Raw genomic sequence first — 57,671 nt, forward strand, 5'->3', positions numbered from 1 at the left:
TTTGACCTCCAGTATTTTGAAAAAGGTGGTAATCAGACGGGTGTCATAGGTCTGCGAAAACTGCTGATTTTGTGCAGGCAGTTCATTCAGCACGAGATTAGTAGAAAAAGCATTCCATTGTCCGCCCACTTCGAATTTCAGCTTATTGAGCGACTTATCCAGCCTCAGATCTCCATTCAATGTCTCATTGACTGGAGCTACATTGAGCACCGAAAACAAGCGATTAATCCCCGAAAAATCAGTGGTGGTAACCAGTTCATCCCGCTTTCTTTGGTAATTCAGATTGCCAAAAAGGGTCAGTCCTGAAAACATGTCAAAATGGTTATAACTCAATGCGTGGGTTGAAAACAGTCCATTATCCAACACCCGATTGCCCTGGAAAATCGCATTATAATCCTGCAAAACCAAGCCTTGCGCGAGTTTCTGAACGTCCATAAAGTTCGCTTCCGTCTGGAAACGGTAAGTAAGGGATCGGTTGGACTTGATAGACCATTTGGCATACATACCCGGCAATGCCAGCACCTTATCATAGGAAAGACTTGAATTGATCTGCTCATCGCTCCAGGTAAAGCGGTGCAAATTCACATTGGGACTCAAAATCCATTTTTTCCACTTGGTCTTCCAGGTCATTCCCAAAAACAAGTCCTGAAATCCGAAACGATTGTCATTATCAAAGTCCTCAAAAGACTCTTCGGCGTCCTCTTGACTCAAGTCACCCCAGAGGCTTTGACTCAAATGCTGATAGCCTAGTGACCAATTCAAATGGTTGGTAGGGTTGAGGATATGGTAGTAATTGACTACTCCTTCCCAAGTTTGGGTCAAAATCTCCTGAGCCTGTAAAAACCGAAAACTCTCCGCATCTGAAATCGGGTACAAACCCAAAAGAGGTTTGAGATTGGTTGTCAAGTCATACAGCGGATCCGAAAATTTCCTTTCCCAATTGGCTTCTATCGAATACACCCGCTTTTCACTGGGTGCATGGTACCATTCTGCTTTTTGCTGAAGAGAATACGGCCTTCGGGTATTGATGGCGGCAAGATTTTGAGAATTTTCTCCAAAACGGGAATTCAGAAGGTTGCTATTTTCTATCTCTGAAAATTTCCCAAAGAAGCTGTATTTGACAAAAGTCTCCTCTTTTGGGGTAAAAGTCAGCGCATATTTAGCCAATCCTGACTTGTTTTCGACCTCACTGGCCGAGTTTAGCAATTCCTGATTGTTCTCAGCTGTATTGAGATAGGTTCTTAAAGAAGTACTCCCGAGCTTATTATCAGATTGTGATGCAATCAAAAACCCGGTGTGTCTCCATTTTTTGCTGGGTGTGTAGTTGATATTCAAAGCACCTACGGAGGTTTCCAAAGAGTACGCATTCGTTCGGCTGGCCAAGGGTATCCCCAAATCATCTGCATTGAGCTGTACTCTTGAACCGGCTCTTGAAGCTAAGCCCCCCATGCCTCCGCTAAAGCGGAAGTAGTCCTGAAGAGTAAAAGTTTGCTCGCCTACATTATTGGTGCCTGCGATTAGGTTGAGATTCAATTTGGGTGCATAGTAAAACGTATTGGCATGCCCAAGGAACCTTTCTTGTGGTCCTCCTCCTGCAGTCAGGTCTCCAAACACCATATTCTTCTTTCCGTCTTTGAGCTGGATATTCAGAGCCAAGGTCTCATCGTTGTCCAACCCTCTCACAGGAGCAATTTCATTGAAATTTTTCAACACCTGAACCCGATCCACTGCATTGGCAGGAAGGTTTTTGGTAGCCAGCTTGGTATCACCGTCAAAAAATGTCTTCCCGTCCACCAGTACTTTGTCTACCTTTTTCCCTTGGACTTTCACCTCTCCGTTTTCATCCACTTGGAATCCGGGAAGCTTTTCCAGCACATCACTCAGCTTTCGTTCCGTACCGGTAGTAAAGGCATCCGTTTTATAGGTGAGCGTATCCCCTTTCATGGTCACGGGCATTTCCGAGACTACTTCCACCAGCCCCAGCTCGGTATCACTTTGCTGCAATCGAACCAAAATGGGAGTTTCTGAATCCCATTCCTTGATTGGCATTTCAAATTGACGGTACCCGACAAAGGAAACCCGAAGCAAATATTCCGCTCCAGGCGCAAGAGTCACCTTAAACCGGCCTTCATCATTGGATATCCCAAAGCCCCCGATTTTCTGAGTGCTTTGGTTGATCGCGACCACATTGGCATACGGAATCGGCCGATTAAGCGAATCCAAGACCTGCCCAATCATCGGTTTGTTTTGCCCAAAAGCGGAAAAAGAAAATCCAATAAGAAAGGCAAGCAGGAGCAGTCTTTTAGAAAAAGGCATGTTGGTTTAGTCTTCTTTTGATGGTTGAATTTCCGGTGAGTGGGGACCTGTCAGCAACAGGCAGGCACTCACCAGGGCAACGGCATGTGGGTTAAGTATAAAATATGAAGTCAGAAAGCTGAAATGGGCCTAGAGTAAAACCTATCGTTGATCGCCCAAAGTCTCACATCTTATGTCTAATGTCTAGCGTCTTGTGTCTTGTATCTCGCTTCCTGCTTCTAAAATCAATTTCCTATCCGAATCGTAAACTGATTCCCCTCACCGGGCTTACCCTGGTAGCGGTTCATCATCTGCTTCATACCTTCTTCCTGAACAGCTTTAAACTCCGCCCGTGTGACTTCCTTGCCTCTCTTGGGGCGGATGATGGCGACAGGTTCGGCAGAAGGATTGAGTTCGATTTTCTCGCAAATCAGGGTTCTTCCAGAATTATGTACTTCCAAAATCAGCCCGGGAAGCCCGAAATAGTTTTCTGGTCCGTGCGGCACTGGAATCTCCGGCGTAAACCATGCCGTCACTTGGATCGTGTCTTTGACATTTTCCATCTCGGTCATACCGGTAGAAAAGCGCTGAGAATCCACAATTCGGGAATAGGTGGCTTTTTGAGCAGTATAGTTCCCGATTTTCTTGGTCTCACCGGTGAGTTCCCATTCCGCAGGTTCGAGCGCATCTTTGATCAGAAATTCCTTTCCCATCACATCCTGTTCCTGTTCGAAGGTTTGTTCGGCGATGTTTTTATACAGCACACGGTCTTGGCTTCCCTGATTGATTACGATCTGCATTCCTCCTGAGGAAGCGGTCGCCGGTCCACCGCCAAGGCTTTCCACCTGCTTCCAGTTGGACTCCGTTGGGGTAAACGAGAGCACATAATCCCGCTCCATTTGTTTTTTCAGTTGAGCTTGAATTTCGGCCATTTGATCTGGTGCCATTTTGGTGGAGTCCATCTGTAGTCTAATCTGGGAAGAAGACTTGTAGTAAGCGCGACCGGTAAGCCCTTGAGCCATTACTTGGACGAATGCGAAAAGCATGAGGCCTGTCAGAATAAGAATGCGTGTGTTCATAGTATGTTGGTTTTCGGATACAAAGAAGAAGTATCCAAAGAAAACACTGCGTTAAGCACTGTTAACGTGTGTTAACTCCAGTTTTTTACCCTTTATTATCCAGCTAATTTAGCAGCATGAATAAACTGAAATTCAAGCGAATCGGAATTTTAATCGGAGTGACTTTACTCTTTTCGATCGGGATTCAGGCTTGGCGTATGATTTCCCAGTTTGAATTGATCCAAACTCAACTTCAAGCCGATATTCAAGAAAGCTTGGACAATGCCGTGGAGAATTACTTTGCAGAATTGGCGAAAACAGACGTCATTGCTATGACCGACCTGCCCAAGGGGCAATTGAGCTTTTCGCCAGACAGCCTTCCAGAACCCAAGCAAATTCGTCACATCCAAATCGAGCGATTGGACAGTACTGGAGGATTTTTTGATCGGGTGACCAAAAGTGATCGGATTTTTCAAACCATCCAAAAGGCCGAAACAGGAGGATTTGATTCTGCATTTTGGAGTAACATAAAGGGAGATTCGACCTCAGGCCTCGTTTTGATGGACTCTTCGCGAAAAATGGCTTTGGATCAAAAAAACAGACTTCAGGTGTTTTTTGGAAAAGACCAAGCTGACAGCATCAATAACCTAAAGATTTTCACCAGCAAAATCATCATCTCCATCACGAGGGATAGTCTTGACTTTGACAAAATCAACGCATTACTATTCAACGAACTAGACCGAAGAAGTATCACGATCAACTATCGACTCTATCAGCTCTCAGGAGATGCCAAAGAGGATAGTGTCTTGTTGAATTCCAAAGAAAAAATGCCATTTAAAGTGATTTCTCGGTCCACTTTTTTACCGCCGGGACAATCCCTCGAATTGCATTTTGAAAATACAGCCCTCACGGTATTGAATAGAGGATTGGCCGAAATCCTGATTTCATTCGCCTTTTTAGCCATCATCGCCTACGCCTTTTACTACCTCTACCAAACGATCAAAAACCAAAAGGAAATCGCCGAGATCAAGCAGGATCTGATTGCCAATATCACCCACGAATTCAAAACTCCCATCGCCACCACGCTGTCTGCGATTGAAGGAATTCAGCAATTTAATCCCGAAAATGACCCATCAAAAACCGACCGCTACCTAGGCATCTCCAAAACCCAATTACTAAAGCTGAATCAGATGGTAGAAAAACTACTCGAAACGGCCACACTGGACTCGGATCAGCTGGTGATGAAAAAGGAGCAGATCGAACCCGAACCGCTTTTGCGACAACTCGTCCAAAAATTCCAGACCTTGGCGCCGCAAAAACAGATTGATTTGACTCTTCCTGCCCATTGCAAACCTATTTTTGTCGATCCCTTTCATTTTGAAAATGTACTTTCCAATCTGCTGGACAATGCTATCAAATACGGAGGAGAAAAAATCCACATCTGCTTGGATCAAAACGGATTGCACAAAATCCGCATTCATGACAACGGGGGAAATATTGCATCTGAGCAAAAAGAGCGGGTGTTTGAGCAGTTTTACCGCATCCCCAAAGGGGATATTCATGATGTGAAAGGTTTTGGAATCGGATTGTACTACGTGAAAAAAATCCTGGAAAAGCACGAGGGAAAAATCGAACTTGAACTCGGTAAAAACTCCACCACTTTTATTACCTATTGGCCATGAGTAAAATCAATGTACTTCTAGCCGAAGACGAATTGGCCCTTGGAATGATCATTCAGGAAAGTCTGGAAAGCCGGGATTTCAAGGTAAGGCTCTGCGGAGACGGACAAAAAGCATGGGAATCCTATCAGGAGCAAAAGCCCGATGTGCTGGTCTTGGACGTGATGATGCCCAAAAAAGACGGCTTCTCGCTGGCTGCCGAAATCCGGAAAATCGACCCACATACCCCGATTATTTTTCTGACCTCCAAGAGTCAGACCGAGGATGTGGTGAAGGGTTTTGGCTTGGGTGCCAATGATTACGTGCGCAAACCGTTCAGTATGGAAGAACTTATCGTGCGGATCAAAGCACATCTGGATCGGCTACGAAGTCGGCAAAGTCAAAGCGATTGGATTGCGCTAGGCAAGTACGAATTTCACCCTACCCGACAATTGCTGAAGCTCGGAGAAAGCGAACAACCGCTCACCTCCAGAGAATCCCAACTGCTGCAAATCTTATTGCAAAACGCCAATGACATCACCGATCGCACATTGATTCTGAATCAGATCTGGGGCTCAGACGACTTTTTCAACGCCCGCAGCATGGATGTCTTTATCACCAAGCTCCGCAAAAAACTACAGGATGACCCTGATATCCAGATTCTGAATGTGCGTGGATACGGGTTTAAGTTGGTGTGTTGAAGGTTTTTCGGATTACAAATCCATCGATAGGAAATTCGAGATTGCAAATATCAACTAGCGGAATGTGCGTGGGCATGGGTTTAAGCTGGTGTGTGTTAGGAAGCCTCTAAAAGAATGGATTAAAAGACCCTTACAACAATCACATTGTGGCCTATGCCTTTAAAGCTTATGGATTCGGCTTGATTTTCGGCGTTGACTAAATAAACGCGTTCGCGGTCAACTTCGCTGCTAGACAAAAATCTGTCCGAATTAATGCGTTTGAACTCTTGAAGGATTTGCTCTCTCGATAGATTTTCAAATACAACTTTAAGTTCTTCCACGGAAGGAATAAACCAATCTCGATACCCATTTTCTTCGAACACTGATGCAGAATAAAATGCGTTTAAGGGATTGGTATTTAAAATTTTTTGGAGATAAATATCTGTGTTTGTTTCCCCTGTTCCAAAATTTCTACTAGTTCCAATCAACCTAAATTCAAGTGGGCTCCAAACAAAATTATCATAAAATGCCGCCTCTAGAGATCTGGCTTCCATGTAACGGTAGCCTTTGGAGTAATCTCCCCCATCAAAAAAAACAATACCTCCACCCGGCCCTTTGTCTCCAAGAGAAAATGGTTCTTGAGGAATCGCTTCCGTTTTGAACGTGAATGCATCGCTTAGAAACTCCCCTGACTCAGTCTTTACATAAGCTTTTATCGAATAGGAGGCATTGGGCTGAAGGCCAAAAACTTTATGCTGGATTTTCCCGATTCGCCTTAAATCGGATACCCGTTTTTCTCCGGAAATAAGGTTATCCAAATTGGAATAAATGACTCCACGATCGATAATTTCCTGATCCCCGACTTGCATTAATTGAGAGGAAAGCAAAGCTCTAACCTAACTTACCGAGGTAACACCTAAAATCTCCAGCCTGACTTCATCCTCCTTTGGAGTTAATTCACAGGAAGTAAAAAGGAGAATGGACCAAATCCAAAAATTAACCTTGTTTCTCATAATTAATCCAACAATCTCACCAATTAAACGAAGAAATTGGGTGTTTGTTATTTTGATTTGATCCGGCTTCAAGTTGTTGTTGATTATTCAGATTTAAAATCTTCCCAAAAGAATTCAAAATTGACCCAATTCCTAAAGCGGAATTTTCACCACCGAAGAAAGCTGATATGCTTTGGGATCGAATCATTTATGACACAGATAATATCAGTTCAGTAAATAATTTATTAAAAAAGTGTCTTCCAAAACCGAAACCTTGAAAGCCTTTCAACTGGAGGGATCTATCACTGGAGGAGATGTGAGTCTCGATGGTTTGAAGTCTCTTCTTCTAATTTTTCACAGGCAACCTAGCTCCGGTCTCCCTCCACCACTTTTCCAGCTTACTTTTCAGCTCAACAACAAGTTTCGGCAATTGATTAGCGAGGTTGGTTTGCTCCAAAGGATCTTTGCTCAAATCAAACAATTCCACCTCCTCGCTCTCGAAATAATAAATCAACTTATATTGACCTGACCGCACGATGGAATAGGGCTTGACATCGGGCTCCCGATAATGCGGAAAATGCCAAAACAAATCCCGATCAGCCAAGGCTTCTTTTTGGAAGAGCACAGAGGTTAGACTGACTCCATCGGTGCCAGCCTTCTTTTCTCCCTCTATATCCAAAATCGTTGGTACCCAATCCATGGTAATAATTGGCACCTGTGATACTGTACCTGAAGGAATCCGTCCCGGCAGGGAGACAATCGTGGGCACACGAATGCCTCCCTCGTAAGGATACCCCTTGAATGAGCGGAGGCCAAGATTTACCGTAACCGGATTTTGGGGATTACCGATCAGTCCGCCATTATCAGAGGTAAAGATGATTAGGGTGTTTTTCCGAAGTCCCAACCGATCCAACTCGGCCAATACCTTTCCCACATTTTGATCCAGGTTTTCTACCAAAGCCGCATAGATGGGATTCTTTTGGATACCTGGCGTCTTTGCTTTGTATTTTTCTACCAACACTTCTGGACCCATGATCGGTGTGTGTACGGCATAAGGCGCCCAATGGATAAAAAATGGATCGGGTCGATTTTGGATAAATTTCACAATTTCATCCCCCTCCCGATCTGTAAGAAATTCTCCTTCTTTTCGGGAAGGCACATTTTTCAAGACATAGGATGGATCCTCGTTTTTTGCCAGATAAGGATCAAAGTAGCTGGAAGGCTGCCCAAGATCATTGCCTCCGATATTGAGGTCAAATCCTTGATTTTCGGGATGATTGCCTTCTTCCCCCAAGTGCCATTTCCCTACATGAAGTGTAGTGAATCCCAGGGATTTCATTCGCTCCGCAATAGTCTCCTCCTCCTGTGGCAGGAAACCTTGATTTTTGGGGGTTTTCAATACCTGTCCTTCATTTTCCTCCAAATCAGTAGGCAATGCAAAACCCGAACCTCCCTGAAATTTTGCCCGAATCCAATCGGTGATTCCAGTACGAGCCGGATATTTACCCGTCATAAGAGCTGCCCGACTCGGAGAGCAAATCGCCGCTGCTGAGTAGGATTGGACAAACTTCATCCCTTCTCTCGCCAGTCGGTCGATGTGTGGAGTCTCATAAAAATCACTTCCAAACGCGCCCAAATCCGTGGCCCCAAGGTCATCCACATGAATTAGAATGACATTGAGTTTGGTTTTTTCCTGAGAAAAACCTGTCAAACTGAATAAAATCAGAATACTCCAGAGGATAAAAGCACGCATAGTTTTTGACTTATAGGTTGGATAAAATCAATTCATTAATAAAATCGTCCGGAACGCAACTTGTCCCCGTATCTAGGATTGTAATCTTTATACAGTTTGGTTTATTCAGTTTAGTCCCCAAGTCAGAGGATTCGGGAGGGAAATCCAAGCCCCTTCCGGGCCTCTGCACCATTTTTGAAGGGTAATGATTTCCAGGAGGAGATTTTTCAAAGTTCGAAACTTAGGAAAAGTTGGATCACAAAAAAACCGGGATCGCCCGGTTTTTCAATTTTCAGAAGTTATGATGTATTCCGACTTGCAACTGAGGCTTGGTAAACGCCACCGTAGTCTGATTCATCAAGCCCAATTGCATTCGCATGTTAGTTCTCAGTCCATAGCCTAAGCCCGTGTAGAAACGATTCCTGTCAAACAGTTGCACGGTACGGCCGTCACCAATATCGGTTTGGCCGTTGATAAAGAGCTCATTATAAAGCGCCAAATAGACTACGCCCTTTTTGAGCTCCTGTCCATTTAAAGGCACATTCATAAATAGCGAATACCGATATCTGGTTCTGAAATCTTGATTTTCTACCCATCGCTGTTCGTACCTAAATCGATGTGTCAAAAAGAATCTCCCGCCCACCTTCTGAGGCAAGAGCGCCTCTTGGTAGAGGCGATGCTCCGGAAAGGTGGAGTCACTTTCTCCAAAATCCCCTGTGGAAATAAAAGCATAGCCCAAGGTGAAGGTGACATTGGTATTTTTCGGTTGATAAGTCACTCCCGTTCTGAGAAGAAGTTGCTCCAAGTCGCCCCCCACGTTCCAATTTCGAAACTGGTAGTCCCCTTGGATACCAAATTGACTGTCCTTAAACTTCTTGGTAAGGAAGTACATGTACCAGGCACCGAGCTGATCATCATCGATGACGGACTGGGCTTGGGCCACTCCAGTTGTCAGCCAGAGCAAACAGATTACTAGGTATTTTTTCATCTTATTCAGAGTGAGCGGCAACCTGGTAGGCTACCGCTCCTGATTTAGCTTAGTTGGAATACTTGGGCAGACTGGTGATGGTCTCCTCGATAAAGTTCACATATCCTGTGCTAATATCATAGACAGCACCTACAATCACCACTTCACCGCTTTGGTATCTTCTGCTAAGTACCGGCTCCAACCCTCTCAGCATATTCACCTGCTCGATCACATTTTCTTTTACCGCTGCAGAAAGCACTTGATTTTCCGGAAGGTTCATTTCTTTCACCCGCAAGGCTGCCGGCTTGATGGAATTGATCAGCGTGACGATATGGCCGGGAGGATTTGCAGGCAACTTGATCGCTGCATCCACCGCACCACAGGATTCATGTCCGAGGACTACAATCAGCTTGGTCTTCAATGCCTCCACTGAAAACTCAATCGTACCGAAAGAAGCCTCTGCCATCACCTGACCGGCGGTACGGGTAATAAATAAATCTCCTACTCCTTGGTCAAAGATAATTTCATTGGGCACTCGGCTGTCAGCACATCCTACAATAGTGGCAAAGGGAGCTTGTCCGGATTTGTTGTTTATCAAGTCAGCGTCAGTCTGTCGGGGACGAATGCTTTTGTCATCGGTAAATCTCCTGTTACCATAGATCAACTTTTTCAATCCATAGTAGGGATCGGCATAGGCACTGTCCCGGTTTGCGAAGTATTGGTTGGGCTCCAGCTTCAGAAACTGGACCACTTCTGGGCTAAGTTGCTGCGCTGATGATTCAAGAGAAAATATAAGTAGTGCTCCCACAAGGAAGCCAAGAAATTTTGAACTAGTCATGGTAGTTGGTAAATATTTTTGAAATAATAGATAATAGAAATTCACTTAAGCTCTGGCAGAGCAAAAGGCTTGGTCAAAAAGACCCAAATGGAATTGACCTAACTGGAAAAGTTAAATTTCAGGGGGAATCTCAGGCAGTAAATTGCAGCCACGGGGAAAAAATGATTCGTGATAACCCAAAGGAACTTCGAAGCCATTTCCCATGCTAGAAAGTTGAAGAAAATCGACCCAGTCCAATCTGATTTCAATCTCTTTCTCCTTTTCTTCCAGTTCCTCGAGCAAATCCAAATCTCTTTCCCAAATCGCATTGATCTCGATCCTATCTTTCAAAAAAATCAACCCCAATATGGAAACCGCTCCGTAGGGGAGTTGAAGCATAAAGATGAGTAAGAATACGGATAAGCGCATTTTAAGGCCAATTGACCTCGATAACAGCTTGTTCGCGTTTTGGTTTTTGTATCAAAAAGAAAATTTATTCAAATGATCAAGTAATCAAATAGGGATAACCAGATCAAAATAAAGTTTATACCCTGATCATCAACCTATTAAAAAGGATTACAACTCACTGATTGAGATTTAAAAAATTCCAGTTCTATTCAAGAATGAACTTTTCCAAAGCTTGAAACTTTGGAAAAGTTGCACCCGACCACATCAATATTTCAAGCTTCTCAGATAAGCGATACTCTTCGGCAAAGCTTCCAACTCATGATCCCCTTCATCCTCGATAAACATGTGCTTGATCCCGATCTTATTGGCTTCACGAAGGATGGCAGGAAAATCCAGTTCACCCTCTCCAAGCGGCACGTCATTTTCTGGGCCGGTCAGGCCGGTCATGTCTTTGGGAGCGCCTTTTCTGAAATCCTTCAAGTGAAGCGAAACCCATCTTTTCCCGTATTTTTTCAATAATGCCGCTGGATCTCCTCCCCCAAAATGCGTCCACATCACGTCCATTTGCAGGGAGACGTATTTCGGATCGGTGTTTTCTACCAAGTAATCAAACAAAGTTCCTTTGCCATAGGGCTGAAACTCATAGCCGTGCACATGGTACTTGAAGGTAATCCCATTTTCTCTTAAGACTTTGCCTCCCTCGTTGAAGGCTTTGATCGCGCGGTCAGCATCCTCCTTGGAAAATTGCCCCCGCTTATGCGGAATCCAGGCACACATCACATACTTGGCCCCCAAGGCTTTGGCACGGTCTGCCACTGCCTGAGGGTCTGATTCGAGTTGCTCGAAACCTGTGCCGGTAGAAGGCAATGAAATCCCCCGATCAGCCAGCATTTTCTTGAAGTCCTCGATACTTACGCCTTGGGGTGCTCCTCCTTCAAACTCCGTAAATCCCATTTGCTGGATGATATCTAGCGCTTCAGGAACGCCATTTTTCCATTGATTTCGGAAGGTGTAGGAAGCAAAGCCAAGGGGCACCTGAAGCATCGGGTCGCCTTTTTTCTGAGCTTGGCTCTCAAACGGGGCGAAGATCCAAGCAAAGGCAAGAATCAGGAAAGTGAAATTTTTCTTCATGGGTTTTTGGGTGTTTTTCCCACAGATTAAGACAGATAAAATCACTGATTCACACAGATTGAATCAGTGAAAATCTGTGTTCTTTTCTGTGAAATCCGTGGAACTGGTTACAAATTCAATTTATTCAATTCCTCTACTGCATAGTTAGCAGCTCGGGCAGTCAAGGTCATAAAGGTCAGGGTAGGATTCTGCGTACTTGCACTCGTCATACAGGCACCATCGGTCACAAAGACATTTTTGCAAGTATGAAGCTGATTGTACTTGTTGAGTAAGGAAGTCTTCGGATCATTGCCCATGCGTACGCCACCCATCTCATGGATATCTGATCCAGGAGGTGAACCCCGATCGACCACATTGATATTTTTGAAGCCCATGCGCTCATACATCTCTGTCTGCTGCTCCACAAAGTCCCGGGTCATCTTGTCGTCGTTTTCTTTCCACTCCACGGACATGATGATTTTGGGAATGCCGTATTTGTCCTTTTCCTCGGTAGATAGCCTCATGTGATTGGACTCATCCGGGACCATTTCCCCCTGCATCCAGGCAGACATGCCCCAAAGGCCATATTTCGGATTGAGGAGACTGTCGCGTAGCGCATCTCCGATCAGTTCCCCGTTTCCGTCCAACTGACGGCTGGCAGACATCCCGATGGCATAGCCACGGAGGAAATCCGTCTCCTGTCGATAGACGTTACGGAATCGAGGCACATAGGCGTGACCGGGATTTCGTCCGTCGTTGAATTTATCCAGAAACCCCTCGAAAGTTGCATAGCCACTTCCCCGGTAGTTGTGACAGGTGATGAATTTGCCCATCAGACCATTGTCGTTGCCAAGACCATTGGGAAATCTTGAAGACTTGGAATTGAGCAGAATCGCGTTGGAATTGATCGTGGAAGCATTGAGGAAGATGATTTTGGCATAAAACTCAATCGCTTCTTTGGTATGGCGATCAATCACGCGTACGCCGATTGCTTTTCCTTTTTGCTCATCATAGAGAATGGACTCTACCACCGAATCAGGCCGAATGGTCAGATTTCCCGTCTTTTCAGCCCAAGGCAAGGTAGACGCATTCGCCGAAAAGTAGCCTCCATAGACACAGCCCCGGTTGCACATGTTTTGGTTCATGCACTTGTTGCGTCCCTGATCTTTATGAATCTGCTGAGGATCAGTCAGGTGCGCACACCGGCCTTGGATCAGATGACGCTCTGAACCATATAGCTCTTTTAGTTTTTCCTTATAGTATTGTTCGACACAGCTCAGTTCAAAACCGGGCTGCACTACTTGATCGGGAAGCACATCCAAACCATCCCGGCTGCCCGCAAACCCCACAAAAGTCTCCACATATGTATACCAAGGCTCCATGTCCTTGTAGCGAATAGGCCAATCCACCGCATAACCATCACGGGCGGGCCCTTCAAAATCAAAATCAGACCAGCGCTGCGTACCCCGAGCCCAAAGCAGGGATTTACCTCCTACATGGTAACCCCGAAACCAACGAAAAGGCTTTTCCTCAATGTAGGGCTGCTCATCTTCAGCCAGAGCCCAGTGCATGGTCTCCTCCCTTTGCCAGTTGGCGGCACCGATTCCGGAGCGCTTTTCAATCGGCACCACGCCACGGAATTCAAATTCCCAAGGAGCTTTGGAGGCAGTAGGATAATCCTCGATATGGCGTACCATCCGGCCACGCTCCAAAACGAGGGTTTTGAGTCCTTTTTCAGTCAGTTCTTTGGCAGCCCAGCCACCGGATGCCCCTGAGCCGATGACGATGGCGTCATAGGTGCGTTTATCTTTGGAATCTTGCAACATGTCTTTTAGGGTTAGGCTTTTTCTGCAGGAACATCTACACATCCTTTGTAATACCCGGGGGCTACCTGATAGCCCCGGTATTCCACCATGACTTCTTTGACTGTGGTGAAGCCCAGGACCGTATTAGATCGCATGAGATTGTAGAATTTCTTTTCCTCCTCAGCATCGGAATCTTTCAGGGCAAGGAGCCTTTTCTCTTTTTCTTCCTGAGAAAGCTCGAGAAATCCAGCCTTACCTAGGGATTTCAATTGCGCTTTGATCAGGTCCTGATCTTCTTTTTCATAGCATTTTTCAAAAAGCTTAATCAAAAACTGATCTGTGCCCGTACTCAGTGCACCGATGGGCTTAGCATCTGCCGAAGGCAAAATCGGTGGCAATCCCTCCGGAATAAATATCTCAGCTATGGAAGAAATCAATTTTTCTTCCTCAAAGGTGAAAAAGCCCGAATGGGTCACCCGGTCTACGATTTGCCATTTCCAGTCGGCAAAAACCAACCCGGCAATTCCAGCCACCGATCCACCGATGATTTTGAGTGATTTACGTCTATCCATGATCTTCGGTATTTTGGGAGAATACGAAGTTTCAATTTAGATTTTTTTAAGAAAGCCAGAAGAAATACACCTTAATATTCCACGAATGGAATTTTTATAGGGCATTCGTTACCGGTCTGTATAATTCAATGAAAACCCTATGGAAAAGTAGGTTCTCAATCTCCTGTCGGTAGAATTGCTGCTCACGCCAACAGTGATTGGTCCCAAGATAGATTGGTAGGAGAGATCTGCTCCATAGCCAAAATAGTAGTCATCCTGAAGAATCTTATCCGGCCAATTTTCTTCAGAAATCGGATACTGCTTGCTGTAACCCATCCAATCGGCTCCTGCTCTCAAATAAATCTTTTTGACTGGGACAAACTGTAAATCCACTCCGGCCTTTATAAAATTTGGCGTAGACACCTCCGCATAATTCAATCCCCAAAAGCGGGTGTCATTGAAGCGGATATTTTGATGTCCTCCCACATAAAAGTCCTGAAATATGGCCTCCGAATCATCATCGGAAAGGGTAAGGGAGCCTGCAAGTTTGGGTTTAACCTGAAAGTTTTTACTCAAAGGGAAAAATTTTGAGTATCTCCAATACATCACGAAATAGTCGGAAGGAGTCAGATTGTCTGCTATCTGACCGACAGTCTCTGCCGGAATTCCAATACCACTATTCAGGAAGAGCGTATCCACTCCAGAATTGAGATTGATTCCAAACCAATTTTTGAAATTATATAATCCCTCAACCAAGCCTTCTGCACCTGCAGTCGGGAAGTTGCGGTCATTCTGGGAATTTCGGTAATAGCGAACCCTAAGCCCCAAATGGGATTGGTAAATATTTTTCAGCTCATCGGGAACAGCCGCATCGAGCTTGGCCTTGGAGGAGGAAGTCTCAAATACTCCTCCGAAAAACCAGGCTTCTTTTAGAGAGGAGGTGGTAATCAACTGAATTTCTGCTTCCTGATTTTTTTCAATGATCAGAGATTTTTCTTTTCCATCTTCATAAGTCGGCAATTCCTGATTGAGGTAATTGTATCTGGCGTTTAGAGCAAGTTTTTTCTCTCCGCTGAGGTACTTGTAATAATCCACCCGGAATTTGGGATTGGCCGAAATATCTCCCACTAATACGGTTCGGGAGGATTTCCCAATCAAATCCCGAGCGGTATAATTCAATAATACACCTGCAGAAAATTGATTGTCATAATGAAAGGCAAAGCTGAAAAGCCGGGAAGATTTCTCTTTCACCCGAATAACCAAATCGTAATTTTCTCCCTCAAGAAACCGAAGACTATAATCCACTCTGTGAAATCCATTAATGCCAAAAACCCTTCGGATTCCTTCTTCTATTTCATCCCTTGAAACTTTCTTTCCAGCCTCCAATCCCAGCTTGGAAACGATCAAAGCATTGGAAAAAATCGAATTTCCATGGACTTCTATCTGGTTAATTCTAATTCTCCCAACTTCAAGACCAATTCCCTTTACTTGATGATTGAGTCCTAGACTATCGGCTAAATTTTTGAAAACAGGAAAAAATTTCTCACCGGCCTTATCTCCCAGTTGGAGTATCTCATTAAAGCTGCCAAAACTACCCGTGGAATACGGACCAAGCTCTGGCTTGATGTAGATATCCGTGATTTTGATGTTTTCACGGGTTTTATCCAGAGACTTTGCCATGGCAATCTGCATCAGAATCGCGCCAAATCCCTCTAGCTCCTCAGATTTCACAAAATCTTCATCACTTACATTTACCCCGATCACAATATCTGCCCCCATCTGCTTGACCACATCCACGGGAAAATTATTAACGACACCACCATCCACCACCAGCTTATCCCCAAGCTGATAGGCGGTAAATGCGGTGGGAATTGCAATACTCGAACGCAGAGCATCGTGCAGGTATCCACTGCCTATCACAATCGGTTCAGCATTGCTCACATCCGTAGCAATACATCGAAATGGAATAGGGAAATCATCAAAATCCGAAATATTGTTTGCGGGCCAGGTGTATTTGTGCAAGACCTCCGAAAGCATCTGCCCCTCAATCAGACCTGAAGGCAAAGACACCTTCCCCTGATTCATGGGCAATTCGATCACATACCGATTGTAATACTCTTTTTCCTCGAATGAAATAGATTCAAAACTGACTCTATTCGAAATGATGATATCCCAATCGATCGTGCGGATAATCTGTTCCAACTCATCTGCACTATACCCCAAAGCATATAATCCTCCTACCACAGAGCCCATACTGGTACCCACAATATAATCGGGACGGATTCCGGCTTGTTCCATGGCTCGGATTACTCCCACATGTGCCATCCCTTTTGCCCCGCCACCACTGAGCACTAGTCCGATTTTAGGCGTACTTCTTTTAGTTTGGGAAAAAGAAAAAAAGGGATTGCCTATTCCTAATATGAGAATAAGCAATCCCAACAATGGATTGATGGTGAACTTCATAGCCTAATAAAATCAGCTATTAAGTTAATATTTACTTTCTATAATCCAGTGGCGCAGAGCGATCCCCTACCAATGCCTCATAGACGAAACCGTCCCCTCTTCTTTTATTCAATTCTTCCAGCGCTTTTCCGGTTACCGAAGGATCTTTAAAAATGTCCATGGCAGTAAGAGTCATGGTCTTAGCAGCTACGATCATACCCTTCTGTCCGATGCTCATCCCGCCGGCAGCTACAGCCTGCCAAGTATGGGCAGAAGTACCGGGAACCCAAGTAGCCGTACCAAGGCCGACCGTTGGCACCAGCCAGCTGATGTCTCCTACGTCGGTAGAGCCTCCACCGCCTTCTTCACTTACTACAAATGGGGCAATCTTAGTCGCATCATCTGGGGAGGCTTTGACGCCCGCTGGATACGTTTTGATGATATCCTCGGCAAACTTTCGTTCTTCCGGAGTATAGGTTACCCCACCGATTTTCTCCAAATTTTTGTGCATGATCCGGGCTAATGTCTCATTGGGCAAGAGATTGTACACTCCGTTGATCACTTCATATTCCATGCGGGTTTGAGTTCCCAAGGCGGCCCCTTCGGCTGCTTTGACCATTCGATCAAAGATCTGCTTCACCACCATGGCGTCAGGATGTCTCACATAATGATAGGATTCTGCAAAAGCCGGCACCACGTTGGGAGCTTCACCACCCTTGGTGATCACATAGTGCATTCTGGTCTCCTGAGGCACATGTTCACGCATCAGATTGACCATGAAGTTCATCGCCTCCACAGCATCCAAAGATGATTTACCTCGCTCTGGTGCAGCTGCAGCGTGGGAGGCTTCTCCGTAAAAGCGGAATTTGGTAGAAATATTTGCCAGTGAGGAGGTAGCTCCAGCGGCATTTTGACTACTTGGGTGCCAATGGATCATCACATCCACATCTTTGATCAGACCTGCCCTGGCAATGTATACTTTCCCTCCTCCCCCTTCTTCGGCTGGCGTGCCATAGACACGGATGGTTCCCTGGATTTTGTTCTCTTTCATCCATTCCATAATGGTAATCCCCGAGGCCACCGAAGCCGCACCGAACAAATGGTGACCACAGGCATGCCCTGCACCACCCTCGACTACTGGTTTACGGAAAGGAACCGCTTCCTGAGAAACACCGGGCAGCGCGTCAAACTCAGCCATGATGCCGATGACCGGTTTTCCGGATCCATATTCCGCCACAAAAGCAGTAGGAATCTCAGCAACACCCGCGGTCACTTTGAAACCTGCATCGAAAAGGGTTTTTTGAAGTAGAGCAGAACTGTTGGTTTCAAGGTAGCCGAGCTCCGGATTTGCCCAAATCTTTCTGGCGATGTCACCATAGAACTCTGCTTTGGCATCCAGTTTTTTCAATACCTCCTGCTCCTGTGCTATTGCTGAAAAGAGAGGCAAAAGGAAAATGAGTAGAAATATTTTCTTCATAGGGGATTGGTTGATTGTGACCTGTGAAAATAGAAAGAGTTTTTACTTGATTTCAAAATTTTATTTCAAGATACAAACCGTATGCAATCACAAAAGTCATTCAAAATCCGCGAGTCAGATTTTTTATAAGAAATCAAAAATCCAGACCTATCCATACATTCATTCTTTTCACTCATTCATTATCAAAAAAATGTTGTTTAAATTACAACAATCAACTTAAAGCACTATGAACAAAATTTTTAAAGTTTTCGCCTACCTCCTAGGGGCTGTTGTTTTACTATTGATTTGCGGTGTAGCCTATTTGCAACTGGCTTTTCCCAACGTAAATCCAGCTCCTGAACTCACTATTGAGTACACTCCTGAGCGAATAGAGCGAGGAGCCTATTTAGCCAACCATGTGACAGTCTGCATGGATTGTCACTCCAAGCGGGATTTTTCCCAGTTTTCCGGACCTCCTTCCCCGGGCACAATTGGAGCTGGAGGAGATCGATTTGATCATTCTATGGGATTACCCGGTGTATTTTATGCGAAAAACATCACGCCCTTTGGGATCTCGGATTATACAGACGGAGAACTCTTTCGACTGATTACTACAGGGGTGACCAATGATGGACGTCCTATGTTTCCCTTGATGCCCTATTCCTATTATGGAAAAATGGATCCTGAAGACATCTATGACATCATTGCTTACATACGATCCCTGCCATCCATAGAATCCGACATTCCTGATTCAGAAGCTGATTTCCCTGTGAATCTGATCCTCCGAACCATGCCCCAAAATGCAGAAATGGTAAAAAGACCTGACCCATCTGACCAAATCGCCTACGGAGGATACTTGGTCAATGCAAGTGGCTGCATCGAATGCCACACTCAAGTAAGCCCTCAGGGAGTGATTATACCCGAGGTAGCCTTTTCAGGAGGAAGAAGTTTTCCATTTCCGGATGGTTCACTCGTGACCAGTTCAAACATTACCCCTGATCCAGAAACAGGTATTGGAAATTGGACCGAGGAAATGTTTGTGAAAAGATTTAAGCAATATGCAGATTCAGGATATGTAAATCCCAAAGTAGCTCCAGGTGAATTCAATTCTCTCATGCCCTGGACCATGTACTCGGGAATGAAAGAAGAAGATATCAAAGCCATTTATGCCTATCTAAGGACCATCCCTGCGATGAAAAACGAGGTGATCAAGTTCACGGCAGCCAAGTAATCCTTTTTGATTTTCCACTTGTTTTCCAAAAAGGATCTCCAGATTTGGGATCCTTTTTGGCGTTTTGTGACACCTGTCACCGATTTAAGTTTAAAGTCCTTCCTATTTTTCGGGCAGTTTGGAAAAGTATTCTCTTATCTAAGCTAATGTTAATCACCCAAATAAGCCCTAAGTAAACCTATGAAGTCCTCCAGAAGAAAATTTATTGCCCAACTCGGAGCCTTGGGAGCCAGTACAGGATTGGTATCATTTGCCAATGCTTCTTCAGATTCTATTGACTCCCAAAATGAAACTTCTTCCTCTTTCACCCTCAACATTCTTCAGACTACGGATGTACATTGCCAGATCCATGCACACGATGAGCTGTTTTGGGAAAATGGGAAATCAGTCTTCCGAAAAACAGGCGGGTATGCTCACCTAAAAACTTTCCTGGATCAGCATAGAGCAAAAATGAAGCACAGCTTCCTGATCGATACCGGGGACATGTTTCAAGGATCGGAGTTGTCGGTGAAAACTACCGGCGAGGCCATGGTTCCTATTTTAAATGCCTTAGATTATGACCTTTACCTTCCCGGCAATTGGGAAGTGATTTACTACAAAAAATCCATGCAGCACCTCATGGGATCTTTGACAGCGCCAAAGGTCTGCGCCAATATGTATCATGACCTGGGTGAAGGAAAAAAAGGCGAACTCATTTTCCCTCCTTACCACATCTGGACGGTCAATGGGGTGAAAATCGGCTTTTTGGGGTACACCGACCACTTGGTGCCCATCCGTCAATCGCCAAACTACAGCAAAGGAATCATTTACACCAAGCCGGAAGAAAACCTGGCTCACTACGTGGATGTGCTGCGAAATCAGGAAAAATGTGCCTTCGTAGCCATTGTAGCCCACTTGGGGCTGTCCCAGCAAATTCATTTGGCCAATTTGCCTGCCTGCGAGGGAGTGGATTACATTTTGGGAGGAGATACGCACGAGCGAGTCAGAAAACCCATTCAGGCGAAATATGCCAAGGTGGTAGAGCCTGGAGCTTTCGGATCCTTTGTCGGCAACTTGGAACTGAAAATCGAAAACGGAAAGGTGGTCGGCGACCGCTACGAACTCCTGGAAGTGGATGCCAAAAAGTATCCCGAATCCAAAGAAATGAATCAGATCATTGCCAAGTATGAAGGCCCCTATCTGGAGGATATCCAGAAAGTGGTTGGCTACAGTACCATCCCACTCTATCGCTACTTCGTGATCGAAAATACGATCGACACCATGATCCTCGACGCGATCAATTGGCAAGTTCCGGATGTGGACATCGTCCTTTCCAATGGATTCAGATTCTGCCCACCAAGATCCACTCCGGATCAGACCGGAAATATTCCGATTACCAACGGATTCATTTTCGACATGCTTCCTGTGGACAGTACGATCCGAACCGGGAAAGTTACCGGAAAACAGATCAAAGAATGGCTCGAAAGGGAACTCAATAACGTCTTCGCCGCCGATGCTTCCAAGCGATTCGGAGGCTGGGTGATCAAGTTCAAAGGAATGGAAGTGAAGTTCAATGCCTTTGGAGAAGAAGGTCAGCGTGTACAGTCTGCCGTGGTCAATGGCCAAGCACTTGACTTCGAGAAAACATATAAAATCTGTGCCTGTGAGCGGGATGGAGATCCCGATGACATGCTGTGCAGATTCCGTGGGGTAAAAGAAACCGAAAATACTCCTTTCACCCTGCATCAAGCGATGAAAAGCTATTTGGCCAAAAATTCCCCTGTTACCCCAACACCTCCCAATTCTGCCGTGGCACTTGATGTCCCGGCCACCTTGCTGACTCAGGTGAGCGGAGTGGATTATGAGTTCAGATAAGTAAATGCTGACTCCCTTAAAAAGGATAGAGAAAAGTGTTTAATCACCCCCGAAAGCCGGCCAAATGGTCGGCTTTCTCATTTTCTGACTGAGAAAAACAGGCAGGTCAATGCTCCCAGCACCATCCCGACTCCTACTCCCAAAGAGAGCCAAAGACCAAAATCTCCATTTAGAAGACCGAGAATCACTCCTGCGATCAATCCTAGCAAAAGCCCTCCGGAAATAAACATAGGCAGGTATTTCTCATTTTTCATCTTCAAAACTGAATAGTTCTTCTATGCTCACTTCAAAAACTTTGGCCAAATCATAGGCTAAGCGCAGAGATGGATTGTACTTGTTTTTCTCCAAAAACACGATCGTCTCTCGCCGGACATTCACCTTCTTGGCCAAATCCTCCTGAGTGAGCTCTTGACGGATTCTGAATTCTTTGATCCGATTAGTCATTGGGCACCCCTCTAAAATGAAAATACACCCAACTCAAGGCAAAAATTACAGCCATGCCCAAAATCCCTGTACCCAAAAGCTCTTCCTGTTCAAATGCTACCCGATCCTTAAGCCACAGCAAAAAGACCCAGAAATACAACGATACATAGTAAGAAAGCGAGGAAGTTCTCAACATCACCTTTTTGCTCAATTCATCCTCTTGGGGCTCTCCTGCTTTCCAGCTTTTGATTCGTCGGATCAAAATAAAAACAGCAAATCCGACGATTGCCAAAATCACCCCCAAGGAAATCAACTCCTCTGCACCAAGGCTTTCCTTTCCTAGCCAAAGCAATACCGTCAATGCAACAAGAAATAGGACGATCACTAATGCAATGATATTTTTCATTTAAATATGTTATTTATTTCTAACACAATGTTAGATTTATTTAACATCGGCTCAAAGAGTTTATTCATTTATTTTGAAAAAGATTTTCCTTCTAAACATTACCTTCCCATTGGAATTTCTTCGATTATGAAAAAACTGATTTCGCTTTCCATCCTAATCACAATCCTCTTTTCATGTCAGCGAGTACTCCGGCCTTCCGATTGGGATACCGCACAGGTGGAAATCGCCAGAGACGAGTTTGGAGTGCCGCATGTATTCGGAAAAACCGATGCCGATGTGGCTTATGGACTGGCTTGGGCTCATGCGGAAGATGACTTTGAGACCATTCAGAAGACGGTTTTGGCGGGAAAAGCTTTGGCTGGACGCGTTTTTGGAGAGCAGGGTGCGGGAATTGACTTTTTTGTTCACCTGTTGGAAACCCGGGAAATCGCCCGAGAAAAGTACGACTCCAGCTTTTCTCCGGAATTCAAAAAAGTCTTGGAAGGCTACGCTGCCGGACTCAATGACTATGCTTATCATCATCCCGAGGAAGTGCTCTACGGCCCGGCTTTCCCGATCAATCCCAAAGAAATCATTTCCGCTTACATCCTTTCCCTCGCCCAAATGTCCGGTGCAGATCGGGCAGTTCAAGCCATCGTGGGAGGAAATGTGGACTTAATTCCCGAGGACACTTTGCCCAAAGGCTCCAATGCGATCGCCATCCACCCTACCCGAACAGATTCCGGAGAAGCCTTTTTAGCCATCAATTCCCACCAACCGCTCGAAGGGCCGGTGGCTTGGTACGAGGCACATCTCCATTCTGAAGAAGGCTGGAATATCCTGGGAGGATTGTTTCCAGGAGGAGCGATGATTTTCCACGGAGCAAACGAACACTTGGGCTGGGCGCATACGGTGAATTCTCCTGACTTTCTGGATCTGTACCAGTTGGAAATAAATTCGGAAGACGGGGACGAATATCGCGTGGACGGAGAGTGGCTGGAATTGGAGTCCCACCTCGTCTGGCTGAAAGTCCGGCTGTGGGACTGGATTACCTTGCCCGTCCCGAAAAAAGTTTGGAAATCGATCTATGGGCCTACCTTGGTTACCGAGCGAGGCGCCTTTGCGATTCGGTTTGGAGCTTTGGACCGAGTCGGAGCACCCGAGCAGTGGTGGAGAATGAACAAGGCGAAGAATTTCTCCGAATGGAAAGCTGCCATGTCCTCCATGCAACTCACCAATTTCAATACCGTCTATGCTGACAAATACGACACGATCTTCTATGTCAGCAATGGACTTTTGCCCAAGCGAACTCCTGGTTTTGATTACAGCGGAACAGTCCCGGGCAATACTAAAAAGACCCTTTGGACAGAATACCATTCTTTCGCCGAGCTCCCACAACAAGTCAACCCTCCCTCCGGCTGCCTTTACAACACCAACCATTCTCCTTTCAAAGCCTCTGCATTTGAGGACAATCTTTTCCCGGAAAATTACCCCATTGAAATGGGCTTTGACCTCCGGGACAACAACCGTTCCCTGAGATTTCGGGAATTGATGCCCGATACGGGAAGAATTTCCTGGGATCAATTTGAGAGAATCAAGTTTGACCAGACCTTGCCTCAGAACCTGGCTTTCCGCACGGATCTGAGTTCACTCTTTGGGCTGGATTCGGCTGCCTATCCAGAAATAGAAAAGCAGATCAAGGCCTTGATAAACTGGAACAAGGAAGCTTCCGCCGACAGTGAAGGAGCCGCCCTTTTTGCCTTTGTGTATTACTATTGGTGGGATGAGTTTGCCAAATCTGGAAGAAGTTTTGAAACCGTGCTGACCGAAGAAGAAGCCGTGCAGGGATTGAGAGAGGCGAAGAAGCATTTTGAAACCTATTTTGGAAAAGAATTGGTGGCACTCGGAGACTATCAGCGGCTCGTAAGGGGAGAAAAATCCCTTCCGCTTTGGGGATTGGATGATGTGCTGGCAGCGATTCGATCTACCCCTTGGGAAAACGGCCGCCGAAAAGCCGTACAGGGAGAATCCTACATTCTGATGGTCCGATTCGGGGAAGGGCTTCCCATCCTCGAGTCCATCAATGTCTATGGTGCGAGCAACCGGCCCGAATCGCCCCACTATGCCGATCAGATGGAACGATTTGTCAACCGTGAACTAAAACCCATGACCTTAGACAAGGATCAAGTCCTGAAAAGTGCAGTCCGGGTCTACCACCCCGGAAAGAGATAATTCCTGTCAGGTCCATATCTGATCCGATTATCCAAGGTAGGTTTGTATCTGATCTTCCTTTTTGTATCTTGAAACCCTCACTCCTTAACCCAAAAACCTATGAATCAACTGAATCGACGAGATTTCATCAAAGGCTCCAGCGCCATGATGACTTTGGCCAGTTTTGGCCTGTTTGGCATGGACTTCAAAGACGCAGAAGGCCCGCTCAAAGTCGCCCTGATCGGAACGGGTTGGTATGGCAAATCCGACCTTTTTCGACTGATCCAAGTAGCCGATGTAGAAGTGGTCGCGCTCTGCGATGTCGATAAAAATCTGCTCAAAGCCGCAGGAGACCTCGTCGCCCAGCGCCAAAAATCCAAGAAAGTTCCTGAGCTGTTTGGAGACTACCGCGAACTCCTCAAGAAACACAAATGCGACCTTGTGCTGATCGGTTCGCCGGATCACTGGCATGCGCTTCAGGCCATCGAAGCTTTGAAATCCGGTGCTCATGTCTATTTGCAAAAGCCGATTTCAGTCGATGTGATCGAAGGAGAAGCGATATTGGCTGCAGCCCGAAAGTACAATCGCAAATGCCAAATCGGAACCCAACGCAAAAGCACGCCTCACCTGATCGAGGCCAAAAAACAAATCATTGATACCGGCAAGTTGGGCAAAATCAGTCATGCCGAAGTTTGCTGCTACTTCCACATGCGAGCCAATGGAAATCCTGCCGTGGAGCCTGTCCCTGACTTTTTCGATTACGAAATGTGGACTGGACCTGCGCCGATGCGTCCCTACGATGGATTGCCGCATATTCGCTGGTGGAGAACCTTTATGGAATACGGCAACGGCATTACCGGCGACATGTGTGTGCACATGTTGGACACCGTTCGCTGGATGCTGAAGCTCGGCTGGCCAACTCAGATCACGTCTACTGGGGGGATTTACGTCCAAAAGGAAGGTAAATCCAACATCGCCGATACACAGACTGCCATTTTTGAATTTCCTGAGCTACAAGTGGTGTGGCAGCACCGTACCTGGGGCAATGCACCTGACCCGGAATATCCATGGTCCTTCAAGATCTATGGGGAAAACGGAATGCTCGCAGGCAGTACCATGCAGGCTGATTATATCCCTTATGATACTAAGGCAGAAAAAATCCATTTTGACTGCGTTTTTGAACGAGAGCAATATCCAGAAGATGTGACCGAAGACCGGATCGAGCTCAATGCAGCTCCTGCTACCCGACTTCATATGAAAAACTGGCTTGAGTCAATCGAGAAGGATTTGGTGCCAGTGGCAGACGTAGAAGATGGTCATATCTCCACAGCGTCTTGTATCCTAGCCAATATCTCCATGGAGCTCGGAGGCCGACCGCTTCGCTATGATCCCAAAACCATGACTGTGCTCAACGATCCCGAAGCGACTGCCAAGCTCCGAAGACCTTATCGAGGACCTTGGGTGCATCCGGAGCCGAGTAAGGTTTGATTTATAAGTTTGAGATTTGATGCCTCGACTCTGCTCAGCACAAAGATTGAGTCCCGGACATGGAAGTGTTCGGGATTTTTTTGTTGGAAGTGCCGACCTTCCAGGTTTTGAAAACCTGGAAGGTCTTTCTGCTGTTTTTCAACTATTTATAAAAAACTTATCCCTGTAAATCTAAAATTCGATTTTAGATTTACAGGGATGAAGTCTACCAATAAAGCTATTTAAAATAGTATGATTGTCCGCAATTATGCCAGTTGCCTTATTTTCTTTGTTAAGCTGGTTGGAAGACCGATGACCGAAGACCGAAGCTTCCGGATTCTGATCCTTTTAGCGGTCAATTAGCCGTAGTTTTTTTGATACTGGTAAGAAAGCGGATATACGTTTAAAATAGATTCAAATCTTCATCATCGAAATCAAAAAACAACTGATTATCAATTTTTTATGATTTTTTCATGCCCGATATTTTAAAATTCACTTTTAAAATATCGGACATGATTTTTCTTTAAAAGTAATTCACTTAAAATTCAAACCTGCGCCATTGACAAGTCCTAGCGAGCACGTTTCAAAGCTTGACTTTATACCTGTAAAACACATTGTAATCTCTTTCTTTCTTGGAATCTGGCTTGATGTAAATCACATCATCAGAATCCATAAAGTGGATTTGTCCTTCGAGAGGAAGTGTGGAAATCGGAGCTTGATTTCCCTTTCCGTCTGCAAGGATATATTTTGACTTCCTATTCTCCTTCAAGAGATCCACATATTCTGGGTTTTTAGTAGTTGCTTTCCCTTGTGCTTTCATCGTCAAATAGGATTCTCTAGGAACCTCTGTATAGAAATGAACTAAAAACAAACTGCCCCCAGCTTTCAAATCAAAAAAGCTTGGATACAGCAGAGGTTCATCTTCCAGATTAAAACGAAGGCCCCGTTTGCGGTCAGGATGGTTGATCAAAGTTTCGCCCTTGGGAACCAGCTCATTGTTTTCAAGTTGGAAGAAAAACAATTGATCTCCGATTCTTGGTAAAACAGCGATTAAATTACTTTTGGAGCTCGCTGCTAAAAATGGATATGCCGGGCCAACCCATTCTCCCTCTTTTTTAGGTTGCCAAGAGTCCGGATAAAGATTAAGCTTAGAAATTTTACCTGAATTGGCGTCCAGCACAAATCCACCTTGAGCTTTAGTATAAAACCCTACATTTTTTTGACTCTCGCCCATCAGCTCTGGTAGAATGGCATTGGCATCCGAACCAGCCACTAGATTCTTTCCCCGGTATGAAAGCGAGGAAATCACATTTCGTTGGGGAGCGATTTCCAAGGAATTCATCCCCGCTGCCAGTGGATCAGATACGCTCCGCTTTTTAAAAGATGGGTCAAAAAAATGGATTCTCATTTCTGGAGAAAACTCCTTTACCACAATTTCATTTCCCGCAAACGCGAGATCCCAAGGTTGAGCGACTTGGTCTGGACCTTCCCCTTTCAGTTTTGGGTTTGCAATAATTTTTCCCTTCGAATCAGTCAGTAAAATATCATTTACGAACTTATCCTTGAACAAATACCGACCCGATTCCTCTTGCTTCCCAACCAAATAAAGCTCGGAAAGTGTTTCTACCACCAAGGAATCTAGCAATTCGAACTGAACTTCTTTGGTCTGGGAGGTAATCAAGTCAGAGGAAGAATTGCAGCTGAATAGGATGAGTGAAAAAGCAAACGCAAAAATCAATTTTACCATAATCTCATTTTTATAAGATTAATCGTTTGAAAGTTTTATTTATATGACAAAGCGAAAAAATAAAATCCCTAGCACCTAAATCTGCGCCTTCAACAACTCCAAAAACTTCCGATCGAGCTTTTCTCCATACCAATCTTCGTAAACCACGTCTTTTCTGCCGGAATTGAGCACCCCGAAAGCTCCGGAAAACTCCCAGATTCCAAAGCCCACTTCCATTTCTTTCAACACCTGCAGGACATCTCCAAACCACGCCAAAAACACCTCGTGGGGCGTCTGATTGTAGCAGCCGCATTCCCCACAGTGGACCCCAACTCCCTGGTCAATCAAGGCTTTCCATGGAGCATAGTATTTTCGGATGTTATCAATATCAAGTGAATTCTCCCCTTGCTGCAAAGGCCAATCCACCGATGGCACAGATTCCGGATCTTTATAGACCCAGCTGGCTTTGTAGTGGGAAATCGGAAAAGGATGATACCCACGACAACTCTGCGACAAGTCCAAATCGGCCAATTCCGGTACGGCTATTCCTCCACCTCCATTGCCATCCGCAATGACCAACCGGGATTTCTTGACTGATTTGATGGTTTCCAAAGCCGATTTGGCCACCCGATAATAGTCCGCCGCATCTACCGGGCCACCGGGACTGTGTTGGTCATTCGGATTTTCCCGCTGAAACGGTTCATTCACCAGATCAAAGCTGAGTTTCTTGGAGGAAATCCCACGGTAGCGCTTGGCCCACATTTCCCAATGCGCACAAAAGGCTTCCAAAGCCTCCTGATCTTTCCAGAGGTTATACGGCTCCTCAAATCCCGCATTGATGCAGAATCCCGGAGCGCGATGTAGGTTTAAACTCACATGCAGACCATGCTTGATGGCCCGCTCCACCAGTGCATCTACTTTTTCCAATCGGCTTTCATCAAAATTCAATACCTCATCCGGCCGAATCGGTCTGCTGCGATCGATGTTCAAATAGGAGGGATATGAAATCGGAACCCGGACAAAATCAAAGCCCCAATCTGCAATCCATTTGAGATATTCCGGTTTGGTTGGTCTTCCTTGATCAGGATTATGAGAGAAAAAATCCAGGAGATTGAAGCCTTTCCAGGCGGGAAGTTTGTTTTTCCTTTTGACTTCCGAAAAAGAAGAAAACGGCAACAAACTGGCTCCGGCGGTGGCCAAAGCCGCTTTTTTCATAAAATCCCGGCGGGAATCAGGATAGTTCATAGGGGAAATAGGTTGAGTTTGAAAAAGGAAAATACCCTTTTAAACGAAAAAATCGATCCTGCTGCAGCCAAAAGCTTTAATCTATCGACTTGATTTGGTATCGGTAGAAAACATTGTAATCCATTTCTACTTCGGATTTGGGTTTGATGTATAGCACATCATTTTGATCAAGATGATGGACGGTTCCTTCTATGGGCAAATTCCTCAAGGGATAACTTTCCCCTAAATGATTTACCAGAATATACTTGTACTTAAAGTATTTTTTAAATGCCTCATTGAATTCCGGATTATTCCGATAATTAGGAATTCTTGCTCGGTACTCATCCCGAACTGATTTAGGAATCTCCGTATGAAATTGGATAAAAAAATATTTCCCCCCACTCTTCAGATCACTGAAATTTGGATAGAGAAAATCATCGTCTTTTGGGTCAAATTCCAATTGATCATTTCGATCAGGATGGCTGAGGCGGGTTTCTCCCACAGAAACCATTTTTGAATTTTCCCAACGATAAAGGAAAAACTGACTTCCAATTCGAGGCAAAACTCCTATTAAATGATCTCTTCCCAAGGATTTTACAAATGGGAATGCATAGCCTTTCCACAGTCCGTTTTTCTTGGGCTCCCAAGTATCTGGGTAGGCATTGAATCTCCAGAGTGAATCCAATTCCGGATCATACACATATCCGGTCTTTGCCTCAGAATAAAATTCAGCTTTCTGCCAAGACTCAGTCATCAATCCAGGTTCCATCCCATTGGGCTCAGCACCTACGAAAAGACTCTTTCCATTTGATTGAAATGCCGAAAAGGTAACCCAAAACGGATTGATCTCGATATAACTGAAGCCTTGGGCTATGGAAGGGCTTACCTTTATTTTCATGAATTCATCATTGAAAAAATTCAAAGACATTCCTGCTTCTAAATCTCTTACAATTAATTTCCCTTTATCAAAAACAAATTCAACTGGGAAAGCGACCTGATTAGGAGCTTCTCCTTTTAAGTCTAGGGTATCCAAAATACTCCCATTGAATTCTGTCAAAAGAATATGTTCCAGAAATCGGTCTTTGAAAATCATCCTACCATCGGCCGGGTCCACCGCAGCCAAAGAAAGTTCGAGAAAAGAATCGACCATGACCGAGTCAATCAACACCAGCTCCGCTTCAAAACCGGAACTTTTCATATCATCCTTTTGGCTACTACAACCAACAGCGACTAGGCCAAGGATGCCTACATACAAAATGGATCTAAACATGTCTTTTTGGGTTAATCGTATTACTTATTGAAAAATAGTGCCGAAGAACTAAGTACTTTATTTTATCCCTAGTTTTCGCTCCTTCCTCCACATCATCACCGGCAAAATCCAAAACACTCCCACCATACTAAACACCAATCCTCCGATCGTCCCTACGGCAAGAGAAAACCAAAACACCTCATTCTGACCATCCATAATGAACGGCACCAAGCCAAAACAGGTAGACAGCACGGTCAACAAAATCGGAATCGCTTTCCCTGCCACTGATTTGAGAATGTTCCGGTTAAATGTCCCCTTGGGGCGATTGTTGAAATCATTGAGAATAAAGATCCCAGCATTCACCGCCAAGCCTCCAAGCATCACAAATGCGGCAAATCCTCCCCGGTCAAAGTTGAATCCTCCCATAGAGAAGATCAAAAACAATCCGATAAAACTTATCGGAATCAAAAACATGATGAAAAAGGGCTGTCGGAAATTCTCAAACAAAATGGTGCAGATAAAGAAAATTGCCACGATCAGAAGTCCCAACAATCCATACTGCCTTTTGGCTTGTTCAAAATTCCAGCCCCACTCCTGCTTTTTGGCTTCGTAGCCGATGGGCATTTGGGCTTTCATCTCTTCCAAAACCTGCTCCAGGTACTCATTGCCAAACTTGGCCGAACCCATGTATTCAAAGGACACCACCCGGATGTATTGCCGGTCTTCCTTGTGCAGGGCATTGGTGGTGTTCTCCAGATTAAGGGCACCAAAATCAGCCACTTTCAGAATCTTATCCTCTCCGCTGATCAGCCCTCTTTTCTCCAGATCAAACTTGCTGAAGTTACCCGAAGTCCGCTCTCTCAGGATCAATCCATAGTTTTTGTCTGCCATGGTCAAATAGCCGCTTGGTCCCTGAGGCTTGGACAAGTCCTGAAGGGTATTCAGGATTTCGTATTGGCTCGTACCGCCCAAGGCAATCTGATTTTGGTCCAACCGCAACACATATTCCTGGGTTTTCTGCTCGTTGTAACTCAGTCGCTCATTGGTATTGACCGTCTGAATCCGTTTGTGCTGCAGGAGTTTTTCGGCCAAAATATCCGACTGACGCTCCAGTTCATCAAAATTGTACCCTTTCATCTGCACCCGAAACGAAGGAATCCCCTCTCCTCCCCCACCGGTATAAAAACCCTGTCCCACTCCGTAGATATTCCACTGCGCCCCACTCCAGTCGGTAGATTTGACGGACAGTTTCCCCTTGAGCTGATAGGGCAAAGCCCCTTTTTCGTAGGCTTCTTTGAAGGTGATAATGATCTGTGCACTTTGCCCAGAGCGCACATAGGTGACAAACTGATCGATTCCCTCCACGCCTTTGAGGTATTCCTCAAACTCCCGCATGATAAAATCCATCTGCTCCAGGGTATTTCCAAAAGGAAGTCGGGCAGAGACATACAATCGGGTTTTCTCAGGTTCCCGGTACACACTTTTTTCATACACTCCTCTCACAAACATCCGGAGGGTGCCACCCAAGGCCTTGTCTACCCAAGGGCGGATTTCCTCCTGATAAAAAGTATTGCCAATGGTCTTGTTATACCATTCCCGCTCGCCCCACTTGGCAGGCAAAAAGAAAATCGGCGTTCCAAAAAGTAACAGGACGAGCATTAGGAAGCTTTTTCGATACCGGGCCGTCCAGGCAATACCAGTTTCATAGCGCTGTAGCCAGCGAACCCGCTTTTTCAGCTGAGGAAGCTTAAGCTTTCGGCCCTGCTGCACGGATTCTTTGAAAAGCAAGCCATAAAAAGCAGGAGTAAAAACCAAGGCAACCAACAAGCTAACTCCAAGCATTACCGAAACGACGATGGAAAATTCGGTAAGATTTTTTCGATCCTCCTCCGGCAAAAGTAAAACCAAGAGCAATGCCGCCACCGTAGTCAGGGAAGCCGCAAGCAAAGCCATGAACACCCGGCGATTGCGGTACTTGTGCAGGTGATCCACCATCACGATGGCATTGTCCACCACGAGTCCAAAGCTGATCGTCAATCCCGCAATGGTGTACAAATGAATGTCCACCTGAAGAAAATACAGAATCATCGCCGTCAGGCTCACATTGATCACGATCCCCAAAAAGAGAATACTCAGGTATTTCCAGTTTCGGTTGATCAGAAAAATAAAGGCGATCAGGATCAAGATAGACAGTCCCGAACGCTTATAGATCTTGTTGAGTTCTTTCTCGAGAAACTCCGTGTCATCGTTTTCCAGTCGGATTTCGAAGCCCGGAGGCAGGTTGATTTTGGCTGATTCGATGGAATTTTTGAGGTTTTTGGCCAGCAGTACCTTGTTGACCCCATCCCGATTGTAAACCGATAGGGTCACTGAATTATTGCCGTTGATACGGTAAAAACTCATCGGCTCACCTTCTTCCAAGGTGACCGTGGCCACATCCTTGAGTCGGACTTCCATTCCTCCCATGGAGCGGATAATCAGGTTTTCGAGTTGGTCGATCTGATTGAGCTTGCGGTCTACCGTCACAAAGAGCGTTTCCCCTTTGTTGTTGTACACGGTGCCGGGATACAGCTGCCCAAATGCCCGATTGATCTGTTGATTGAGCAAGGATCTACTGATGCCAAACGACTGCATTTTTTGCACATCAAAGGTCACAAAGAGCTGTAGCTCATTGGCTCCGCGAATCTGCACTTCCTCCACTTCTGCGAATCGGGTGAGGGCAGGCTTGATCACATCCTCGGTTATTTTGCGGATCTCGAAGGAAGCAAAAGGCCCATTCACACTGTAGGTCAAAATCGGCGTCTTGAAATCGCTTCGGTACTCCGCGCTTTGTGTCACATTGGGGTAGGAAAGACGCTCGTCCAGCTTGGGATACACCTGACGAATCAGGGCCAATACCTCAAACTTTTTGAGCTCCATATCCGCCTTTTTATCAAATCGGAGCGTAATATTTCCCTGATCGTAATTAGAAACCGACGTGATTTGCTTGAGTTCGGTGAGTTGGGAAAAAGCACCTTCCAGCGGAGAAGTAGCCAATTTTTCAATCAGCTCGGGCGAAGATCGGGGAATCCCATAGCTGACCGTGAGTACAGGTTCACGCTCCCGGGGATTGAGATCTACCGACAGCAAAGGAACTGTGGCAAAGCCCAAAATCCCCAGCACGACAAAAGCGATCAGTACCCGAAAATTCGTCATCGCACACCGGTTTTATGGGACAACGAATCAAAAACCCAATACATCAAAGGCACGAAATACAAGGCTGTACCTGTGCCCACGGTCAATCCACCGATCACCGCATACACCAAAGGCCGCTGTAAATCTGCTCCTAATCCGGAACTGAAAATAATCGGAATCAAGGCCAGGATCGTGGTAATCGAAGTCATCAAGATCGGCTTCAATCGGATTTTTCCTGCCTGATGCAACGCCATATCCAGAATTTCTGATCGGGATAAATTGGGATTTTCTCCCAATTCCTGTTTCAGACGATTGATCGTATCGATTTTCAGAATGGCGTCATTCACCATAATTCCAAGCATCACAACCAAACCAATTGCCGACATGACATTCAGCGATGAGCCGGTTAAGAATAAAATCAAAAACGCACCCGCAATCCCCAAGGGCAAAGTCAGCACTACAATCATCGGCTGAATAAAGCTCTCAAACTGGGCCGAAAGAATAAAATACAGCAGCAACACCGAAATGATCAGAATCCCGATCAGCTGACGAAGGGTCTCCTGATCTCTGAAAAATTGCCCTTTCAGCTCCACAGCCAGGTTTTTGGCTACTCCCCAGGAAATGTATTCCTTCGCTTTGGCGTTGGGGTTTTCTTCTTCTACCTGTACACTCTGATAGATTCCTCCCCGGTCAGCCGTCACGTATTTGTACTGATCGGCGTAGCGGTAATCCACAAATTCACTCAACAGATACGAAGTACTGTCCGAAGCATAGATTCGGGTATTGCGAAGCAGGTCCTCAAAGCGATCCTGACTTTCCTTGAGGCGGATGGGCGTCACCTCTCCAAATCTTCGGATATCTGTGATCGTAAACACCCCAAACAAACGACTAAGCTGCTCCTGCACCCCTTCTACCGGGATTTGGTACAAGGCTAACTTATCTGCCAACAGGGAAAACACCACCGAACTCTCCTCCTGCAATCCCGGACCGGGAGCCCACTGTTCCGAAGGAAAGGTCTCCAGCCAAGGCTTCATCTTTTCAGCAGCAATCGGTTTCTTGGAATTCAGATCTTTCCATCTCACCTCATAGTAAGGCTGATTGGAACTGAACAGCTGATCAAACGCGTTGGGGGCGTCACCGAGCACATAGCTTGCCATCGGATAGTCCTTTTCCAGTCGCTCCCGAAGCAGGGCTATTTGCGCTTCTTTTTTGGCTTGGGAGGGGAAAAGCAAATACAAGAGTGATTTCTGAATGGAATTGTCTCCGTCAAAAAGCAAAAACTGACGAACTCCGATCTCGGCTTCCGCTTGGGTGTAGCCTTCGATTTCGCGGATCAGCGTGAGCAATCGGTCCCGATTTTGACCGGCGGAAATGGGCTCATTCCAGTCGATTTCCAAGGTCGCATCCGGCTTTTCGATGGGGGGAAGACCTTCATTTTTCAGCAGCAAACTCAAGCCCAAGCCCAAAGGAATCAGCAACAAAAAGAAAAAAAGGGCGATTTTTTTCCTGGAAAAAATCCAGTCAAACCCTCGCTCATATCCCCTCAAAACCCAGAGAAAAGCGGCAGGTTCTCCTTTGAGCTCCTGCCTTTTTCCTACCCGATAAATCATCCAGTACAGCAAGGGCAAGAGGATAAACGCCACCAACAGGGAAACAGAGAGAATAGCTGCTACCGCCACCGCTTGATCATAGAACAAAGCCCCAGCAATTCCACTCAAAAACACCAGCGGAACAAATACCGCCAAAGTCGTCAGCACCGAGCTGATCAAAGCTCCCATCACCTCGTTGGCCCCTTGCACACAGGCCTCGAATAAGGGCAATCCGGATTCTCGCTTGCGGGTGATATTGTCCAGCACGATGATCGCATTGTCGATCAGCATCCCGATCCCCAAGGCCAGGCCGGAGAGGGAAATGATATTAATCGAAATGTTGAAAAAGTAAAAAACCAGAAAACTGATCAGCAGGGAAGTGGGCAAGCTGATTCCCATGATCAGCGGAATGCGAAAGTCTTTGATAAACAGAAACAAAATCCCAAAGGCAAACAGTCCACCGAAGAGCAAGCTGGTTTGTAGGTTGGAAATCGCCGCATTGAGCAGGTTGCTTTGGTCTTGGGTGAGTTCGAAGTCCACCTGAGGATAGTCGGCGCGGAAGAGGTCCAAGGATTTCCGCAGCTCCGGAATCAGCTCGTTCATCTTGGCAGCTGCCTGCTTGTGCACCGTGATGACCAACCCTTCGCTCATTCCAAAGAGGTGGTAACCCAGCATTTCCCGGGTTTCGTATTGGGCTTTGGCGACTCGACCCAAAGGAACAATCACACCTTTTTTGGAGCGAACAGGAAGGGATTCGATGTCTTTGGGCGTGTCCACCCGGGTAGCAAGGCGGAGAAAATAGCGAAACTGCCCATCCTTGACACTGATGCCGGGGAGCTCGGCATTGCCCGCCTTGACGGCATCGATCAACTCTTGCTGCGTCATGCCCAAGGCAGCCAAAGCTTGCTCATCGGGCTGTACGGAAATAATTCGCTCCCGCTTACCATTGATATCCACAAGCGAGACACCGGGAAGCTGTTCGATCCGTTTTTTCAGGACATTTTCTGCCAGTAAGCTCACCTCCACGGGGTCCGTGCCCTCTTTGGGCACCACCTGCACCCTGGCTACAGGAATGTCTGAAGTATTGATCCGGATCACTTCAGGGCGGGGAAGATCCTTGGGCAGGGCATTGGTCAGTCGGTCGATTTTTTCATTGACGTCGATGTAGGCCAGCTCCATCTTGACCCCATAGTCAAAGGTCAGCCGCACCGTGCCGATCTCCGAACCCGCCTTGCTTTCCATTTCTTCGAGTCCGTTGAGCGTGATGAGGCCCTCACGGATTTGGCGGAGGACATTTTGCTCGATGGATTCAGGTGAGGCATTGGGATAGGTGACCTTGACCACGATCTGGGGCACGTCGATGGGCGGAAGGAGCGAAATCGGCAACAAGCGAAACGCGATCGCTGCAAAGACCATCAAGGCCAAAAATGACATGGTGACGGCAATGGGCCGGTTCAGCAAAAATCTCACCATGTCCTATGGATTTACGATTTTGACAGGAGCCTGATGGGCAAGCTGCAGGTTGTTGCTGGTGATGACCGTGCTGTTTTCCGGGATACCGTCGAGCACTTCGATCTCCCGACCGTTGTCCTTGCCTACTTCCACATAGTTCCATTTGGATTCCTTGCCATTTTCGATGGTAAAGACCACCGCCCGACCCGAGCGGAAAACGACTGCATCCTTGGGTACCACGAGACTGTTGCTTTGGGGGGCACGGATGATCGCACGGGCATTCATGCCGGGGAGAAGGTTTTTGGAAGAGGTCAGCGTGAGCGATACTTGTACGAGGCCGTTTTCATCCACCTTGGGATTGATGGCGGTAACGCGTCCTTCGAGGGCATTTTGGGGATCAGAGATGGGGTAGATTTCGGCTTTTTGACTGGATGAAATCAAGGGAATATCCGACTCGAGTACCTTAACCCGGAGCAACAGCTGATCGGTGGAAAGGATCTCGGCAAACTCGGCATTTTTTGTGACCAGGCTTCCCTCCTTGAATTTGATATTGGCGATGCGACCGGAGACCGGCGCTCGCACCTCACACCGGGCAAGGTTGAGTTCGGCTTCCTTCAGCTCCACTTCGGCGAGGGAAAGCCCCGAATTCACCCGAATCCGCTCCTGTACCGTCTGGGCCACTTTGGGATCTTTGGACTCCAAGGCGAGCTGAAATTGAGCCTTGAGTACTTCCAGCTCCGATTGGGCTTTGATCAGATTGATGCGAGCTTTCTCCAAGGCGAATTCCGCCTCCCGACGATCCAAGGTGGCGATGACTTGCCCTTTCTGGACAAACTGCCCCTCCAGAATCTGAACCTTCTCGAGGTAGCCTTCCCGCTCCACGAGTGCCTTGACTTCCGAGAGTGCCTCCAACTTGCCGATGGCATTGATGAGGTAGTCAAAGCTTTTCCGCTCGGCGGTGGCTGTTCGGACTTCGGTAGCCGAGACCTCATTCCGAAAGGATTCGGAAGGGATTTCCTGAGAATCTTCTTTGGCTTCCGAACAGGCGAACATCGCTCCTGAAATCAGCAAAACAAGGGAATTAAAAATGCGCATGGAGTACAAGTTGGAAGTTTTCGAACTAAGATATAAAAATAAATTTATTTGGATTTAAACATTAAACTAATTTCTAATAATTCTTTGAGCATTAACTTATTGGAACAAATAAAGAGACCCAATGACTCTTGTCATTTTAATTTTTTTTAATAAAAATATTCTATTTTTCACCTAAAAAATATCAAAAGAAAACTACTTGACTTCAACACCATACAATACTAATTCATCCTCATTTTTCTGATTTATTGAAGGAATCCAAACCTTTCCTAGAATTGGTAGGACTCGACTACCTAAGCTTTCATTTTCTTTTGAAAGACATTTCTCATAAATTTTTTCAAATTGTCTATTAAACAATTCAATAAAAACTTCACCCTTTTCACCCTCTTTTTGCCCTCTTACAATTCTAAATAAAGTTTGCTCATTCAATATCCCCATTGATCCAAAAGAAACTTCATCTTGCCAAATTTTAATGGCATCAATTGTTTTACCTTGAGCATTATCCATTTTGGGTATTGACTTTTGATTAGGAAAAAGACTTGATAAAACATTAAATCTTTTCTCCTTTCTAGTATTTAAATCAAAAACGTGAAAATCAGATTTATATGTATAAGAGATAATTAGGTTATTTTCAAAAAAAATCAAATCAGGAAAGTTAATAGCTTCTAGTCCATTTGGTAGAATAATGGTATTTTTGTTTAACTCATCATTATTAATATCAACCGGTAATATATCTAATTTATTTGAGAGAAAATTATACTGAACAATCTTAGTTTGCTTACCCAACATACCTTTCACAGAAAGAAAAAGATTTCCCGTTTCACAATCAAATGCAGTATAATTAAAATGATACCCATTTCCTTTAGATATAGCGATATATTCATCAGAGTTAAATATATCAAACATTGAAAATGGAATTTCTTTTACCTCCTTCAGATTCAAATCCCACTTTATAAAAGAATTCGCTGTTAAAAATAAAACTAAATTTTCTCCACAAGTCCAAAAATATGAAAAATCAGAAATTGCTTGTGGACCATCAATAGGAACTTCTATTCCTCTTTTTATTTCAATTTTAGCTTTCTTGTAAGAAATGGTGTCAATCGTACGCGTAAACTGATTAAAAATCAATGCCCCTTCATTAGAAATTGTAGAAAATTTAAAAGGCACCTCAGAAGATAATCCTGAGGTACCCAGTTTAACTACTTCTTCTTTGCCAAAGATCAAACCGTATTCTTCAAAATTCCCTTCTTTAGGAGAACATGAAAAAATAATCCATAGAAAGAAAAAGTACCTTTTCATTGATTTACCCTCCACAACTTGAATTTGGACCATTTTCAGGAACAACCATCAGAAATGCTCTTCCTTCACAAATATCATGAATTACAATTGCAGATCCTGCACAACAATTATCCAATGCATCACTACCTAGAGCAATGACATCATCTGAACCACATGCATTCCAAGTACCGCCACAAGGGAAAACCGAGAATGAGCCAAATAGGCAAAAGACAAAGAGACCAAATTTTAAAACAAGTTTTTTCATTTTTTAAGAATTAATTGGTTAAAAACTCCCCAGAACCAACCCTTGGCTCTGCAAAAAATCCAGACTCCGGCGCCGACCTTGATCTTTCGTTGACTAATCTACCCCCCACCTAAAAATGCAAGTCTAGTTTGAAAAAATTTCTTCATTTTTAGTTAACTAATTGACTTTCAAGGAAAAAATTTTTAGTTAATAATCCTAACAATCAATAGATCAGCTAAATAGCTTACTGCTCCAAAGAAAACACCTCGCCCGAGACCGCTTCCTTTTCCATCAGTTCAGAAGCATACGGAATCCATAGACCTTGGGAAAAGACAAAGGCATTGGAAGGATCGTACTTCCCTTTTTCCAAGGGATAATTCCCCAAAACCTCAAGCTTCTCATTCAGGACAGTCAGGTAAAGCTGCCTGTTTCTCAAAAGAAAGGTGTAGTAATCTTCCCCAAGCGGAACCTCTTTCTCCAAGGCTTCTTGGGAGACCCGATAATAGACTTTTCGATAAGGATCGTAGAGGAGCTTGAGGTAATTCGGAGAAGTCAGCACCCAATTTTGAAAATAGGCTTGGTCCCAAGAATCCCGCATCGTCTGAGGCTCGGCAGATTGCTTCCCTTCAAAAGAAGAAATGGGAAATTCGAGCTGCTCAGCAGTCTCAAAAGAATAGCTTGAGATCGTCGGTGAAATGGAGTAAATAAATGCAAAACCACTTTGCCCTACAGCCACCGAGGGAAAGGTGGTATTATCAAGCGCTACTCCGTCAAACTCCCCCGGATGGTAAACCGGAAAAGAAGTCCAGCTTTTGGTTTCCAAAGAATACCCTGCAAAAATCCGCTTCTTGCTCGCATCGGCTTTGGCAAAATAGAACAACACGCTTTTCTGATTCGGAAGGTACACTAAGCTATTGGCAATTCGCTCATAAGGATATTCGGCATAGACCTCTTCCTCCAGCTCAGAAAGCCCTTCAAAAAGGGAGAAGGTTTGTTGGTCGGCACCTCCGTCACGATACAGCAAAAGCCTAGCCCCATCGTAAAACAGGATGGAGTCGGCGGAAATGTAATGCAGCATGGACGGTCTAAAATCTCCAACAAGCTTCAATTCCACTTGAGAAAGACTTTGGTCCATCAAAGAAAACTTGGATAGTGAACCTCCAGCCTCATCGACAAAAAACAAGGTGTCATCAGCCACATGTGAGATACGGGTGGAAAATGGGTCCAGTCCGGAAAAGGAAAGGGGTTGAGCTTCAATATCATCGGTATTTGAGAGAACTGAACCTTGATTAGTACAACTCCATTCAAAAAGCAATGAGGAAATCAAAAAGATATAAACAAACTGTCGTTCACCCATTTGTAAGTTTTCTTAATTCACATCCTTCACTAAACGAAACCCTATACCTTGAGAAGGCCTATTCAATTCCAAGGGCGCGGGTGAAACTTTTCCAATAACAAGCCATTCCTTAGATTGATAAAACGCTCCACCAACTAATCCATATTTTTTTTCTCCTTTGTTAAATATCACTAATTCTCCTATGCCTCCTGCCAAATCATAGATGCCCAATTCATTGGGTTCCTTTGTCCCCACATCTTTAGGAAACCAGCTATCCGTATTCCCTTCATACCAAGCCACCTTTTTTAGATTGTCTCCTCCCGGATAGGGATAAGGATAGTTTTTTTGACCTGCTTTGGCCGCATGAACCCACTCTTCATAGGTTGGTACCCGCTTTCCCACCCACTTGGCATAGGCCAAGACATCAGCTGGGGCCAGACTCATCACCGGATTGTTCATGAATCGGGGCTCTTCATACAACTTAACGTCATATCCCCGCTTTTTTAGGGATGCATGACTCATCCAGGTACCACCTTCCACCAATTCCCAAACGCCACCTGATTTAAGGCGCATGACTCCGCCAATCTTCTCCGCTTCAGTCACATACCCGGTCGCATCGACAAACTTCTTAAATTCCGCCACGGTCACTTCATATTGATCCATGTAAAAGGGCTTAATCTGATCATTACCCGGCACCAAAACCATCTTCGCAGGAACTTGGGACTTTTGCTGCGCAAATGCGGTCAGGGTGCAGAAGATCAGAAGTAAAACAAATGAATTAGACTTCATACACACACAATAACATTTTCGTTTTCATCTTCATCAAATCAGGAAATCTCTCCCGTAATCTATCGGTCACCAATCCTTCCTCGTCCTGGGCCTCGATTTGGTCAAAAAACTCGCTGTCCAAAAGTCGAAAGACCTGCCTGCCTTGAACATCCAAGTACGGAACCAGCGGAAGGTTCAATTCTCCATCTACCAATCCTTCAGCGAGGGTAAGGTTTTGAGAAGCCCGATCAAAAGCTCCCCAGCGGGCAGACATGCCATTCTTGTAGATAAAAAACAGCGCATGATCTCCCAAATCGACATAATTATCAGCAAAAGCCAAACTTCTCTCATCCTGAAGTCGCTCGAAATAGGCATCAAGTCCAGGCAACCCATAGAAATTGTCTGTTTGTGCAAAGGACAAATACTTCTTTTGGGCTAAATTCTCCTCCAAAGGATCCAACGTATAAACTGAGGTACCAAAAGCAGGTGCAAAAACTACATTCCCGTTTTGAAAAGACAATTCCTTGGTTCCAGAGACCTGGGCGATTCTTCCTTCAGGAATAGAAAGTAATGAATCCACCTTGGTGCCCTTCTCCAAGTCAATCAAAGAAAGTAAACGAATATCCTTGGTTTCTGCTCCTGAGAAGGGGGGTGGAAGGGTATAAAGCCAAACCTGATTTTCGCCACCATAAGCGATGAAGTGAAAGACTTCGTTAGCAGGCAGCGCTATCAAATTCAGGAATTCCCCGGTTGTGCTAAACTCAAAAATCTTCCTGCCCATCAAAAACAACAGTGAATTCCGATCCGGATGATAGATAAAATCCTCAAATCGGGGGATTTCTCCCGGGCCATTTCCACCGGTAAAAATTTGATGGATGAATTTCCCCTCTTCGTCGACAATCAGGACCGTATTTTCAAGCTCAATGTCCCCGAGGAAGAATTTGCCGTCTCCGGCCTGAATTTTATCAGCCGTATAAAAGGGCTGATCCTCAGGAAGAGCTATGGGAATATAGCGACTTTTGGATACGTAATTTTGGATATCCAGCTGCTCTATTTCCTCTGTGGAAATAAATGAAATCTCTTCCAGACTTATATTGGAATTCTTATCCGTGGTGCAAGATGGGTTGATGAGAAGAAATAGAAAGGCCCATCTGATTGGAAATTTTCTGTAATGCATAGCGCAAAAATTTGTCAAAGAAGGGAAGGGCATAAGCCCTTCCCAAGATTACCTATTCACACGTTGATGCTTCACATCCCTCAGTAAAACCCGGCTTACACTTGGTCTTTCTTCCACCGCTGACTTCTACACCTAAAGAGGGCTCGAGGCCTCCGCTTTTGAGCCCCACACCGAATTTCACTTTGGCTTTTATACAAAATACATCTTGGGGAGAATAAGCATCAGAAATTGCTACGCTCGCCAAACCCTGCGCATGAACCAAATTACCTTTTGTGTTTGGAACTCCTAGGACAAACACAATTAATGCACTTGCCAAAAGGCCAATTTTTAAAGAATTTTTGATCATGATTTAAAGAATGAAATAGTAAAACATAGACAAAACCAACCTTTGGTTTTGTTGAAAAATTAAGGCTATGGGCGCCGACCTTGGTCTTTCGATAAGTCATCACGGACAAAAAAAATAAAGGTTAGTTTTTATCAATTAAACCTTTTTATGATGATTATATCCTACTGTTTTTAGATATCAAAATTCACAAACCGTTAATTTTCAACGGATTCAAACTTAAATCCAACTCTCTTTTTGGTAAATTGATCGTCCGCTCATACGGCCTGAGTCTCAGCCCCAATTTTTCCCTTTCCTCAAAATGGGCAATTAAGCGATCTAATTCATCCAAATTCAGAGCTTCAATCCTTACCTGCGCAAATCCAGGCCCAATCAATCCAAGCTGCTCACCAGCCTTTCTCGATACATCGATCACGTGGCTAGAGCGCTGCGGCAATCGGTCATTGACCTTTACTACCACAGACTCCTCCCTCCCGACTCGACTTACCTTTACCCAAGTTCCAAAAGGCAGATTCTTATGCGCTGCCGTCATGCTGTCCAAGTGAAAAATCTCCCCACTGGAAGTTCGCCTGCCTTGAAACTTTTTCCCATAATAACTTGCAGTCCCCTGTTGAATCAGCAAGGAATCCACCTGGGAAAAAGCTTCCTTAGCAAACAAAGTGAAGAAAAAGATAAGGGCAAGTCGGATGAGCACGTTCGAAGCTAGCATTTAATGTGTTTATTTTTTGTTTTTTATTTGCCACATTGAATCTCGCATGTCTTATCATCATGTCAGTTTGTAACGTGGTCGTCATGCTCGATTTCCGCGCCGTTTTTCAATAAAAGTGCCAATTACTGTCTGAGCTTTACTTTAGGTTGGAGAACCTAGCCTCTTAACCTATCTTAGTACCTATTCTTTAGTCAGAAAAAGGAAACAGAATCTGACCTCAAGGTCAACTTTTCTCAAAGCCCTACCAACTGCGACTGAAAACGGAACCCTAACATGCTAAAAATCCTCCATACCGCCGACTGGCATCTGGGCAAGCGCCTGCAGGAATACTCCCGCCTCGAGGAACAGAAGCTCGTCTTGGACGAAATCTGCCAAATCGCCGATCGGGAAAATGTGGACCTCGTCCTGCTCGCAGGAGATATTTTTGACACCTTCAATCCCGCACATGAAGCCGTCGAACTGCTCTACAAAACCCTCAGACGACTGTCCAAAAACGGTACCCGGCCCATCCTTGCCATTTCCGGCAATCACGACAGCACACAGTTTGTCGAGGCACCGGATCCGCTGGCCCGCGAACTTGGCATTTTCTTTTACAGCCGATATGACTCTGTCATTCCCTGTGGAAAGTTGGACTCCGGCGTGGAGATCCTGAAGTCCGAAAGCGGATTTGTAGAGCTCAAACTACCTCAAGCCAAGTTCCCCGTTCGGGTGATCTTAGCTCCCTACGCCAATGAGGTCAGCCTGCGCACCTACCTCGGCGAAGAAAATCGGGAAGAAGAATTCCGGAAATTACTTTCCTCCAAATGGCAGGACTTGGCCGATCGACATTGTGATGAAAAGGGGCTGAATCTATTTGTAGGCCATTTCTTTTTTATGAAAGAAGGGGAAAAGCCCGAGGCTGAACCCGAATCCGAGCGCCCCATCCTTCATGTGGGCGGCACACAGGCCCTTTTCACTCAAAATATCCCTTCCCAAATCCAATACGCAGCACTTGGCCACCTTCACCGCTACCATGCTGTGGGACATGACTCGATTCCGGTCGTGTATTCGAGTTCACCGCTGGCCTATTCCTTTTCCGAAGCCGATCAGGAGAAAAAAGTCGTCCTGATCGAGGCCCGGGCCGGTCAGCCGGTCAGCTATCAGCCCATCGGACTCAAACAGGGCCGACCGCTGTATCGCGTCAAGTTTGACAATCTAGCCGATACCCTTGCTTGGCTGGAAGCCCATCCCTACTGCTTCGTGGAAATCACCTTTGTAGCCGACGAATCCATCGATGCCACGACACGCAAAGCCATCCTAAAAGCCCACGACGGCATCGTCAGCCTCATTCCCCAACTCAAAAACACAGCGGGACAGGAATCCTTTGCCCTGCATGTGGATGACTTGGGCAAAGACATGGAGACGCTATTCCGCATGTATTTCCAAAGCGAAAAAGGGCAGGAACCCAACGCCCAATTGCTCGGACTTTTCAAAGAAATCATCAGCCAAACCGATCCCGCATGATCCCTGTACGACTGGAAATTGAAGGACTCTACTCCTACCGCGAACGGCAAACTGTCGAGTTTGAAACACTTACCGCGGCTGGACTTTTTGGAATCTTTGGTGCCGTAGGCAGTGGCAAATCCTCCATCCTCGAGGGCATTCTTCTCGCACTCTATGGCAGCACCGAGCGTCTGGCCACCACCGGCGAGCGTTCCTCCATGGTTAATCTACAGAGCGATCAGCTCTCGGTCAACTTTACCTTCCGTGCCGGAAAAAACAATGCCCAAACCTACCTCGCCCGGTATTCGGCCAAGCGAAACAAAAAGGATTTTGAAAAAATCGACACGGGAGAGCATATCCTGTATCAGTTGAAAGAAGGCAATTGGGAGGCGATTCCGGACAAAGCCGAAACTGTGCTCGGCATGAGCAAGGAGCATTTCAAGCAGACGATCATCATCCCTCAGGGCAAATTCCGGGAATTCATCGACCAAAAACCGCTCGAGCGGGCGGAGATGATGCAGCAGCTCTTTGGCTTGGAGCGATTTGATCTTGCAGCCAAAACTGCATCGCTCCGAAAAGAAGCCGAATTGGAAAAGACCCGATTGAAAGCGCTTTTGGATAACCTGGAAGGCATTTCGATCGAAAGCCTCAGCGAAAAAAGGCAAGAAACTGCTGACTTAGAGGCTGAAACTCAACAGGCCTCCAAAGCATTGGCAGATGCGGATCAGGAATTCCGGAAACTGGAACTTACCCGAAAGTCCTTTCTTCAGCTTCAGGAGTTAAAAACTCAGTTGAGCACCTTGGAGCAAAAACTTCCCGAAGTAGAACAAAAGCGACAGCTGCATAAGGAATTTATCACCGCCAAAACTTACCTCAGACCGGTTTGGGATCAGCTACAGGACCGAAAAAAGGATCTGGAAAAGTATCAGGTAAGCTTGAAAGACTGTGAGCGCTTTAAGGAAAGTTTTGACGTTGAAATCGCAAAACTTGAGGAAGAGGAGATCGATCTGAAAGAAAAAAATGATAAGCGCCCCGCCCGGGAAGCCAAAATCCGTGACCTCAGAAAAGTCATCGATATCCAGGAATTGAACGGAAAACTCGAAGTCGCTCAACAACAGGTGGAGACTCTTATACCCGAGTTGGAAGCCAAAAAAGCGGGCCTTAAGAAGTTGGAAACCGAAATCCAAACCTTGGAAAGCCAAGCTGAAAACCTTCCAGCAGCTGACCCCGGTCTTCTCAGTGATCTGAAAACCATCCAAAATCAGCTCAAAACCAATCAGGAGCGCTTGGCGGATTTACAGCGCATCAAGGGGAATTTCGAACAGGAAACCGGCAAAATCAAAGCCTCCTTGGAGGACATTACTAATCGGATTCCTGCACAGGAAAAGAGCCTGGAAACCTGGACCGAAACCCAAAAGTCCATCATACGAGGAATCGAGACCGAACGCGAAAAGCTCCTGCGAAAGCAAGGTTTGAATGCCCACGCACACCTCTTGGTAAACGGTGAACCCTGTCCACTCTGTGGATCAATAGAGCATCCGCAGCCTATCCGGGAGGAGTCTGACGAACCACAGATCAAGGCTATGGAACTCCAAATCTTCCGGGAAAAGGATGAATTGGAAAAAATCCTGGCACTGATCCAGAAGGAAAAAGTAGAGCAAAACAATCTGGAAAACCTGGGCCGAAACCTGCAAGAAAAACTCAAGGAAATCAGCAAACTGGAACTCCAGCAGGAGGAATTTTGGAAAAAACTCAAGTCGATGAGTATCCAAACTGAAGAGGAATTAAGCGGCAAAATCACACAGCTTTCACAAACCCATACCCAAAAAGAAGCCTTAGTCCAGCAAATTCAAGCCAAGCGAAAATCATCCAGCGCTGTGCGGGAACAAGTAGATAAATCAGAAAAGCAGCTCCAACTCGCTCAGATGGCTGTTCAGGATTTGAATTCACGAGTTCAATCCAAGCAGGAAGAAATCAAGGATCCGACCTTCTGCAAACCCTTTTTCCAAAAAGATTCCACGCAGATTCTGAATACAATTTTGGGAGTGGAAAAAGATATCGAAAAAGCGGCATCGGATCTTTTGGGAAAACAAAAGCACCTTCAAGACAGAAGAGCTGCACAGACCAAAAACCTGGCGGACATTGAGAACTACAAAAAACTAGTTCAGGAAAATAGCAGTAAAATTGAATCCCTTTCCAAGGAATTTGAAGGGTTGAAAATCCAATATGATTTTCAGGATGAGGATGCTTTGATCCGACTTTTTCACCACTCACTTGATGCTGAAAAAACTGCCCTGGAAATCCAGCAATTCGACCAAAAGCTGGCCATCACACGCTCCCGAATGGCAGAAATCCAGTCCGAAGCCGGAATCGGGACCTTTTCCGAAGAAAGCTACCAAGCCAAACACGCAGCACTCGAGCAACTCCAACTTCAATCCAAAGCCCTTCAAAACCAACTTGCCATCCTACAGGAATCCCTGAAAGATATGCTTCAAAAACTGGAGGAAAAGGAAAAACTGACTCAATCTTTCCAGCAGATCGAAAATCGGGAAAGCGGGCTTCGGGAATTAGAAAGGCTGTTCCAAGGCAAAGGCTTTGTGAAATACGTGAGTTCGATCTACCTCCGTGAGCTCTGCAACACGGCCAATCTGCGCTTCATGAAGCTGACCAAAAACAGCCTGAGCCTTGAGATCGATGACAACAACACCTTTTGGGTGGTGGACTACCTCAATGGAGGCAAGAAACGCTTGCTGAAAACCCTCTCCGGAGGACAGACATTCCAGGCTTCCCTTTGTCTGGCTTTGGCCTTAGCTGAAAAAGTAAAAGCCCTCAATCAGGCCGATCAGAGCTTTTTCTTCCTGGATGAAGGGTTTGGAGCCCTGGACCGAAACTCCCTTCGGGTGGTGTTTGAGACGCTCAAGGCCCTTCGCCACGAAAACCGCGTGGTCGGCATCATCAGTCATGTGGAAGAATTGCAGCAGGAAATCGGCGTCTTCGCCCAAATCGAGCTAGATCCAGAGCGCGGTTCGCAGATCCGGTATTCGTATTAGTTTTAGCCGCAAAGTTCTCAAAGATAAAAATGGAGAGCTTAAAGGGTTTCTAGCAATAGAGGGCCTATTTGGAAACCAAATCTGTGAAAACCTACCTACCGTAGGCAGGTCTGTGTCGTTTTCTGCGAAAACTTGCCTGCTGCAAGCAGGTCTGAGGGAAACTTTTTCCAAAAACCGAAGAATCTCCTTCCGTACCTTGGTGACTTTGTGGCTAAAGCAATCTATTGAGTAATTTTACTCAGCATATTGAGTAAAATCTTAAAATTCATCATTAATTATTGTTTTTCAATTAGTTACAAAATAATTTTTAGCTGAAATAGTAGACGAAAATGCAAAAAAATACCCCGACAACCTGCCGGGGACTTTTTAAACTAAATAGACCTTACAAGAAAATCTTAATGTCTTTGAGACAGTTACACCTGATCAGGCGAATATCTTTTTATTTGCTAGCTCTATTTCCTCTGCCCTGATCGTATGGTCAGGGTCGTCAAATAATTTTACCGAAACCTCTGCTCCCATTTTTTGCAAAAGGTCTGCTGAAGCGTTGATTCGGCTGGCAGGCACGTGAAAATCACGGTCACTGCTTCCGATAAATATTGGAGTTGACTTGAAATCTCCCTGATACTTTTCTGGCTGAAGTTTTTCACCAATCAATCCTCCGGTAAAAGCAGCCACTCCGCCCAGTTTTTGTGCATTTCTTGCCGTAAACTCAAGACTGAGACATGCTCCTTGAGAAAACCCTACCAGAAAAATATTCTCGGCAGAGATTCCTGACTCTACTATCCTATCAAACAACTCCTTTACAAAAGCTAAAGACGATTCCAATGCAACAAAGTTGCCTTCATCTGAAGCCATAAATCCAAACGGATACCAAGTGTTTCCGTTCGCTTGTGGGGCAAGAATTGCATAATCGGTCAAATTGAGGTAAGAACTGAGCGATAAAATGCTATCAGCGGTACCACCTCGGCCGTGAATCATGATCACTGCCTTTTTAGCTTGACCGAGAGGAAGTCCTTTTTCGATGACTTTAGGCATATTTTTCGGGGTTTAAAGAGACAGGAACCAGAGCAGCTTCGATCCGCTTTCTGCTTGGCTCAGCCCATTCAGGCAATTTGATCAACTCACCCAAGTGCGCCTCATCCTCATCTATAGCAAATCCCGGTTCGTCGGTAGCGATCTCGAACAAAACTCCTCCCGGCTCGCGGAAATAGATCGACTTGAAATAGTTTCGGTCTTTCACTTCAGTGACTTGATAGCCATTTTTCATCAGGATTTCCTGAATGGCTGACTGAGTTTGGGTATTGGGTGTTCGAAATGCGATGTGATGAACCGTTCCGGCACTTTGCATGCCTCGATTTCCAGTCTTATCTATTACGATATCTACGATATCACCTGGCTTGCCTTCGGTTCCATATCGGTAGCGGTCGCCTTCCTGCCCAATAAATTTATAATTCATGTGACGGATAAGTAGCTGTTCGGTCAGTTCTTTGGCACGAAGATTCAAGGTACCTCCGTAGAAACCTTTGATCGAATGCGCTGCGGGAATTTGACCATAGGTCCAGCCCGGACGGTCGTCTTGATCGTTTGCTACCAGTTCGATCCCCATTCCATCATGATCCTCAAAACGAATCAAGGAATCACCAAAGCGAGTCAACACATCTGAAACTGCAATCCCAAACTTTTTCAGGCGCTCTTTCCAATAGTCGAGGGAATCTTTACCGATCGAAAAGGCCGTGTAGGTCAGTTCACCGGTCCCTTTGATTCCTTTTCTTGCTCCTGTAAAAGGAAACGTAGTGAATACCGTACCCGGGCGACCGAGTTCGTCTCCGAAGTAGAAATGATAGACATCGGGAGCATCGAAGTTGATGGTCTTTTTCACCAACCTTAGTCCCAAAATGCCTGTGTAGAAATCAATATTCTGCTGAGCATTTCCGGCAATGGCTGTGATGTGATGGATTCCTGTGATGTAGGGTTTCATGATGGTAATGAATGGTGGTGAGTGAAGAGAGGTAAGTAAAATAAAACCCCAAAGGTTGGGAAACCTCCGGGGTTTTTTACAACCTCAAAGGTGAAAGATTAAGCTTGCTTTACCAGCTGTACGCTAAGAATCAGACGAACCTGATCAGAAACGACTACGCTTCCAGCCTCAGTGATCGCAGACCAAGCGAGTCCGAAGTCTTTACGGTTTACTTTTCCTTCGATTTCAAATCCGGCTTTTGTCTGTCCATAAGGGTCTGCTACTACGCCTCCGAAAGTCACGTCTAGTTCCACTTCTTTGGTCACACCTCTCATGGTCAGGTTACCCACTAGGCTGTAGTCGCCTCCGTTGTTGGCGATTTTACCTTCGAAGGACAATTTTGGGAAATTGCCAGCGTCAAAGAAATCAGCAGACTTCAAGTGACCGTCTCTGTCAGCCTGATTGGTATCGATGCTGTCGATATCAGCGGTAAAAGCTACAGTAGCTCCGTTGAAATCTTCAGAAGCTACTTCTGCAGCTCCTTCAAACTTGCGGAAATAACCGGTAACGGTAGAAATCACCAAGTGCTTTACTTTGAAAGATACCTCAGAGTGAGTTGGGTCGATGATCCATTTTGTAGTACTCATAGTTTTGTGTTTTTAAGTATTAGAGATTTATTTTTAAGTATTCACATTGAATGTATAGACATTTTTTTGGGTAAATTTTTTACCCTCTAAGTTTATCGAGCAAATCATTCAACTGATTGGCTTCCTCAAGTGTCAGTCTCACTATTTCACGGTTTCCTTCCTCGACCTGCTTTTCAAGAATTTGAAGTAACTCAAGCCCTTTCTCGGTAATCACAACATCTACCTGACGCCGGTCGGTTGGGCACTCTTCCCGCTTTACAAGCTCCTTCATCTTGAGCTTCTCCACAAGACGAGAGGCATTTGACATTTTGTTTAGCATCCGCTCCTGGATAGAGGACACGGTCGTAGGCACTCCATTTTGACCGCGGAGAATTCTTAGCACATTGTATTGTTCTGGAGAAAGATCATGCGGTTTGAAAAGGGCATTCTGAGCAGTCACCAAATAGCTATGTGTGAACAAAAGATTGACCACGGCTTTGTTGTACGGATCTTTAAATTCCTTTTGCTGTATGGCTTCTTCAATCTTACCCATTTTATTTACATTTGAATTTAATGTATATACATGCAAATTTGGTAAAAGGTTTCAACTGTTCCAAAAAAAATCATTTTTTTTCGGATTACCCTCAAATACAAGCTTAAAATCAGTACTTTGAATACTTAGGATTCCCAATAAACACACGAATGTATTTTTCACAAACGGTTTCTGGCGCTATCCATCGTTTGGCCAGCTTTTTCTATCAGATGAAAAAAGAAGCCTTACCTCCTAAGCATCCCGGAGAACTGCTCATGCCTTCTGGAACTGGAATCATGGCCTTTCACCTACACGGTAGATACCAGGTCGAGGCTTTGCCATTTTTCAAAGGACTATTGCCAAAAAATTACCTGATCGGGCAGCAAACGGTAAGCTATCGATTAAAAGTGAGAGAGGTAGATGCGGATATTTTTGGAATTGCCCTGCAACCTACATCCATCTGGAGGCTAACTGGCATTCCTGCCCATCAATTTACCAATATGCCAATCGAGCCTCAGGTGATCTTTTCGAGGAAACAACTGGATCTAATCCCTAAATTGGATGAACCAATAGGATTTGAAGAAAGATGTCGTAGAGCCACTGATTTTTTGGAAAAAATTCAATCTGATTTGAACCAGGGCAAAACACTGGTTGATTATGCCCTGGAGCTGATTTTTGAGTCAAAAGGATGTATCAGCACACGTACACTTTGTAAAGAACTTCATGTCAGCGAGCGTCATTTACAACATCTTTTTCGACAGCAGGTAGGTGTATCACCCTTGCAATATGCCCGAATCACCCGATTCAATGCGATTTTTGTTGAATTTACCCAAACTGAAGCTCCAAGAGATTTGGGCTTTTTGACTTCTTTTTACAACTACTATGATGCCTCGCATTTTTTTAAGGATTTCAAAGCATTCTGTGGAGAAGCCCCTAGCCAGTTTCATTTAGAAAAATTCGGCTTACTCAAAGAACTGGTAGAAAAATCTCCATACCTCATTCAGGTTAGAGAAGGAAAATAAAGTCGTAAAAAAGCTTTTGGCGGTTTTTTACATACCGCTTTGGAAATGAGCGTGTAAAATGAACTTTCATTCAATCATCTCCTGAAATTTTAACCAAATTTTTATGATGAATTACAGCTCTTTAGCCAAAGTAATCCTATTTGGCATAACCCTCAGTGTTTCTTCAGAAGGAATATCCCAATCGAAATTTCTGAAAGACCTAAAAAAAACTGCGGAAGAATCAGCAAAGCGAACTGTGGAACGAAACGTCGAGCAAAAAACCGCTGATGCCACAGATAAGGCTTTCGAGAGTGTCATGGAAGCTCCCAATATTTTCAAATCGAAAAAAAATCGAAGCAAGACGGAAAAAGGCAAACCAACCGATGAAAAAAGACGAACCGAGTCCTCGACCTCAGGATCTAATTCGAAGGCGGGCACCAGCTCTTCTGGGGCTGGCTCCGAGATGTCGATAGCCGGGCAGTTTATCCCAAATGGTCAGGTCATGTATCTTGATGACTTTGAGCGGGATGCTATTGGGGATTTTCCTTCCAAGTGGGAAACCAATTCTGGAGGGGAAATCATCACGGTAGATGACTTTAAGGCCTTGCGCACCTCGGGAACCGGTTTTTTTGTCCCCATGCTTCCAAGAGAATTGCCTGAAAACTATGCGGTAGAGTTTGACCTTTTTACCTACAATCTGGAATACAAAGGCACAACCGCGCTACGATTTGGGATTCATCTAGTCGAAGAACCGCTTATTTCAAAGGCTAAAAAAGGAGCGGAAATCGAAATGCCACTTTGGTACAAAGGTGCCTCTGACTACTTCATGGTAGAAACTTACGGCATTCCATCCAAAATCAGCAATAAGATTCCATATGACTATACCGAGAAACTGAATGACATCATTCATTTCACGTTGGTCAAAAACGGAAAGCGGGTTCGGCTCTTCCTCGACGAAACCAAAGTCGTAGATATCCCTTCTCTGGCCTCCGATAATCTTGGAAAATACATCCAATTCTATGTGCGAGAGGTGGACTTACAGAAAAACCTGGTAGTCGCATTGGCCAACCTCAAAATAACCGAAGAAGGAGAAGATCTCCGGTCAAAACTTTTGAAAGCGGAAGGATTCAGCACGACAGCCATACTTTTCCAAACCGCTTCGGATAAGCTTCAACCCTCCTCCTTTGAGTTTTTGGATCAGTTGGGAGAAGTATTGAAAGCCGACGAATTTATCCGGGTACAGATCATCGGGCACACCGATAGCGACGGGGATGAAGCCAGTAACCAGACCCTTTCGGAGAAGCGGGCCGCCTCGGTAGCTGCTTACTTGCAGGACAAATTTGGAATTGCCTCAAATCGACTTCAGACCTCCGGGAAAGGCGAATCAGAACCACTCAACTCCAACGCTTCCTCAGCGGAGAAAGCTGCCAACCGGCGAGTAGAATTCAAGAAATTTTAATTTAAACTCCTACTTAAAATGAAACTACTATTAAATGTTATCGCCTTGGCCATGATTTTCGCTCCAATTTGTTCCATGGCCCAGTTTACGACCAAAATCCCGAGTAATTCCACTATCAAGACCGGCGCGAACTTATCCAATGCTCCAAAGCTGACATTAAGTAAATCTACACTAGACCAAATCCAGGGATTACAACTTGATAATTCACTCAGCACTATTCCAAAAATCCAGCTGAACCCGGAGGACATGGAAAGAAATCGAGTAAAATCATGGGAAATAACTCCCTCAAGGCCAATTACGCCCGGAATGGACCTTAGCTTTACAGGTAATTATTCCAAAAATGCGTTTTACATAACGCCTGTTTTAATAAGTGAAGTCAATAATCGGAAGATTTTCCAGGCACTCAATATGTCTGTGATTACTTCTATGGTTGTAGAAAAAGATTTTCGTTTCACCATAGAATTAGAAAATCCCTCCCAATTTCCAAGAGATGGAGAAATCGTGGTATCCTTGGGTGGCACAAATTATTTTCTAAAACCTGAACCGGGAAAAAAAGAAGTTTATTTCTTGTTTACCAACACTATCCCTTCGCCTCAGATCATCAGTTTCGGACCCGCAGTGGTCAATGGCGACTGGCAAAATCCAAAAAGCTATGGGGTCACAAAAGTTAAACTCGAGGAACTTGTCGAAGCACACTAATCGGACACTGCCCAAGGAATAATCAAGCCACTTTAAAATCTCAACAAAAAATCACTTAGACTATCTTGCCTGGAGAGCCCCAGTTTCTTTCGAACCCGGTACCGGCCAATCTCCACACCTCTCACAGAAATTCCCAAAAGATTCGCTATTTCTTTGGTATTCAAATTCATCCGGATATAGGCGCTGAATTTGATCTCCTGAGGAGTGAGATCCGGGAATTTTTCTTTGAGACGGGTTATAAAATTTCCGTGGACTTGGTCAAAATTCTCTGCAAAGCGGCTCCACTCGTCTCCACCTTCCAGATCTTTATCGATGGATTTGACCAACCTGTTAAGCTGAGTTTGAAGAGATTTATTATTCTCATCACTGCTTAGGTTGATCAGTGAGTTTTTCACGTCCTGAAGGAGTTTGTTTTTTTGAATCAGATGCATGGCTGAGGAAGTCAGCTCTTGAGATTTAAATTCAATTTCTGATTGAAGCTGCTCATTTTTAAGCCGCATGATCTCTTCTTCAGACCGCTGTGTTATGGATTCAATTTCTTCGTCTTTTTGTTGAATAGCCTGCTCTTTTTCCAATTCGAGGAGTTCAGTTTGCTTTTTATAGCGCTTATCCAGCCACTTAAATCCGGAAAAAAGAAATGCTCCAATGGCTATACTGTAAATGAGATAGGCAAGAATACTTCGGTAAAATGGAGGTCTTACAGTAAAAGCATAGGTTAGTTCTTCTGTTTCCTGGCCAAAAAGAGTTTTCGCTTTGACCCGAAACAGGTAGTCTCCCTCTCTAAGATTGGTGTACTCTTTTTTACTCTCAGCCGTCCAATTAGACCACTCTTGGTCGTAATTTTCCAAGAAAAATTGGTATTGCACTTCATTTCCGCTTTCAAAATGAGCAGTGGCAAAATCAAAGGAAAGAGAATTTTGGGCATAAGGGAAAATATTTTCCCCGACCGATGCTTGCTGAAGTGAATGTCCTAAAAAAACAGAATCAACGCGTCTTCCACTATTCAGGATTTCTCTGAAGAAAACTTTCGGAGGAGCAGGATTGGGAAAGTCCAAGCTCGGATTGTAATGAATGAACCCTTTCTTGCCTCCAATAAGAATATTTTGCTGGTCCAAGGCGATGATATTGGCCAAATCATCATTCCACAGCTTTCTTACTTTTTGGAAAGGAGCGGTATGTAGGCTCATTTGATTATTGATTCCCTTCTTTATAAGCCCGAGCTGAGACTGCTCGATAAAGTAAATGTTCCCCAAATTATCGGGTTCTAAGTCGGCGATGACTGTTCCGTAGCGAAACAAGTCATTGTATTCATTAAGGGGAGAAAAACGATCTTCTTGTGGATCATAGCCATAAAATCCTCCATTTGCAGTGAAAATCAAACGGTTGGAGATTTTATACACATTGATGAGCACATCGTTTGGGAAGCCTTGCGCACTGTTATACAGCTTGCTTTCGGTCACTCGAGTGAAATTTTGATCAAAAGAGACTTTAAAGACTCCTTTGTAGCCATGTGCAATCCAAAGTGAATTACCCTCAAACTCCATGACTCTGGAAGATTCTCCAAAACCTTCCAACTCTCTCAAGAAAACAGGCCGCCCATCTCTCCATTCAAAAAGACTAAGACCGGTGTAGGTTCCTTGGATGTAGTATCCCGGCATTTGGGGATGCGCTTTGAGCAACCAAGCCCCCTGTTCGGATGAAATACGTTGAGCCTGATTGCCATCTACCAAAAAAGTACCGTTGTGATGTCCCAAAATTACCTTGCCTTGGATTAGCTGAATAGAGTAGACCTGTCCCTCTGTACCCGGCACAAAGCGGAGTTTTTGATCCTGAAGGATAAAAAGCCCATTGTTTGTCCCCAAATAAACGCTGTTGCCAACTTTCAAAGCCGCATACCCTGAGCCCGTCAGCCCCATTTTATCGTCAATGATCGTGAAGGGAGAATTAAGGTCAATTCTGGAAATGCCATTATTCATGGCAAGCCAAAGAGCTCCTACACCATCTTCAAAAATGTAATTGATAGTCAAATCCGAAAGTCCGGAAGTTTTGTTGAGGTGAAGAATCAATTCACCGGTGGAATCCAATAAAAAAACTCCGGCATTCTGTGTTCCAAGAGCTATGTTACCATTTTTCAACCTGACACAGTGATTGATCAAGAACTCATTTTTCCAGAAAACAGGAGACAAGGAGAAGGGCTTTATCTCCCCGTCGTAGATAAAAAGCCCATGATTAAAAGTGGAAATCAACCATTGATTTTGATCGAAGGGCAAAACATTGGAGACACGCTTATCAGCGAAAAATTCTCCATTTCGGATCAACTCAAAGTTTTCATTCTGTAAAAGGTGAAGTCCTAATCCGGGTATCTGCGTCAGAATCTGATTATTGACTTTGAAAGAAATATCCAGTCTCCGGTCCGAACCTATTGCTGTCAACCGCTCATTTTCGAAGCGAAAGACCCGTTTGAACGTGCAGAAATATATGACACCATCGATTTCATAGACTTTCCAGGTCTCATCGAAATCCCGCAATTCGGACGTCAAACTATCTGCCAGTGATACATATTCCAACTGACCTGCCCGATTACTTTCCAAGTACCCGAAATCCGCCTGACTGCCCACATAGATTCTTCCATTTTTCCCAAGTGACGCGGACCTCACTTTCGTGTTGTTTAATCCGTATCGAGCCCAGACTTTACCGTCAAATTCGAGCAAACCCAGATTATTGGCCACCAACATTCTTCCCAATTCATCCTGAAGAATATCCCAATTCTGTATTCCCGCATTGTAGTCTGAAGCATCGTAATGAGTGATAAAAGGTAAGCCATGAAAAGATTGAACAGCTTGTGCGAAAAGTGATTTTCCATCCCCACAGACGCAACAAATGACTAGCAGCCAAAAACAAAATCTCTTGATCATCCCTCTAGATTAGCAAACTGTCTTTTTCAACTTCAGAAAAGTACTGAGAAAACTTTTTCAAACCAAAATCAGCTCCTATCAGCAGAAAACGTATGTTTTTTAGTCTTTGATGAATTTTTGATGTATTGAAAAATTGAGAATGATGAAAAGTTGTAGGTATCTATTTTTTGGCGTTGCGATCATTTAAAGGAAAATTTGATCAAAAATAAACCCATGAGAAAATCAATTTTACAAATGAGTGCCCTGGCGTTGCTGGCAGCAATGGTTTGGGCCTGTGACAATGGGTACACTGATGTACCTGTAGTAGACACTCCTCCTGTCATCGCGCTGGGACCAATCACAAGCGGTCTGACGGAGGGACAGGACTTCAAGATGGAAGTGGACCTGTCTGACGGTATCGATGAGGGGAGAATATCCACCTTGGCGAATTTTTCTTACACAATCACCAAAGGTGGTGCAACGGTGAATTCAGGCTCCCAAGACCTCACAGGGGATTCACAAAAAGTGACCATTGAAGTAAAAGGAGGTTTTGATCCGGGAGATTACAATTTGGATATCAAAGTAAAGGACAGTAATGGCAACGAGAGCATCGAGAACATTTCTTTCAGAGTCGCTTCTGCCAGACCTGCGTTTGATATCTCCGGTGTATGGACCATGGAGCCAATAGCAGGAGCAATGAAGGTTGGCCCAGCGCCAGGAAGCTCTGAATGGTGGCAAAATTCAGCAGGTGATGTCGCTGCCAGAGCCTGTTTTTTTGATGACAAATATACGTTCAATGCCAATGGTTCTTTCTCTATGGATCTTGGAGATCAAACTTGGTTAGAAACCTGGCAAGGTGTGGCGGCTGACGGTTGTGGTACTCCGAGAGCACCATTCAACGGATCTGGCAACTACACATATACATATACCAGCACAACGCTTACGCTGATTGGTACAGGTGCCCACATAGGCCTTTCCAAAGTCAACAATGCCGGAGAAATTTCCAATGGAGCAGCAATCGCCAATCAGATTGCTTACACGATCGTCGAGCAAACTCAACAAGGTAAT

General features: G+C 45.0%; 45 protein-coding genes (2 of these 45 cut by a window edge). 12 read left to right on the plus strand and 33 right to left on the minus strand.

The annotated features are described in order from the left end of the window. Together DDT91_RS09280 and DDT91_RS09285 are read right to left on the minus strand one after the other, a co-directional pair. Positions 1 to 2,316, minus strand: the 5' portion of a protein-coding gene (locus tag DDT91_RS09280; RefSeq protein WP_187175892.1) for a carboxypeptidase-like regulatory domain-containing protein. 360 nt of this gene lie to the left of the window's left edge; only the first 2,316 of its 2,676 coding nucleotides appear in the window; its start codon is at positions 2,314 to 2,316; its stop codon lies off the left edge, out of view. A gap of 224 nt (positions 2,317 to 2,540) precedes the next feature. Further along, entirely contained in the window at positions 2,541 to 3,374 is an 834-nt protein-coding gene (locus DDT91_RS09285; protein ID WP_187175893.1) for a GLPGLI family protein, read from the minus strand. Positions 3,375 to 3,490: 116 nt separating this feature from the next. Here DDT91_RS09285 and DDT91_RS09290 point away from each other — a divergent pair, with 116 nt between their 5' ends. Next, entirely contained in the window at positions 3,491 to 5,035 is a 1,545-nt protein-coding gene (locus tag DDT91_RS09290; protein ID WP_187175894.1) for a cell wall metabolism sensor histidine kinase WalK, read from the plus strand. Then, positions 5,032 to 5,712, plus strand: a complete 681-nt coding sequence (locus DDT91_RS09295) for a response regulator transcription factor (RefSeq protein ID WP_187175895.1) — start codon at positions 5,032 to 5,034, stop codon at positions 5,710 to 5,712. Before DDT91_RS09290 ends, DDT91_RS09295 begins: the two co-directional genes overlap by 4 nt. Before the next feature lie 119 nt (positions 5,713 to 5,831). Here the strand turns inward: DDT91_RS09295 and DDT91_RS09300 are convergent, their stop codons facing one another. From DDT91_RS09300 to DDT91_RS09345, 10 genes are all read right to left on the minus strand, one after another. Continuing rightward, the gene (locus DDT91_RS09300) at positions 5,832 to 6,560 is read right to left on the minus strand and encodes a hypothetical protein (protein ID WP_187175896.1); all 729 of its coding nucleotides are present in this window, start codon (positions 6,558 to 6,560) and stop codon (positions 5,832 to 5,834) included. 469 nt (positions 6,561 to 7,029) lie between these two features. Continuing rightward, positions 7,030 to 8,436, minus strand: coding sequence for a sulfatase (locus tag DDT91_RS09305; protein WP_187175897.1), 1,407 nt, complete (start codon positions 8,434 to 8,436; stop codon positions 7,030 to 7,032). Between the two features lie 271 nt (positions 8,437 to 8,707). Beyond that, positions 8,708 to 9,403 carry a DUF2490 domain-containing protein gene (locus tag DDT91_RS09310; protein ID WP_187175898.1) on the minus strand — a complete coding sequence of 232 codons (696 nt, stop codon included), beginning with the start codon at positions 9,401 to 9,403 and terminating at the stop codon, positions 8,708 to 8,710. A gap of 49 nt (positions 9,404 to 9,452) precedes the next feature. Further along, positions 9,453 to 10,220: a carbonic anhydrase gene (locus DDT91_RS09315; RefSeq protein ID WP_187175899.1), complete on the minus strand. Its 768-nt coding sequence runs from the start codon at positions 10,218 to 10,220 to the stop codon at positions 9,453 to 9,455. 111 nt (positions 10,221 to 10,331) lie between these two features. Then, entirely contained in the window at positions 10,332 to 10,628 is a 297-nt protein-coding gene (locus tag DDT91_RS09320; protein WP_187175900.1) for a hypothetical protein, read from the minus strand. Between the two features lie 243 nt (positions 10,629 to 10,871). Continuing rightward, positions 10,872 to 11,738, minus strand: coding sequence for a sugar phosphate isomerase/epimerase (locus DDT91_RS09325; RefSeq protein WP_187175901.1), 867 nt, complete (start codon positions 11,736 to 11,738; stop codon positions 10,872 to 10,874). 107 nt (positions 11,739 to 11,845) lie between these two features. Beyond that, entirely contained in the window at positions 11,846 to 13,543 is a 1,698-nt protein-coding gene (locus tag DDT91_RS09330) for a GMC oxidoreductase (protein ID WP_187175902.1), read from the minus strand. Positions 13,544 to 13,554: 11 nt separating this feature from the next. After that, positions 13,555 to 14,094 carry a gluconate 2-dehydrogenase subunit 3 family protein gene (locus tag DDT91_RS09335; protein ID WP_187175903.1) on the minus strand — a complete coding sequence of 180 codons (540 nt, stop codon included), beginning with the start codon at positions 14,092 to 14,094 and terminating at the stop codon, positions 13,555 to 13,557. A gap of 108 nt (positions 14,095 to 14,202) precedes the next feature. Beyond that, positions 14,203 to 16,536, minus strand: coding sequence for a patatin-like phospholipase family protein (locus DDT91_RS09340; protein WP_187175904.1), 2,334 nt, complete (start codon positions 16,534 to 16,536; stop codon positions 14,203 to 14,205). Positions 16,537 to 16,567: 31 nt separating this feature from the next. Then, positions 16,568 to 17,992 carry an amidohydrolase gene (locus DDT91_RS09345; protein ID WP_187175905.1) on the minus strand — a complete coding sequence of 475 codons (1,425 nt, stop codon included), beginning with the start codon at positions 17,990 to 17,992 and terminating at the stop codon, positions 16,568 to 16,570. Between the two features lie 226 nt (positions 17,993 to 18,218). Here DDT91_RS09345 and DDT91_RS09350 point away from each other — a divergent pair, with 226 nt between their 5' ends. Both DDT91_RS09350 and DDT91_RS09355 read left to right on the plus strand, forming a co-directional pair. Next, positions 18,219 to 19,202: a cytochrome c gene (locus tag DDT91_RS09350; RefSeq protein ID WP_187175906.1), complete on the plus strand. Its 984-nt coding sequence runs from the start codon at positions 18,219 to 18,221 to the stop codon at positions 19,200 to 19,202. A 180-nt stretch (positions 19,203 to 19,382) separates the two neighbouring features. After that, entirely contained in the window at positions 19,383 to 21,056 is a 1,674-nt protein-coding gene (locus DDT91_RS09355; protein ID WP_187175907.1) for a bifunctional UDP-sugar hydrolase/5'-nucleotidase, read from the plus strand. A gap of 77 nt (positions 21,057 to 21,133) precedes the next feature. Here the strand turns inward: DDT91_RS09355 and DDT91_RS09360 are convergent, their stop codons facing one another. The 3 genes from DDT91_RS09360 to DDT91_RS09370 are packed head-to-tail and all read right to left on the minus strand — an operon-like array spanning position 21,134 to position 21,885. Continuing rightward, positions 21,134 to 21,310, minus strand: a complete 177-nt coding sequence (locus tag DDT91_RS09360; protein ID WP_187175908.1) for a hypothetical protein — start codon at positions 21,308 to 21,310, stop codon at positions 21,134 to 21,136. After that, complete coding sequence (locus DDT91_RS09365; protein ID WP_187175909.1) at positions 21,300 to 21,500, minus strand: helix-turn-helix transcriptional regulator; 201 nt, start codon at positions 21,498 to 21,500, stop codon at positions 21,300 to 21,302. The genes DDT91_RS09360 and DDT91_RS09365 overlap by 11 nt, the downstream gene beginning before the upstream one ends. Beyond that, positions 21,493 to 21,885: a hypothetical protein gene (locus DDT91_RS09370; protein WP_187175910.1), complete on the minus strand. Its 393-nt coding sequence runs from the start codon at positions 21,883 to 21,885 to the stop codon at positions 21,493 to 21,495. Before DDT91_RS09370 ends, DDT91_RS09365 begins: the two co-directional genes overlap by 8 nt. A 126-nt stretch (positions 21,886 to 22,011) precedes the next feature. On the opposite strand from DDT91_RS09370, the gene DDT91_RS09375 reads away from it, so the two are divergent. Together DDT91_RS09375 and DDT91_RS09380 are read left to right on the plus strand one after the other, a co-directional pair. Continuing rightward, entirely contained in the window at positions 22,012 to 24,096 is a 2,085-nt protein-coding gene (locus tag DDT91_RS09375) for an acylase (protein WP_187175911.1), read from the plus strand. Positions 24,097 to 24,195: 99 nt separating this feature from the next. Beyond that, positions 24,196 to 25,563 (plus strand): Gfo/Idh/MocA family protein, encoded by a 1,368-nt coding sequence (locus DDT91_RS09380; protein WP_187175912.1) that lies wholly within the window; start codon positions 24,196 to 24,198, stop codon positions 25,561 to 25,563. Positions 25,564 to 26,125: 562 nt separating this feature from the next. On the opposite strand, the gene DDT91_RS09385 is transcribed toward DDT91_RS09380, so the two are convergent. The 13 genes from DDT91_RS09385 to DDT91_RS09445 form a co-directional block, all read right to left on the minus strand. After that, positions 26,126 to 27,289, minus strand: coding sequence for a hypothetical protein (locus DDT91_RS09385; protein WP_187175913.1), 1,164 nt, complete (start codon positions 27,287 to 27,289; stop codon positions 26,126 to 26,128). 75 nt (positions 27,290 to 27,364) lie between these two features. Further along, positions 27,365 to 28,513 carry a glycoside hydrolase family 5 protein gene (locus tag DDT91_RS09390; protein ID WP_187175914.1) on the minus strand — a complete coding sequence of 383 codons (1,149 nt, stop codon included), beginning with the start codon at positions 28,511 to 28,513 and terminating at the stop codon, positions 27,365 to 27,367. Positions 28,514 to 28,589: 76 nt separating this feature from the next. Then, positions 28,590 to 29,762: a hypothetical protein gene (locus tag DDT91_RS09395; RefSeq protein ID WP_187175915.1), complete on the minus strand. Its 1,173-nt coding sequence runs from the start codon at positions 29,760 to 29,762 to the stop codon at positions 28,590 to 28,592. 57 nt (positions 29,763 to 29,819) lie between these two features. Then, positions 29,820 to 32,936 (minus strand): efflux RND transporter permease subunit, encoded by a 3,117-nt coding sequence (locus DDT91_RS09400; protein WP_187175916.1) that lies wholly within the window; start codon positions 32,934 to 32,936, stop codon positions 29,820 to 29,822. Further along, complete coding sequence (locus DDT91_RS09405; protein ID WP_187175917.1) at positions 32,933 to 35,977, minus strand: efflux RND transporter permease subunit; 3,045 nt, start codon at positions 35,975 to 35,977, stop codon at positions 32,933 to 32,935. The genes DDT91_RS09400 and DDT91_RS09405 overlap by 4 nt, the downstream gene beginning before the upstream one ends. Before the next feature lie 3 nt (positions 35,978 to 35,980). Further along, positions 35,981 to 37,051: an efflux RND transporter periplasmic adaptor subunit gene (locus DDT91_RS09410; protein WP_187175918.1), complete on the minus strand. Its 1,071-nt coding sequence runs from the start codon at positions 37,049 to 37,051 to the stop codon at positions 35,981 to 35,983. A 192-nt stretch (positions 37,052 to 37,243) separates the two neighbouring features. Beyond that, a complete protein-coding gene (locus DDT91_RS09415; protein WP_187175919.1) occupies positions 37,244 to 38,347 on the minus strand; it encodes a hypothetical protein in 1,104 nt (367 codons plus the stop codon). Between the two features lie 4 nt (positions 38,348 to 38,351). Beyond that, positions 38,352 to 38,591, minus strand: coding sequence for a hypothetical protein (locus DDT91_RS09420; protein WP_187175920.1), 240 nt, complete (start codon positions 38,589 to 38,591; stop codon positions 38,352 to 38,354). A 223-nt stretch (positions 38,592 to 38,814) separates the two neighbouring features. Further along, positions 38,815 to 39,927 carry a DUF4221 family protein gene (locus tag DDT91_RS09425; RefSeq protein ID WP_187175921.1) on the minus strand — a complete coding sequence of 371 codons (1,113 nt, stop codon included), beginning with the start codon at positions 39,925 to 39,927 and terminating at the stop codon, positions 38,815 to 38,817. Between the two features lie 12 nt (positions 39,928 to 39,939). Beyond that, positions 39,940 to 40,695 (minus strand): SUMF1/EgtB/PvdO family nonheme iron enzyme, encoded by a 756-nt coding sequence (locus DDT91_RS09430; RefSeq protein ID WP_187175922.1) that lies wholly within the window; start codon positions 40,693 to 40,695, stop codon positions 39,940 to 39,942. Continuing rightward, positions 40,685 to 41,851 (minus strand): 6-bladed beta-propeller, encoded by a 1,167-nt coding sequence (locus tag DDT91_RS09435; protein WP_187175923.1) that lies wholly within the window; start codon positions 41,849 to 41,851, stop codon positions 40,685 to 40,687. Before DDT91_RS09435 ends, DDT91_RS09430 begins: the two co-directional genes overlap by 11 nt. 52 nt (positions 41,852 to 41,903) lie before the next feature. Then, positions 41,904 to 42,197, minus strand: coding sequence for a hypothetical protein (locus tag DDT91_RS09440; RefSeq protein ID WP_187175924.1), 294 nt, complete (start codon positions 42,195 to 42,197; stop codon positions 41,904 to 41,906). A 184-nt stretch (positions 42,198 to 42,381) separates the two neighbouring features. Continuing rightward, complete coding sequence (locus DDT91_RS09445; protein WP_187175925.1) at positions 42,382 to 42,903, minus strand: septal ring lytic transglycosylase RlpA family protein; 522 nt, start codon at positions 42,901 to 42,903, stop codon at positions 42,382 to 42,384. A gap of 273 nt (positions 42,904 to 43,176) precedes the next feature. Between DDT91_RS09445 and DDT91_RS09450 the strand changes: the two genes are divergently transcribed. Continuing rightward, positions 43,177 to 44,406 carry an exonuclease subunit SbcD gene (locus DDT91_RS09450; protein ID WP_187175926.1) on the plus strand — a complete coding sequence of 410 codons (1,230 nt, stop codon included), beginning with the start codon at positions 43,177 to 43,179 and terminating at the stop codon, positions 44,404 to 44,406. Next, positions 44,403 to 47,435, plus strand: a complete 3,033-nt coding sequence (locus DDT91_RS09455; RefSeq protein WP_187175927.1) for an SbcC/MukB-like Walker B domain-containing protein — start codon at positions 44,403 to 44,405, stop codon at positions 47,433 to 47,435. The genes DDT91_RS09450 and DDT91_RS09455 overlap by 4 nt, the downstream gene beginning before the upstream one ends. Before the next feature lie 423 nt (positions 47,436 to 47,858). On the opposite strand, the gene DDT91_RS09460 is transcribed toward DDT91_RS09455, so the two are convergent. The 4 genes from DDT91_RS09460 to DDT91_RS09475 all read right to left on the minus strand — a co-directional run bounded on the left by DDT91_RS09460 (position 47,859) and on the right by DDT91_RS09475 (position 50,571). Continuing rightward, positions 47,859 to 48,470: an alpha/beta hydrolase gene (locus DDT91_RS09460; protein WP_187175928.1), complete on the minus strand. Its 612-nt coding sequence runs from the start codon at positions 48,468 to 48,470 to the stop codon at positions 47,859 to 47,861. Further along, positions 48,463 to 49,413, minus strand: coding sequence for a ring-cleaving dioxygenase (locus DDT91_RS09465; protein WP_187175929.1), 951 nt, complete (start codon positions 49,411 to 49,413; stop codon positions 48,463 to 48,465). The genes DDT91_RS09460 and DDT91_RS09465 overlap by 8 nt, the downstream gene beginning before the upstream one ends. Positions 49,414 to 49,511: 98 nt before the next feature. Next, positions 49,512 to 50,039 (minus strand): YceI family protein, encoded by a 528-nt coding sequence (locus tag DDT91_RS09470; protein WP_187175930.1) that lies wholly within the window; start codon positions 50,037 to 50,039, stop codon positions 49,512 to 49,514. A gap of 79 nt (positions 50,040 to 50,118) precedes the next feature. After that, the gene (locus DDT91_RS09475; protein ID WP_187175931.1) at positions 50,119 to 50,571 is read right to left on the minus strand and encodes a MarR family winged helix-turn-helix transcriptional regulator; all 453 of its coding nucleotides are present in this window, start codon (positions 50,569 to 50,571) and stop codon (positions 50,119 to 50,121) included. Between the two features lie 149 nt (positions 50,572 to 50,720). Between DDT91_RS09475 and DDT91_RS09480 the strand changes: the two genes are divergently transcribed. From DDT91_RS09480 to DDT91_RS09490, 3 genes are all read left to right on the plus strand, one after another. Next, positions 50,721 to 51,572 carry a helix-turn-helix domain-containing protein gene (locus DDT91_RS09480; protein WP_187175932.1) on the plus strand — a complete coding sequence of 284 codons (852 nt, stop codon included), beginning with the start codon at positions 50,721 to 50,723 and terminating at the stop codon, positions 51,570 to 51,572. A 103-nt stretch (positions 51,573 to 51,675) separates the two neighbouring features. Further along, entirely contained in the window at positions 51,676 to 53,010 is a 1,335-nt protein-coding gene (locus tag DDT91_RS09485) for an OmpA family protein (protein ID WP_187175933.1), read from the plus strand. A gap of 18 nt (positions 53,011 to 53,028) precedes the next feature. Beyond that, positions 53,029 to 53,709, plus strand: coding sequence for a hypothetical protein (locus DDT91_RS09490; protein WP_187175934.1), 681 nt, complete (start codon positions 53,029 to 53,031; stop codon positions 53,707 to 53,709). Positions 53,710 to 53,741: 32 nt separating this feature from the next. Here the strand turns inward: DDT91_RS09490 and DDT91_RS09495 are convergent, their stop codons facing one another. Continuing rightward, positions 53,742 to 56,624, minus strand: coding sequence for a triple tyrosine motif-containing protein (locus DDT91_RS09495; protein ID WP_187175935.1), 2,883 nt, complete (start codon positions 56,622 to 56,624; stop codon positions 53,742 to 53,744). 213 nt (positions 56,625 to 56,837) lie between these two features. Here DDT91_RS09495 and DDT91_RS09500 point away from each other — a divergent pair, with 213 nt between their 5' ends. Then, a protein-coding gene (locus DDT91_RS09500; protein ID WP_187175936.1) for a hypothetical protein crosses the window boundary here: on the plus strand, positions 56,838 to 57,671 show its 5' portion. It continues 567 nt past the right edge of the window; 834 of the gene's 1,401 nt are visible here — the first part of the coding sequence; the start codon lies at positions 56,838 to 56,840; its stop codon lies off the right edge, out of view.

It is taken from the genome of Algoriphagus sp. AK58, assembly GCF_014324365.1.
GTDB lineage: Bacteria > Bacteroidota > Bacteroidia > Cytophagales > Cyclobacteriaceae > Algoriphagus.

What these genes read in the sequence shown, in the direction of transcription:
- DDT91_RS09445 (WP_187175925.1), bottom strand. Translation starts at nt 42,903, where the DNA reads ATGCTAGCTTCGAACGTGCTCATCCGACTTGCCCTTATCTTTTTCTTC.
- DDT91_RS09340 (WP_187175904.1), bottom strand. Translation starts at nt 16,536, where the DNA reads ATGAAGTTCACCATCAATCCATTGTTGGGATTGCTTATTCTCATATTA.
- DDT91_RS09415 (WP_187175919.1), bottom strand. Translation starts at nt 38,347, where the DNA reads ATGAAAAGGTACTTTTTCTTTCTATGGATTATTTTTTCATGTTCTCCT.
- DDT91_RS09375 (WP_187175911.1), top strand. Translation starts at nt 22,012, where the DNA reads ATGAAAAAACTGATTTCGCTTTCCATCCTAATCACAATCCTCTTTTCA.
- DDT91_RS09465 (WP_187175929.1), bottom strand. Translation starts at nt 49,413, where the DNA reads ATGAAACCCTACATCACAGGAATCCATCACATCACAGCCATTGCCGGA.
- DDT91_RS09395 (WP_187175915.1), bottom strand. Translation starts at nt 29,762, where the DNA reads ATGTTTAGATCCATTTTGTATGTAGGCATCCTTGGCCTAGTCGCTGTT.
- DDT91_RS09390 (WP_187175914.1), bottom strand. Translation starts at nt 28,513, where the DNA reads ATGAACTATCCTGATTCCCGCCGGGATTTTATGAAAAAAGCGGCTTTG.
- DDT91_RS09305 (WP_187175897.1), bottom strand. Translation starts at nt 8,436, where the DNA reads ATGCGTGCTTTTATCCTCTGGAGTATTCTGATTTTATTCAGTTTGACA.
- DDT91_RS09365 (WP_187175909.1), bottom strand. Translation starts at nt 21,500, where the DNA reads ATGACTAATCGGATCAAAGAATTCAGAATCCGTCAAGAGCTCACTCAG.
- DDT91_RS09420 (WP_187175920.1), bottom strand. Translation starts at nt 38,591, where the DNA reads ATGAAAAAACTTGTTTTAAAATTTGGTCTCTTTGTCTTTTGCCTATTT.
- DDT91_RS09355 (WP_187175907.1), top strand. Translation starts at nt 19,383, where the DNA reads ATGAAGTCCTCCAGAAGAAAATTTATTGCCCAACTCGGAGCCTTGGGA.
- DDT91_RS09405 (WP_187175917.1), bottom strand. Translation starts at nt 35,977, where the DNA reads ATGGTGAGATTTTTGCTGAACCGGCCCATTGCCGTCACCATGTCATTT.
- DDT91_RS09430 (WP_187175922.1), bottom strand. Translation starts at nt 40,695, where the DNA reads ATGAAGTCTAATTCATTTGTTTTACTTCTGATCTTCTGCACCCTGACC.
- DDT91_RS09450 (WP_187175926.1), top strand. Translation starts at nt 43,177, where the DNA reads ATGCTAAAAATCCTCCATACCGCCGACTGGCATCTGGGCAAGCGCCTG.
- DDT91_RS09485 (WP_187175933.1), top strand. Translation starts at nt 51,676, where the DNA reads ATGATGAATTACAGCTCTTTAGCCAAAGTAATCCTATTTGGCATAACC.
- DDT91_RS09440 (WP_187175924.1), bottom strand. Translation starts at nt 42,197, where the DNA reads ATGATCAAAAATTCTTTAAAAATTGGCCTTTTGGCAAGTGCATTAATT.
- DDT91_RS09385 (WP_187175913.1), bottom strand. Translation starts at nt 27,289, where the DNA reads ATGGTAAAATTGATTTTTGCGTTTGCTTTTTCACTCATCCTATTCAGC.
- DDT91_RS09350 (WP_187175906.1), top strand. Translation starts at nt 18,219, where the DNA reads ATGAACAAAATTTTTAAAGTTTTCGCCTACCTCCTAGGGGCTGTTGTT.
- DDT91_RS09490 (WP_187175934.1), top strand. Translation starts at nt 53,029, where the DNA reads ATGAAACTACTATTAAATGTTATCGCCTTGGCCATGATTTTCGCTCCA.
- DDT91_RS09495 (WP_187175935.1), bottom strand. Translation starts at nt 56,624, where the DNA reads ATGATCAAGAGATTTTGTTTTTGGCTGCTAGTCATTTGTTGCGTCTGT.
- DDT91_RS09285 (WP_187175893.1), bottom strand. Translation starts at nt 3,374, where the DNA reads ATGAACACACGCATTCTTATTCTGACAGGCCTCATGCTTTTCGCATTC.
- DDT91_RS09480 (WP_187175932.1), top strand. Translation starts at nt 50,721, where the DNA reads ATGTATTTTTCACAAACGGTTTCTGGCGCTATCCATCGTTTGGCCAGC.
- DDT91_RS09380 (WP_187175912.1), top strand. Translation starts at nt 24,196, where the DNA reads ATGAATCAACTGAATCGACGAGATTTCATCAAAGGCTCCAGCGCCATG.
- DDT91_RS09370 (WP_187175910.1), bottom strand. Translation starts at nt 21,885, where the DNA reads ATGAAAAATATCATTGCATTAGTGATCGTCCTATTTCTTGTTGCATTG.
- DDT91_RS09345 (WP_187175905.1), bottom strand. Translation starts at nt 17,992, where the DNA reads ATGAAGAAAATATTTCTACTCATTTTCCTTTTGCCTCTCTTTTCAGCA.
- DDT91_RS09470 (WP_187175930.1), bottom strand. Translation starts at nt 50,039, where the DNA reads ATGAGTACTACAAAATGGATCATCGACCCAACTCACTCTGAGGTATCT.
- DDT91_RS09410 (WP_187175918.1), bottom strand. Translation starts at nt 37,051, where the DNA reads ATGCGCATTTTTAATTCCCTTGTTTTGCTGATTTCAGGAGCGATGTTC.
- DDT91_RS09320 (WP_187175900.1), bottom strand. Translation starts at nt 10,628, where the DNA reads ATGCGCTTATCCGTATTCTTACTCATCTTTATGCTTCAACTCCCCTAC.
- DDT91_RS09335 (WP_187175903.1), bottom strand. Translation starts at nt 14,094, where the DNA reads ATGGATAGACGTAAATCACTCAAAATCATCGGTGGATCGGTGGCTGGA.
- DDT91_RS09400 (WP_187175916.1), bottom strand. Translation starts at nt 32,936, where the DNA reads ATGACGAATTTTCGGGTACTGATCGCTTTTGTCGTGCTGGGGATTTTG.
- DDT91_RS09360 (WP_187175908.1), bottom strand. Translation starts at nt 21,310, where the DNA reads ATGAAAAATGAGAAATACCTGCCTATGTTTATTTCCGGAGGGCTTTTG.
- DDT91_RS09475 (WP_187175931.1), bottom strand. Translation starts at nt 50,571, where the DNA reads ATGGGTAAGATTGAAGAAGCCATACAGCAAAAGGAATTTAAAGATCCG.
- DDT91_RS09460 (WP_187175928.1), bottom strand. Translation starts at nt 48,470, where the DNA reads ATGCCTAAAGTCATCGAAAAAGGACTTCCTCTCGGTCAAGCTAAAAAG.
- DDT91_RS09435 (WP_187175923.1), bottom strand. Translation starts at nt 41,851, where the DNA reads ATGCATTACAGAAAATTTCCAATCAGATGGGCCTTTCTATTTCTTCTC.
- DDT91_RS09455 (WP_187175927.1), top strand. Translation starts at nt 44,403, where the DNA reads ATGATCCCTGTACGACTGGAAATTGAAGGACTCTACTCCTACCGCGAA.
- DDT91_RS09300 (WP_187175896.1), bottom strand. Translation starts at nt 6,560, where the DNA reads ATGCAAGTCGGGGATCAGGAAATTATCGATCGTGGAGTCATTTATTCC.
- DDT91_RS09330 (WP_187175902.1), bottom strand. Translation starts at nt 13,543, where the DNA reads ATGTTGCAAGATTCCAAAGATAAACGCACCTATGACGCCATCGTCATC.
- DDT91_RS09290 (WP_187175894.1), top strand. Translation starts at nt 3,491, where the DNA reads ATGAATAAACTGAAATTCAAGCGAATCGGAATTTTAATCGGAGTGACT.
- DDT91_RS09310 (WP_187175898.1), bottom strand. Translation starts at nt 9,403, where the DNA reads ATGAAAAAATACCTAGTAATCTGTTTGCTCTGGCTGACAACTGGAGTG.
- DDT91_RS09295 (WP_187175895.1), top strand. Translation starts at nt 5,032, where the DNA reads ATGAGTAAAATCAATGTACTTCTAGCCGAAGACGAATTGGCCCTTGGA.
- DDT91_RS09425 (WP_187175921.1), bottom strand. Translation starts at nt 39,927, where the DNA reads ATGGGTGAACGACAGTTTGTTTATATCTTTTTGATTTCCTCATTGCTT.
- DDT91_RS09325 (WP_187175901.1), bottom strand. Translation starts at nt 11,738, where the DNA reads ATGAAGAAAAATTTCACTTTCCTGATTCTTGCCTTTGCTTGGATCTTC.
- DDT91_RS09315 (WP_187175899.1), bottom strand. Translation starts at nt 10,220, where the DNA reads ATGACTAGTTCAAAATTTCTTGGCTTCCTTGTGGGAGCACTACTTATA.